We start from the raw sequence: 55,728 nt of genomic DNA on the forward strand, positions 1-55,728 counted from the left end.
CTATGCCAACCGTATCGAAAAGCTCGCCAATTTTGTTGATGAGGCCAGGCATCGCGTGAATGCTTTGATGAGGGTCTATGGACACGTCGATCTTGTCGAGGATGTCTTCAAAACCTGGGGGCGGCGCAGGGAGTTTTCCATTTCTCGCTAGCGCTTTCATAGTTTCCTTAACGGTTGCCGCCAATGCGGCCTCAAATGCATCTCTCGCCGCAGGCACACGGGCTCGCTGTAGCGCCACAAATTGGATGAAGTGATCAATTTCATCATTTATGGATTCTTTCCGAGCCAGCCTCTCAACGAGAGCTGGCCATGCGGACTCTACTTCGCAAAAAATGTCCTCTAGAGTGTTATTGTCCTGACCGCCTTCGGGTAGCGGTTGCGAATAGTAATACCGTTCAAACTGCGTTGTATCGGGCTTGGCGGGGAGCGCACGTCCGGGGTTATCCTTACGGTAAACGAGAACCTGGCCATCCTTATTCGTGAACGCTTTTAGATATGCTTTGGGGACAAAGTGGTGACGTTTTTTTTGCTGGATAGAATTCACTCCTCTACTGGATATCAATAAACAACACGACCAGAATTGAATATCTCGCCTGCTCGAGTGTATGTAGTCAGAACTCCTCATCCTCACCACGAATCCAGTGGTGATCATGAACGATCAGGGTTCCGATAATGCCATCCGTTTGCTTTCTCAGGATTTCCTCGTGCTGAGAAATTGCCAGTGCCAGCATCTGGATTGCAGATCTTGCGACCCGTAGAGCACCCAGGGCTTCTTCGACAAAGTCTGAGTGGTTGAGATGCTCGACTTCCGGCGCTTTCCTCGCTCGTGAAGGATCCCCAAAATCATGAAGCACTACGAATCGGTGCGTACCCGAATTCCGCAAATCCTTCTGTGATCGGAGAATTCCATCGCTGCCATCGTAGTCATCTGCCAGTTCGGCCAAGCCGTACATCGCGTAAACGCCTGCACGAATTAGTACCTGTACTTTTTTTGCGAGCGTAGTACCTGTTTTCTTGTCTGCGGAATCTCTCCACAGACTTCCGAAACTTACTTTTTTGGGGGCTAATCCAAGCTCGAAATAGTGGTTTGCCGTTACGGCTACCTTGTCGAGCAGATCAAGGGCTGTTCGATGTGCCAGCATAAGTGCCGAGGTATCAGGGCCGTACATTGCATAATCGAGCGTGTCCGCAAACTGTCCTGTCCTCGGCCAAACGCTTGCATCACTTGCACGCCATGCCAAATCTCGGGCTAACAGGAAATCGCTCTTCAGCAGATTGAACATGGCAAACAATGGCGGAGGGCTCCCCCCCATATCTGTCTCACGCTCGAGAATTCCTGGTAGGGTTAGCCAGTCTAGCTTGCCCAAGGATGAATCGACGAGCTCGACAGTTGGGGCTAACGTCAGGCGCTCTTCCTCCACCCATTTGATGAATGGGTCGATGTGCTCAGGCCGCGATGGCGGGTCACTTAACTCACCTGCTAGCGCTTCAACCTTGGCCGCTACGCGTGCGCCGGCGTACTGGACAATTCGCTCCTTATTTCGAAGTGCCTGCCTGGCGAGCATGACGGCTTCCATTTGCGTTAACTCTGAGCAGCCCCCACGTTGAAAAAGCCACATCAGACCCAATGCTGCGCAGTACGCGGCGACGCCGTTCGTTGGATCAACCTTGAGCGCGGAAAGGCGCGCATCATGGGCCTCAGAAAGCCGGTAGGTTTTTTCAAACAGATTAGCGATGTTCGTCCAAGCCTGAGTGCGTAACTCCACATCGGCATCTACGTCTTGCACAACCCTCCAATAGCATCGTCGGGCTTCGGCTCTGTAGGCGCGGGTATGTTCCTGATGATCTAACCATTCGGAATCATCGCGCCCACAATTTGCTGCTTCCACGAGCCCGTTTGCCAAGTTGTAGGTGGTATTAGCCGTCGGATATAGGCGATGAAGCTCACGGTACAGCTCAAGCCCCTCGTCAATGGCATCCTGGCGTCCAAGTGAGGCGCCGGCGTTAACCAGCGTGGCTGCACGCAGAGCCATCATATTAAAACGATTCGCCCCATCTAGAACGAGTTCACGAGCTTCTTGTACTGCAAGTGTGGGGTCAGCATCCACCAAGGTATTGAGGTGTGAGGAGAGCTTTGAGAATACGCTCAACATGAGTGGCGCCTCCTTTCAAAATGAACGATTCAGCGATGCTTGCATGTCTCACTCTTCCGCAAACGCTTCGAGCGCAGCGAGCAGCTTGGCTAGCTCAGTAAGGTTGGCCGCAGTGACGATGTCATATTCTCCTCGACTGCTCAGCCGATACACCTCGCGGGCCTTTTTAACTCGTTCGAGAAGAGGTACGACGATGCCCGATGCCCGCTCTAGGAAGTCATTAATGTCCGCACGTGTTTGGGGAATCTTATAACCCTTGACGGCGCTAGAGATGATTACCCCTGCATCGCGAAGTTTTGCAACGCCACTGGAGCGAATTCTCTGGTCGTTGACCTCTCCGAAGCCACTGTCTTTGAGGTGGGCAATGATCTCTGCAGTTGGCACGTAGTCTTTGGTGACGAATTCGCTCTGAAATCTCAAGAATCGCAATATGCTTAGCTGCAGGTGCTCATTCTCATCAGGATGCTCCCCAACGCTCTCGCTAAAATGGTCTGCTTGGCGTAGAGCTTCCTGGTGTATTTGGTAGTCTGCATATCCAGCCTCATTCGCCGGCGGCGGCAGAAGAGGTTGGTACTTCGACGGCCACTCCAGCATGCCTAGAGTCAGGCTGCGCAGGATCTTTTTGTAGGCAAGAACTGCTTCTTCCGATGCTTTCTCTTCGTAGATCTGAGCCACCGATCCGGCGAAAAAATCTGCAACCTGAACCAAAACATTATCCTTACTGGACATCGTCTGGAAGGCATCCTTATCGCCAAATAGGTCGTCCACGAATCGTTCTGCAACGTAGCTTTTGAGGCTCTCCTGAAATTCCTGGCCACCATGCTCGTCTACGATCATCTGGAGGTCAGGGTATGCGCGGAACAAGCGTTCATAGAGTAATCCGTTCACGTATTTTATGAACGGGGACTTGAAACGGAGGCCGCCATCTTTGTGGATTCTGGACTTATCCACCACGGTGAAAAAGAGCTTGAATGGCAGCTCGGCTAGCTCGTTGAGGATCCGGGCACGGCGATCTGAATCCTTGGGCTTCAGATTGCTGGATTTGATCTCGCCTGTTTGAAAATGACGTTTGCGGAGTTCCTCCGCTTGGGCATAAGCAGCTTCCAGGTCTTTTTCTGCAACTAGGATGGAGCACACGATGAAGAAGCCCGAGCTTCCACCCTTTGATGTATCTAGGTCTGAATTCCCGGACTCATCCACAAAGGCATACGTTCTGTCCATGAGCTTGCTCCATCAACAACGTACTGAGCGCAGTGGTCGCCCAATGGCAAGGTGGCGAACTTAGTTCGTCGCAGTGGTAGTGCCTGGAGCAGGGCCTTCGCTGAACGTGTAGTTGATGACCACGTCATTTCGGATCAAGACGTCGAGAGTTTTCTGAGTGCCCGTAGTCGTCACCTTCATGGTGACCACGTAGCTTTGGGCATGGGCTGAGCCATTGGTGTAGGTGTAGATCCACTTTTCGTCAGTCTCGCTGACAGCACTCTTGGCGTAGGGCTCACCAAACAGGGACTTCAACTCAGTAGTCGTCGTTTTGCCTTTGGTGATGCTCGCTACACTGGCCGACGGAAAGTCTCGTCCTGCGGTGTAGTGGGACGTAGCGCAACCGCCAAGTGCGACACAGATCCCCATTACTGCGATGAGCTTATTCATATCCTTCCTTGATCGTAGAAAGCTCCAAATCTAGCTGGCATCGAGGCTAAAAGCCATCAACGATCCTCATCAGACCTTCGCATCTGCTACCTGCGTTGACCGTGCGTAACTGGTCTACCTTCGCCGTGTAGCTCTGGCTCACCAGGTCTCGGCGCATCGCCCAACTGGGCGCGGTAGGTACGCTGGCTAGGCGCACGACTTTCTACCTAAATCAGCCCAACTGCGTTGTCTACATCGATTTAACCGATACCACTTCCACATACTTGTACTTTTTCCTAGCAGCCTTCACAGCCTCCTGCTCAGCAAGCAACGAGCTCAACGTATCAGCCTCGTGAATCAACTCTATCATTTTCCCCTCAAATTCGTTTCCAACGCGTAGCGTGACCCTCAGCTTGGGCGTAAACGCTGTCGCCACTTTCTTTTTGGCTGCTGGAGCAACCACCGGCTTTGTGAACACAACCGCCGGCTCCTGCACTGATGGAGCAGAAAAATGCAGTTCAGGCTGAGGAGTACCGAACAGCGCACGACGCATTTCTTCTTCAGTTAACTCTGGATTCATAGAACATCTCAACGGAGTGGTAATTAGCTTAAAAAGCCCTACTAGGACTACTGCTCACCGGTATACGATCACGGCTTGAGCACAAAAAATCGGGCCCTGTGAGGCCTTTTTCTTACCGTCACGGTGAGGCAATCATGGAGCGACATCTCTACAGATTTAGGCCAGCGGCACGCCTGCTTGGGAAGGATGCCACCGATTCCGAGGACGCCGTCCAGGGTGAGCTGGAGAAGTTGGAGATCTATTTCGCGCCACCGGATCAGTTGAACGATCCGTTGGAAGGCTACAAAGAGATTTATTGGTCTGGTGATGAGATCATCTGGAAAAACCTCTTCCGGCATTACCTTTTGGTACTCGCGATCCGAAGCTGGCAATGTGACGAGACCGTGAGGTTTGGGACGCCATTACCCAAAGAGCTACCTGTCGAAAAATTCCCTGGCAACTTGCAAGGTGTGCTGCTTCACGCCTATCAAGAAATGGACTCTCTGCTGAGCAGCAATGAAATAATTAAAGGCTATATAAAAGCATTTGCGAAGAATGAAAACAAGCATTACCGGCCTGAAGTGGCGTTCTACTTAGCAACACTTCACACCCGATTCTTGTCCGTGGTTTTACTCGTAAACAATAAGCACGGACTGTCTGGCTCCTACGCGGTTGAAATTCCGACAGATCCGCTTGGCGATAGCGAACTGCACCTACAAGCCATTGCGAACATCGAAGCTTACGATGGCACGTGCCGAGATCTTCAGGCATACGAGAAGATAGCGCTATTAAATGCGACATTTGCGATCAAAACTGCGCATATCATGCCTGGATATCATCAGGGGGCGCGTGATTTGATTACCGCGTTTGTACCTCGTTACTTAGATCAACTGGAACGCCTGATGCATCCACAGTGGTACGTTGCTTGTTTCATGAAAGAGTGCAATAACTCTGCGATATGGGGTGGCTATGGAGATAACCATAAAGGTATCTGCCTAAAATATCGTGTGCTTGGCGAAGCTCCATATATGAGTCTTGAAATGAACAGGCCAGTTGGTCTGGGATACAAGGGGGTTGCATATAGTTTCCAAAATATGCCTTTTAAGGAGGTATTCTATGATCGCGAGTTTTCAGAGATTGATTTCTTCAGGTTTCTAGGCAACGTGTCTAACCAAGCACTTGGCGGATTCTGGTATAACGATGGCGCGGGTAATTTCAGCACTAAGAGCGAGTGGTTCAGAACTGACTCGGCGGAGATCCGTGATGAGCACTACGCAAAATTGGACTTTGCCCTGACGTCTAAATTACCTCAGTGGGAGTCAGAAAAAGAGTATCGGCTGGTCTTGAATTCATACCTCGATATTTCGGAAAAGAAACATCGAATACTAAAGTATCGTTTTTCAAGCCTCGATGGAGTTATCTTTGGTATTAAGACTGCCTTAGAAGATAAGATCAAGGCTATCCGGATTATCAAGGCTCACTGTGAGCGAGAAGGTATCGAAACGTTCAATTTTTACCAGGCTTATTACGACCCGGTGAGCAAGTCCATTCAAAATGGGCTCCTACCCTTGACGATCAATGATGCCGACCCAGGCCAGGATGACCTTACTGAGTCTGAAACCGCATCGGTTGGTTGATAGACGTCGTTTAGCTTTTGCTCTTCATCTCCCGCTTCCGCTTCATTCCTCACGCTGCATTCACTGGTATTCGAACTGAGTGCAGCGTGTTCTTCCCTAACTTTTCGTTGACCCTGCCCAACATCACCATCTGCTCATAAGTCCTGGGTGGTTGGCTTTGCGACGGCAGATTTCCATTAAATTCACCTGGCGTCCGCAGATCCATTCCAGCGGGTGACATGCTGTCTCGCTCAGTTCTCCTAGCAAACATGCGGGGCGCTAAGCTCGACCAGTTCGTATAGAGAAATCGGAGGCTCGTATCGGTTTGCAGCTGGACTTGGAAAGCCATCAGACGCGCCCTCTGATAGAACATGCAGCAAGCTCCGCAGCTCTGATTCGGCCATTTGAAAAATGTTGGTAAGGTTCGTGCTGGCGCGCCTTAAAATACTGGTTTTACATACAGCTTCCGTAGGAGTGGCTGACCGTTAGCTTAGGTAGGCAGCAATGAGACGGTTACTACAATGAGACTACTTGACTACTATGATTTTATCGCTAGTATTGATCTAGTGTTTCCATAGTAACCACATAGTGATGGATTGCCTGGCTATGACTGCTCAAGATATTGGAAATGAAGGATGCGTTACCGTGTACACGTGTCGTGGCAGAGATCGGATAATCCGCGAAGGCGGCAGCCAGGCATGGCGTATTGACATGTCCAAAGCGTCCAAGCGCAAATATCTAGTCTGCGTTCAAAACAGGAATCAAACCTGGGGCCAAGCCACTGCTGAGCACCAGTCCGCCTTCCTAATAGCCAAGATTAGTTCGGTTACGAAATCGACGGAGAAGGACGCAGGGGATCGTTCGATAATTAAGATTTCTGAGTTTGCCGAAATAACTGTGCCCAACTCCTGGGATGGAAACCGAAACCCTGTCGCTTATACCAAGCTGTCTGACTACGGAATTCAGACCCCAGACGACCTTGAGGATCTCAGCTGGACGCGACTAGGAGCCTCCTTCAATCTGGGTGATGTGGCGCCAGTGGAAATGCCGGGTGATGATTACTTGGCGGCAACCATTGATGCGCCGTCCTCCCCTGCATTGGCGGAGTCAACTGCACTGTCGATTGACGAGGCAAAGCGAGGCTTAGCATTGAAATTCGGTGTAAGTGTCGAGCAAATTGACATTACAATCCGTGGCTAGGGCTTCGGCTTGCTGGCTCATAGTGCTCAGGTTTCCCTGTTTGAGTTGTGATATCCGGAATTCGCCTTGCGACCAACTGGCAAGGGGGGCGCGCCAGCCCAGTATGGGCCAGAGGCTTGAGGATGGAAGCCCGCGAGGGCCGAAACTCGGATCCTTCGGGTTTTGGTTCACGACAGCCGCCCCCGCAGCGGGGCAAACCCAAACACCAAAGCTGAAAGGACTATTGAAGGCTACTAGGCGTTGGGATGTACCGGTCACCTGCTATACGCAAAAACTCACGCAAGCTGCGGCGCCCGACATCACGCCTAAACGTCGCAATCACGTACTTGGAGTTGACCGTGTTGATCACCCAGAACCTACCTTCCTTCTTAACAGATTGGATGTCCGACGTCCGAATCAGGCGACCATCCGCAAATCGCTGATGTGGCCCAGGACAAAGGTGACCGAATACAACGCCTACAGCGCTGCATGCATGGATATGAACACTCACCAGAAACGCTGTCGCTAACCCGTCGTAGTTCTGGGACACAGCTTTCGCGATGCGAAGGAGGTCAAAGTCCGAATAGCGCTTTACGTGCAAGTCGACTGCAACGGTATTTATCTCCACCATAGCTACAGCCCCCCCAATGCAGAAGGTAAAGCGCCTTCTGAAGACCTGCGTCGATACAGCTCCTTCAACCCAGTAAGCGACTCGACCTTGAGGTCATGCTGGTGGGTATTGACGTACACATCACCACCCTCGACCTCCATGACACAGATCGGCACCTTTGCGGGGTTAAATCCCATGGACAATGAAGTCAATTTTTCCATTTTCCAGCACGAACCCTTATTCATCCAGCCGGGGGTGACGACTTGGACTTCCTGAACAACCATGGTCTCGCCTTGAGAGACCAGTAGCTCAACCAATCGAGGCTCATCGTTCAACATCTCCTCGTAGGCCACATACAGACCTTCGTGCCGACGCTTCAGGCTTACGTGATACCAATGGGTGGCCAGGGATCGCGACACTGCATGGAAGTGAGCAAGGCCATCCCCGAACATTCCCACGGAGCCGGATTGGTCTAGCATGCTAATACGGAACATCATGCATCTCGTATGAGGCAGGCCCGTCTGGCGGCACCTGCGATTAACATAAACCGAATATTGTCTTCAGAGACGCGGTTATCTCGCGCCCTTCGCCGACGAGCACGTACACCGTGTTTCGCGTCTCGAACAGGCAAGCGCCGTCGAATGATTTGCACAGGGTCGAGCGCACCCAGCCTCCTGGCGGAAATCGTCCATGCTCGTCATAGATAACGCAGTGGGCATACATGAACATTGGCTCCAGGCCGGACGCTCGTACTTTCGCAAGTGACTCGGGGGACTCGTCTACGTGGAAGATGAGCCAATCCTCGACGGTGCAATAAGCCTTTCCTGGGAAGCGCTCTGCCACTAATGCCCCTATCTCGGCGTGAGACAGCGACGTTCCTGCGGAGGATATCCGGCTTTCCTGGAGCAACTCATGCTCAGGATGATTACCCATAAATTGATGATCCTCGTGGTGCTAAAAAAATTGAGGACGCGCCGTACGCGTAAATTGCTCGATCACACAGCCAAAAATCCCATAGCCATGACTATATACATTTGAGTGGGATCGATCAAACCCTGCATACCGTCTTCTTTTTGGAGAGGACTGCCTGGATGTCTTTACGCAAGGCATACGCAGCAACATTGCAGTGGCTAAGGATGAGGCGGGGCTTATCGCAAGCAGAGCTCCAAACCCAGACCGACCAAGCTCACATCAGCAGATTGGAAGCATCGAGTAGATCTGCCAGTGTCGACCTCAGCGCCGACCTCGCTCACGCTCTGGGCGTAACACCATTGTCGTTTTTCACGCTGGTGGCTGCCGCCCATGAAGGAAAAACTGCACGCGCAGCCTTGGATGAAACGCTCGTAGAATTAGAGCAACTGGGAGTGCTAGACGATGAGCTCCCCGGTGAACCTCAAAAGCTCATTCCGCCAAGAAAGCTTGCAGCGAAAGAAAAGCTCAAGGCGATTCGCGAACTGAGAGACGCGGGGCTTACTCAAAAGGAGGTTTCTCGAAAGCTGGGACTGCCGACTAGCACCGTCGGTCGGCTTTGGCACGCGGGGGATTGAGCGTGGAACACTAGAAGCAAAAATAGGTGATGAGCTTGCTGCCATAATAAAATGGGGTAAGGTGCAAGACATACGGAGATGTATCCTAAGCTGAGTGCAAAGGGTGACTATTTCCAGTGACTACCAGACCCCAACTGACACGGATGCAGATATGGATTTTTTGCTAGTTGGTCGATCTGAAAGAACACCAGCCGAGGGCCGTAATGTCGCTTACTTGGGCATTGATAATTGGAATGACTACTCATATGTGACCATGTTTTATGTCACATTGTGTGATGAAAACGGGAGGCGCCATGATCTCGGAAACGTGAAGATCGGCTTTCCAGGTCAAACGACGACACAGACCACTTACTCAATGCTCCCCCGGCGATTTGATACTCTTCCTGAGGGGTTTTTCTCGCTAGGCACAGACGTAGATTATTATAAAAAATTGGCCGCCGATGTTAGCCTGGAAACTCGTAATAACTTCCTAAATGGGCTGAAGGATGTGGTTGCAAATCCCAGCCAGCTTGAGCAGGCCATTCAGGAAGACGTATTTAGCACCTCGCATCTTCGCGGGGTAAGTATGAGCACAATTAAAGATCAATTTACTAGGGTGCTGCACGGCGGAGTAGTTAGGACGGACTTTTCATTTTTATATCGAAGACTCCCAGCTGAAAGGGCTGCAGGTTTAGAGTTGAATTTTGAGGTGGCTTCACACTCCAAGCCCAGCACGAATATTCACGCCATTATCGGCAGGAATGGCGTGGGTAAAACCACTATCCTAAACGGTATGATTCAGGCAGTTACAGGCGGGTTGTCTGAAGGAGAAGGTTTTTTTCTGCAAGGTGGATGGGGTGGTATACAGACAGCAATCACCACGGAATATTTTAGCAGTCTGATATCAGTTTCATTCAGTGCATTCGACCCTTTCGAACCTCCACCTGAACAATCTGACCCTTCCATAGGGACATGCTATTACTATATAGGGTTGAAAATACCCTCCTCAACTAATGGTGAGCTTAAAACCTCCCGCCAGCTTCAGAACGAATGCGTCAATGCATTAAGATTGTGCATGAGCGAGCCTAGAAAAAAAGAGCGCTGGCACAAAGCAATAATCGCCTTAGAGTCTGACGAAAATTTCGCAGATATGGGATTGCCTTCTTTATTGGGAATGATTGGGCAGGATGCTCAAAATACAGCGTTCGCATTAATTTCTAGGATGAGCTCTGGGCACGCAGTGGTGCTACTTACAATAACAAAACTCGTTGCGATGGTTGAAGAAAAGACGTTAGTTGTATTGGATGAGCCCGAAAGCCACCTCCACCCGCCACTGCTTTCTGCTTTTTTAAGAGCATTAAGTGAACTTTTATATGATCGTAACGGCGTAGCCATTATCGCAACGCACTCGCCTGTAGTGCTGCAGGAAATACCGACCTCGTGTGCTTGGAAGATCAACAGATCGCGGTTGGTTTTGGATGCACAGCGTCCGGAAATTCAAACGTTTGGTGAAAATGTCGGCGTGTTAACCCGCGAAGTGTTCGGTCTTGAGGTAGGGAAGTCAGGTTTTCATCGCCTTTTAGACATTGCAGTGCAAAGAGGAGGAACGTTCGAGGAAATAATGTCTGAGTTCGATCACCAGCTGGGATTTGAAGCTCAAGCAATATTGCGTGCAATGGTTGCTTACCGAAACTCACGAGGTGGGAATTGAACCGTATTTCCCTCCCTGTTTTTACCGGGATAGAGTCTTACTCTAGTTGCGCAAACTCTATCGTTCAACCTGTTCTACGGCAAAGAATGCTTGATGCTTGTGCCGATATTGAAACGGCTGCTCTCGCGTATTTGAACAATGCCCGAGAAGGCACATTGTTTTCTATTCCCCCCATATTTGCTGTGCGAGGTGAAGACCCGGTAGTATTGCAAGCGGTGCATAAGAGCGAGCTCATTAGCCTATATGATTATAATATGGTTCAACGCCACCCTGGCCGTGATTATTATGATCAGATACTAATTGCAGCCAATGAAAAATGTCCTTACTGCGGGGGGATTGGCAGGCCTCAAAGTCTTGATCATTATTTGCCCAAAGCTCATTTTCCTCAGTATTCTGTGCACCCTCAAAACCTAGTCCCATCATGCCGAGATTGCAATACTGGAAAAAGTAATGATTTGGCGATAAACGCTGATAGCCAGTATATTCACCCATATCTAGATCCTGACCACTTCTTCTTAGATCAATGGGTACAAGCTAGAGTTGTATATACCGATCCATGTTATATTCAGTTTTTTACAAGCACACCCCAGACGTGGCCAGCAGTAGATGCAAACCGCGCAATAAATCACTTTAATGAGTTTGATTTAGGCAAGCGCTACGCTATTCAAGCCGGAGACGAGCTGAGTGTGATTGTCGACCAGAGACGCGGCTATCTCGTGGATTTGAGTCCTCAGGACTTCTCAAGCTTTTTACAGTCCGTTGCGAATGCAAGGTTGTCACCAAACCACTGGAAAAGGGTGATGTATCAAGCGCTGTCTATCGATCAGCGATTCTGCTCAACTGCATTCTAAGTTAAGGTTCGCCTCTGCTCTCTTTGGTCTGGTCTTTGGAACCGCTATCTTTTTCAGAGCTCGGATCATGTGCTAATGGTCAAATGTGCAGATGCTATGTGCCACAGCAGAGCTCAGACATAATTCACCTGCTCTGCACCAGGCGATCCTTCGCATGCGAGCATTAGGTAAGCCGAGCGCGCAAGCCGGCACGGCTGCAGGCGCGAGACGGAAGCGCGCAGGGACGAGGCATGGCATGCTATGACTCGGTTCACGACAACCCTCCGCCAACTGCCGCGTGCCATACCCAGTGCCTAGCTTCAATCAATCTGGAAGAAGCTGAAATGAACCACGATGAACTGCGCGAGCTCGAGAGAACTAAACGAAGGAGTCTCTGGGCGCTCGCCAATCTCACTCCTGGTGATCCAAAAGCATTCGGCCATCTGGAAATTCTTGATCGTATAGGTGACCAAGAGCGAAGCCGCACGCCCTTCACGGATAAATCATTCGACCTCAACAAGGTTCGTGATTGTGTCACGGTGCAGCATCACCACTCCGGCACCGAAATCATTTTGGAGCAGACTATCCCGCAGCCTTGGAGGGAGCGCTTCAATCAAGCAAGTATCGGCTCGACCAGGTTGGCAGGCGGCCCTTACGCGGGGGATTGGTATAAGTTTCTCAGTGGCTGGGAGGCAGAGATGCGACACCTAGAGGCACATAGAGCTGCCACCAGCAAGCCAAAGCTGGATTGGTGCGGATGGAGAACAGATGTGGAATGAGACAGCGATGACACCGTGTATTGCGATATCCAAATGCCCGTGGCTCAAGGCCGGGAGCTGCTGGAATTAGTGAGTGCACTGCGAGAGTCCAAAGCTCATCCAAGACTCGACAAAGTTTTTGAGCGCATACGGGACGAGCTCAGCACCTCAATCGATATCGTTGATAAACCGCCGAACTGGGGGGGCATGGTGTCAGTGAGACGCCTTGCGGAGCCATCAGAGCTCTGCATTCCAAGCATTCATGGCCTCACTCACAGTCGTGAACCAACGAAGTTCAACGAGCTGCAGGGCAATTGAGACTTGCCTGTTTATATTGGCGTCCACCCACGGTGGGAGACTCTCGGTGCCGCCTAAGAACAGGCTTGCTGTAGCGACAGCAAATTGCCCCGTACTCGTAGACTGGAGGCACACATAGCGCACGGCATCGCCACTGGACAGCCGCCGCCAAGCCACCACCTCGATACAGTCCAAGGTGCTCACTGGAGCCTCAACGGCGAGACTCGCTTCCTGTTCCACCTGGACTTCTGTTGCTGCGCCGAAAGACCTGCTAGGCGCTCCTGGTTTGTGGACAAGATGCTTCAACTGCTCACGTGAGGCGATTATCTGTTCGCGGAGCTCTTCAGGGTCTATAGACATGCCTCCCTCCGGTGTCACCCTAAGGGTCTTAAAGCTGTTCACTGCCTGAATGAATTCGCTCTCACGCTTTTGCTCCCATGCAAGGCGGCGTTCGGAGAACAGCCAGTGTGCAATTTTATTGAGGTTGATCATTCTGTACTCCGGAATCGCTGTTTGAAGCCGACGTTCCTCGATAGGCTATCACTGGACTCCATGCTTGGCGCAGACGGTAATAATTGATGCGTCTCCACGGCACCTGGGGCGTCCGGTCAGAATGCTCATTGCCTAGCTTGATCGGACTTATGGCAAAGAAAATTAACCGCTGGCTGGCCATCATCGTGTGAGCGAGCACTGTCTAGCATTTCAGAAGTGGTCACCGTTGGTTGCTACTTCGCGACAAGTAGATTGATCAAGGTGTGCAGTCATGTTCTAGTGGCGTGAAGTGGCTGTTTGATCTCGTCAAGGTAGACAAAAAATGACTGATTTTTCTCATCTGGAAGGCCAGATACGCGAGTGTTTTGGACGAGTTGTTTACACACATAAAACTCATGAAAAAATGGCTGATAACTGTGCAACTACATTACGTCGCTTTAAGATCACGCAAATTTGGGTCTCTGGGCTAACCGCTTCCGGCGCAGTAATCGCTGTGTTTTTTGATCCTGTGGGTGTGAAAGTCGCAACGGCGTTGCTCTCGCTGCTTACCTTGCTGATTTCGGGTTATATGAAAGGGTTTGATCCTGGTGGGACAGCTCAGAAGCACAGGGATGCGGCAGCCAGTATCTGGCCAATACGAGAGTCCTACCTTTCTCTGATCACTGATTTGCGAATGAATCATATCTCCTACGAAGATGCTATTAAGCGCAGAGATGAGCTGCAAGCGAAACTAGCTACAATCTATAAGGGGGCGCCACAGACGGACAGTAAGGCTTACTTGAGTGCACAGAAAGCATTAAAAGATAATGAGGAATATACTTTCTCAGATTCAGAGATTGATTGTTTTCTGCCCACTACTCTACGCAAGGATGCCTAATAGTGAGTCCCACCCTGACAAGTGACCGTTTTATTTCTGCTTTAGCTGCAACTTTAGATATCCCCGCCGAGCGGTATGAGTCTGCAGATAAAAGTTATCGATCAATCTGTACATGGTTGGAGCGTCCCGAGTCGCGCTTTTCTAGAGTTGATATTGATGCATACATTCAAGGCTCGTTTCGGCTGGGTACAGTCATTCCGCCAATAAGTGGTGAAGAACACTACGATCTCGACGTGGTTTTCGAGTTTGATCTTAGTAAGTCGACAAAAACTCAGCAGGGACTTTATGAAGACCTCGGTTATGAGCTCAAACTTTACGCCGCTCGGTATGGGATGCAGGCTCCATCCGATTGGGATAGGTGCTGGACGTTAAACTACGCCGATACCGCGCAATTTCATATGGATCTTCTGCCCTCTGTTCCGGATGGACAGCGCCAACGTTTAATAAGAGAGCAGCGTGCTATGACGCTGGATTTTGTTGATCGCTCTATATCAATAACAGATAAAAATCATGGTAATTACGCACGTCTCTCTGAGGATTGGCCATCCAGTAACCCGCACGGTTATGCGGATTGGTTCTACGAATGCATGAAACCCGCGTTTGACCAAAGGCGTAGGGCTATGATGCTGGCAGAGGCTAAGGCTGATATTGCAGATATACCCGTATTTAGAGTGAAAACGCCTCTGCAATCAGCTATCCAGATTCTTAAACGTCATAGAGACATGCGTTTTTCAGATGACCCAGACGGTCGCCCTACATCTGTTGTGATTTCGACGTTGGCGGCTCACTCGTACGGGCAGGAGTCGTCAGTTACTGGTGCTCTAATCAGTATTCTACAATCGATGGACAGATATATTGTTGATCGGGAGGGCGTGTCTTGGATAGAGAATCCATCCAACCCGCGCGAGAACTTCGCCGACTCTTGGGAGCAAGAGCCAGCAAGGAAAGATGCTTTCTATGATTGGCTGGATACGGCCCGTACTGACTTTGTTCGGGCTGCGGAACAAGGTGATCTGAGCACTATTATTGACGCTTTGGCTCCAAGGATGGGGCGTGAGTTGGTTGAAAAGGCAGCTAGCCATCCTGGGCAGAAATCGCTGGCCGAGGCTTCCGTCATCAAGCGTGCGAAAAGCGCGTTTCAGAAGTTGGTAGATGCCCCGCATCGCAAACCGGTTGCTTGGCCAACAGTTCCGGTAGGTTATGTTCGGGTCGAGGGAGCTATGGCTAGGAATGGCTTTAGAGAAGTCGTGCTTCATAACGATGGTGCGCTTCTGCCTAGGGGATCCTCGTTGAGCTTTGTAGCGAACACAGACGTGCCAAGACCATTCAAAATTTATTGGCAGATAGTGAATACAGGTGAAGCGGCAGCGAAGGCAAAAAAACTGCGGGGGGGATTCGAGCAGGCCACTGTGACAACGGGGACGCTGATAAGGAGAGAAAACGCTTCCTACGCAGGGTCTCATACCATTGAATGCTTTGTGGTCAAGGATGGATATTGCGCCGCTAGAAGCGGGCTTTTCGTTGTTAACATCCAATGATGCTCCAATTCCGGTAACGGGGGACGGTCGCTAGGCCTTTCCAGGGTAAAAAGATTTGTAAAGTTTTGGGCTGATTTGAGCCCTTAATTGACTGAGAATTTACGAAAAACGCTACGTTTTTATTTTTATTGCGGATTTTAGAGGTATAGAAGCCTTACTAATCGGGCGATTCACTCACTCACTCGGTAAATATAAAGGGATCTATGGTACGCATTACCATTCTAAGGTCCCAGGCCCGGAACGAGCAAAACCCCCGCAGGCGAAAGCCTCGGGGGTTTTTTAATGCCTGCAATCAGGCGTCCGTCGCGGCCGCTGTGACCACCATCTCCTTGAACCTGCGCAAGACCGCCGAGCCGTCACCAATACGCGTGGCCAAATGCAACGGCGCTACCAGGCTCTGGCACTCGGTCAGCTCGCGATAAACAATGCCATCGCCGCGCAGCCGCTGCATGGAGGCGGGCACGATAGAGACCCCAAGCCCTGCGGCCACAAGACTCAAGGTCGCCGTCATGCGGGGCGCTTCCTGCACCACCTGCGGGCTGAACCCGGCTTCACGGCAGGCCACCAGAATGGCGTCATACAAACCCAACCCCACGCGCCGGCGATAGAGCACAAAAGCCTCATCAGCCAATGCTGCCAAGGGTAACGGCTGCCCCGCATCGAGTGCCAAGGGATGATCGGTCGGCAGGGCCAGCAGCATGGGCTCCACCAGGATAGGTTCGTCCTGTAACTGTTGCGTGCCACTGAGCGGGGAGCGGATAAACGCGGCATCCAGCTTTTCCTGCACCAACGCGTCCAGCAGCTCGCCGGTTCCTGCTTCCTCCAGTATCACCGAGACACCCACAAAGGCCTCGCGAAACCGCCGCAGCACGCTGGGCACAAACGGGTGCAACGCCGCCGAGCTGGTAAAGCCGATGGCGAGTCGGCCTCGTTCACCCCGGGCGGCACGGCGTACCACGTCGGTAACACCTTCGGCTCGGGCCAAAATATCTCGGGCCTCATCCAACAATGCCAGGCCCGCCGTGGTTGGGCGCACACCTCGGGGCAGGCGCTCCATCAGCACCACGCCCAATTGCGTTTCAAGACTTTGCAGCAAGCGCGTCAAGGGCGGTTGCTGCATGCCCAGGCGTTCCGCGGCGCGGGTGATGTAGCCTTCCTCGGCAATGGCCACGAAGGCTCTCAGCTGGCGAAGCTCCAACATAAGGATACTTTCAAGGTATGGGAGGTTGCCAATCCTGGCATTTGTTCTCATGGTTCACAAGATTTAGGCTGTGGCCACCTCTAACAAAGAAGGAAAGCCGCGATGACCTGGTCTGCCAAGCAATACACGATGTTTGAACAGCAACGCACCCGTCCGGTCCGTGACTTGGTTGCGGCTATTGCGAATGGCGATGTCCGTAGCGCCGTCGACCTGGGATGCGGCCCCGGCAATTCAACTGAAGTATTGGCCGAGCGTTTCCCGCAGGCGCACATTACGGGCATGGACAGCTCTGACGACATGCTGGTTGACGCCCGCAAGCGCCTGCCGCAACTGAATTTCGAGCTGGCAGACATCGGCGCCTGGAGGCCGTCGCAAAAATACGATGTGATCCTCGCCAACGCCTCCCTGCAATGGCTGCCGAACCACGCCACGCTCTACCCGCATCTGGTCGACCAGCTGACACCTGGCGGCACCCTCGCCATACAAACCCCGGACAACCTTGACGAACCGGCCCATCGGCTGGCCCGCGAAGTGGCGGCAGATGGCCCGTGGGCGGCCAAGATCGGTGCGGTCAAACACAACGAGCGGCACACCGCGAGTTACTACTACGAATTGCTGAGCAAACATTGCAGCACTGTCGACGTATGGCGCACCACCTATCAACACCCGCTGGCCGATCACGCGGCGGTGGTGGAGTGGTTCAAGGCGTCGGCATTGCGGCCGTTTCTTGCGCCGTTGACCGACAGCGAAAAAACCGCATTCCTGCAGCAATACCAGGCACGTATCACCCAGGCTTACCCAGCCCTGGCTGATGGCACTGTGTTGCTGCCTTTTCCACGCCTGTTCATCATCGCCACGCGCTGAAGGCAAGCAAGCGGAGGTCACTGCGCCGCCGCTTGCGCCTTCAAGTATTCATCCGTCGAGACCACGCTGGCATACCCAAAAGCCAGCGATGCCATATAAGCGCCATGCACCTGCGCGGCTGCAATCACCTGGCCATTGAATGCCTGGTCGCGGGTCGCGCAGGCGTCGTGAATCAGCGTGACGTTGTAGCCAAGGTCCGCCGCAGCCCGCACCACGGCGTCGATGCACATATGGCTCATGTTGCCGACCACCACCACGTCAGTGATGGCGCGTTGTTCCAGCACGCTGCGCAGGTTTGTGCCGCGAAACGCGTTCACAAAGTGTTTAAGCACCACCGGCTCGTTGCCCTGGTTCAGCACCTTGGCATGCAGGTGCGCGCCCTCGGAGCCTGGCGTGAAGAAGGGCGCGTCTTCGCTGGTGAATTCATGGCGCACATGGATGATGGCGTCGCCCGCCTGGCGGAACGCCTGCAGCACCTGCGCGGCCTTGTCCGCCGCGGCTTCCACGCCATCGAGCGGCCACTTGCCTGCGGGGAAATAATCGTTCTGGATATCGATGAGGATGAGCGCTTGCTTGGCCATGGGCGTCCTTATGATGATTGGCAGTGCCTTGCATCTTAGCTGGCCCGTCGCCATCCACGCAGCTGCTTTGATGGCGGCGTCGTGCAGAACACCGTCCGTTTAAACCCCTGTCGTGCAGAATAAAACAGGCCTAATGCCATCGCTGGGTCAGTAACTGTTTGATTTAACGGCCATCCTCCCCAGCCTTGCCTTGGCGTGATCCATGCAACCTTTCTCACACACACATGGCAGGATCGCCAAGGGGGACGCATGACCCCGATTCAACGCAAAAAAATCGTAGTCGCTCACTCCACACGACAAGGGGCGCCGCAGCATGAAGTCGAAACCAATCGCGCTCTCGCGCGCTGGCTGGCGCAGATCCTTGGGCTAAAATTCGGCGGCAGCTATGACCCGCAGTTACACGACGGCCTCGACTTATATGTCTTGCCCACCCAAACCCTGGTCGGCCCCGATCAAGCGCGGCCGCTCAATATCAAAGGGCCGGAAGATCTGTGGGGCGGTTATGTCGATCACGCTTTCATCTGTACCAAAGCGATCACCCACGGCCTGCTAAGTCCTGACGCCAAGGCGCCTGAAGGCTGGTCGCCAGCGTTCTGTGAGCGTGTGCGCACGGTGGTTCTCGACGGGCTCAGCGTGTTTGCCCTTGAAGACGCATTGCCTGCCGCCACGCGCCTGCTCTACAGCGGGCCGATTCGCATGAAACCGGCGCATGCCTGTGCCGGACGCGGCCAGCAAGTTATCCACAGCCTCGACGCATTCGAGGCTGTGCTGGCGCGGCCCGAAGCGGCGCAGCTGTTCAACGATGGCGTAGTGCTGGAGCAGGATTTGCACGACGTCACCACCCACAGTGTGGGCCAGAGCTTTATCGGCGATCACGTGATCAGCTACTGCGGCGAGCAATTCCTCACCCAGGACGGGCACGGCGAAGAGGTTTACGGCGGCTCGACCTTGCTGGTGGTGCCCGGTGGTTATGACGACCTCCTTGAGCTCGATTTGCCCGACGATGTGCGCGAAGCCATCCAACAAGCCCAGGTTTTCGACAGCGCCGCCGATGAGGCCTACCCTGGTTTCTATGCCTCGCGGCGCAATTACGACATTGCTCAAGGCCTGGACAGTGACGGCCAAAGCCGTAGCGGCGTACTCGAACAATCCTGGCGCATGGGCGGGGCCAGCAGCGCGGAAGTCGCGGCGCTGCAAAGCTTCATCAATAACCCCGGCCTGCGGGCCATTAATGTGTCCTCGGTGGAGACCTATGTGGACCAACCGCTGCCTGAGCACGCCATTGAGGTGTATCGCGGCCCGGCCGAAAACAGCGACTTTCTTCTCAAGTATGTGACGGTTAAATCTTATGACGGCTAGAAGCGAAAGCATTGCGATCGATATCGATGACGAACAGATGAGCGGCACCTTCCTGAGTCCAAAATCCAAAGTTCCCGGCGTGTTGTTTGTGCACGGCTGGGGCGGCAGCCAGGAACGCGACCTTGAGCGCGCCAAAGGCATTGCGGGCTTGGGCTGCGTGTGCCTGACCTTCGACCTGCGCGGCCACGCCGGCACCGGCATTCCCTTGTCCCGCGTCACCCGTGAAGACAACCTGCGCGACTTGTTGGCGGCCTACGATCGCCTGCTCTCACACCCTGCCATCGACACCTCGGCCGTGGCCGTGGTGGGCACCAGTTATGGTGGCTACCTGGCGGCGATTCTCACTTCATTGCGCCCGGTACGCTGGCTGGCGCTGCGCGTGCCGGCGCTGTACCGCGACCAGGAGTGGCTCAAGCCCAAGCGCGACCTGGATAAGGCCGACCTGATGGATTATCGCAGTACCCTGGTGCACGCCGAGACCAATCGCGCCCTGCATGCCTGCGCCAAGTTCAGTGGTGATGTGTTGATCGTCGAGTCGGAAACCGACGACCACGTGCCCCATGCCACCATCATGAGCTACCGCGCGGCGTGCCAGAACACCCATTCGCTGACCCATCGGATCATCGATGGTGCCGACCACTCGCTGAGCGACCCGGTGTCGCAGCAGGCCTACACCTCGATCCTGGTGGACTGGATTACCGAAATGGTGGTGGGGGAGCGGTTGAGCATTATTCAATCACGATAGTGTGGTGCCCTTTAGGGCCTCATCGCGGGCAAGCCCGCTCCCACACTTGGTATGCATTCCAATCTGTGGGAGCGGGCTTGCCCGCGATGGCGATCGAACTGCCGACACCGTTCAAGCCGGTGTCTTCTTGACCCGCAACGCCTTGGCCTTGGCCTCCACCGCCAGGTACATCACCAACGCCACCAGCAGCGGCAAAATAAAGTAGATCGCCCGGTAGGCAATCAGCCCTGCGAGCAAGCTGCCCCGCGATGCCTCATGCTGCATCAGCGCGATAAACACTGCCTCCAGCACACCGAGCCCGGCGGGGATATGGGTGATCACCCCGGCAATCGCGCTGATCAGCAGCACGCCCAATACCAGCGGGTAGTCCAGCTTGGCGGGCAGCAACGTAAAGATCACCGCCGCCATCAACGACCAGTTCAACGCACCCAGCGCCAGCTGCAAACAGGCCATGCGCAACGACGGCAAGTTGATCTCGATGCCCTTGACCGACCACGCGCGTTTCCTGGCAAACCGGCACGCCGCCAGGTAGCCCAGGCTGGCCAGCACCAATAGCACGCCAATGCCTTGCAACGCGCCGCTGCTGACCTTCCAGCCCGGCGGCATGGTCACCAACCCACTGCTGAACACCACGCCGGCCACGGCCATATAGCCAAACCAGTTGGTAGCCAGGCTCAGCCCAAGAATCTTGGCGATATTGCTGGTACTGACCCCGAGCCGCGAATACAGCCGATAGCGCATGGCAATGCCGCCCACCCATGCGCTCAGGTTGAGGTTGAAGGCATAGCTGATGATCCCCACCGGCAGGATCTGCTTCCAGCGCAAATCCTGGCGAATGTAGGTGCGGCCGATCAGGTCGAAGCTGGCGTAGACGAGGAAGCTGCAAAGCGTCAGCCCACCGGCGATCAACAGCGTGCGCAGCTTGAAGTCCGCCAGCGTCTGCAGCACTTCGCTCCAGTCGATGCGCCGCGCGAGCAGGGTGAACAGCACAATCAGCAGTACAAAGAACGCGATCGTCAGCGGTTTCTTCCAGCGCTTGAACCGCGATCCGCCGCTTTCAGTGGTCATGGGCCTGGCTCTCGAATGGCTTGAGGCGCGGTTTGTGTGCCGGCAGCCAACCCGTCAGGGCGGGGAAGTGCCGCATGACGTGGAACACCAAAAAGCCCACGGTCAATCGCCATAACCACAGACGCGGCTTGCGCTTTTCCGGCATGGTCTGGCAATGATTGCGCGCCAGTGTTTCCAGGCTTTCGTACAGCTGATGATTGAACGCGCGGTCACGAATCAGCACATTGGCTTCCAGGTTCAGCGACAGGCTCAAGGGGTCCAGGTTGCTCGAACCCACGGTGCTCCAGTCGTCATCCACCAAGGCCACTTTGCCGTGCAACGGGCGCTGGCAATACTCGTGAATCACCACGCCATCCTTGAGCAGATAGTCATACAGCATGCGCGCCGCAAGCTTGGCCAGCAGCACATCGGGCTGGCCCTGCATGATCAGTTGCACCTGCACGCCACGCCGCGCGGCATTGCGGATTTCACGCAGCAGGCGGTAGCCGGGGAAGAAGTAGGCGTTGGCAATCACCACGCGCTTTTGCGCCTTGCTCAAGGCATGGATATAGGCCTCTTCGATGTCATCGCGGTGTTGCAGGTTATCGCGGTAAATCAGGCGCACCAGGCCGTCGTCGGTGTGCGTCGGCCAAAGCGATGGCCGTTGCTGGCGCCGTCGCCAGCCGCGTCGCGTGCGCACCTGGCGGCCGCTTTGGGCGAGGGCGAAATGATGCAGGTCCGCCACGGCCGGGCCGCTCACCTGCACGGCGTAATCCTGCTTGGCTTCGGGGCCGAAATCACTCAGGTGGTCGGCGGAAAAATTGATCCCGCCGATAAACGCCACGGCGGCGTCCACCACCACGATCTTGCGGTGCAGGCGACGGAACCAGTTGGTGCGAATGCCCACTAGCTTCGCTGCCGGGTCAAACATTTGCACCGCCACCCCGGCCTCGGCCAGCTCACTGAGAAAGGCTGGGCTCAGTTCGCCGCAGCCAAAGCCGTCGAGGCTGACGATCACCTTTACTCCGCGCTGCGCCGCCTCGATCAGGATGCCTTGCAGTTCATGCCCAACCTTGTCTTCGAACAGAATAAAGGTTTCCAGCAGGATCTCCCGCTGCGCCTGGCGCATGGCCTCGAAGACGGCGGGAAAGTACGCCTCGCCGTTCTCCAGCAGCTCAATGCGGTTGCCCGGCTGCCAGCCGTAATCCAGGTCGCGGGCCTTGGCATCATCCGGCGGCTGGTCGGTGGCGATGTGTTCCACGGCGACATTCATAGCTCAATCTCCACCGACAACGGCACGTGGTCTGACAGGTGAGACCACGGCCGCGTCGTCAGCGCCCTGGGGTTATGAACCTTGAGGTTACGCACATAGATACGATCCAAGGGCAGCAAGGGCAGGCGCGCCGGAAAGGTGCGCGCCGGTTTGCCATGGGCTTCGATAAACACCTCCCTGAGCCCGCTTTGGCTCAGGTCGGCCTTCTGGCGCCAGTCATTGAAGTCCCCGGCGACGATCAGCGCCGCGTCAGCCGGAATCTCGGCGATGCGCTGCTCCAGTAACCGCAATTGCTGCTGGCGATGCACTTCGCGCAGGCCCAGGTGCATGCAGATCGCGTGCACCTCTTGGCCGCTGCCCGGCAAGCGCAGCACGCAATGCAGCAGGCCCCGGCTTTCATGGCCGCTCTGGGAAATGTCGAGGTTGTCGTAGCGGATGATCTGGAATTTGGACAGCAACGCGTTGCCGTGGTCGCCATGGGGGTAGACCGCGTTGCGGCCGTAGGCGAACTGCGGCCAGATGCTGTCGGCAAGGAATTCATACTGCGGCATCTTCGGCCAGTCGCTGTAGCGCTGTGGGTGACGCTCATGGGTGCCGTGGATTTCCTGCAGGAACACCATGTCGGCGCCCACGCTGCGCACCGCCTCACGCAACTCGGGCAGGATGAAACGTCGGTTCAACGCGGTGAAACCCTTATGGATATTGACCGTCAGCACGGTGAAGCGGGTGATGGCGGTGCTGGGCGTAACGGGCACCCAGTCGGCAATCGCAGCCATGATCGCTCCTGTGGATAAGTAAAGGGTCAGGCCTGTGTTATTGGCTGACTGCGGCGGTTGGGTGAAAGTTTCGAGTGACCTACAGGCGGTGCGGTTAACCGATCGTTCCCACGCTCCGCGTGGTAACGCAGCCCGGGACGCTCCGCGCCCCTTGGACGCAGAGCGTCCGTAGATGCATTCCCACGCAGAGCGTGGGAACGATCAGCGCTCAAACCCGTCAGTTCCTTACAGACCCTGCTGAAGGAGCCCGGTGTTTTGCTGAATCTAAAGACTGCATTACTGCTGGTCGCGCTGTTGGTGTGTGGCAATGGCGCGCTGCAAGCCGCGGCCGCGGCGCCTGCGGCCGCTGAGGCTCCCGCCAAGCCGGAGTTGCTGGTCGAAGGTGGCTTGCTCGGCGCCATCAGCTCCAGCATTGATGATGTGCAAGATAAGCTCGACCTTAACCAAAACCTCATCGACGCCTGGCGCTTGCGCGCCGACCGAGCGGCGGATGAAGTCGGGCGGCTGGTCGATCAAACCGCGCAACGTTCGCCGTGGAGCGTGGCCGGGGACTTCCTGTTGCTTTCCGGGGTGTGGGTCGGCGCCTTTGCGGCACTCACACTGCTGGGGCGCTTTAGCGTGCAGCGCCTCGGTCGGCGGCGTTTCGTTGCACCGCGAGAGCGTCTGCAAGGCGTACTGGGCTACGTGGTGCCCTACACGATCCCGGCCCTGATCTGCCTGCCGCTGACGCTGTATGTCAGCCATTTTTTACCCAGTTCCGTAGGCCGTGCGCTGGCGCTGTGTTTTGCCTATGCCACCAGCAGCGGCATCTTCTCCACGTCGATGCTGTTGTGCGTCATCGTCATGTTCAACGTCGGTCATAAACGCCCGGCCGTGCAGATTATTCGCAACTATTGCCCCAAGCCGCTGTTCCTGATCGGCTTTCTTGCCGCCCTCAGCGATGCCCTGACCAGCCCGCAAATCGCGCGCCAGTTGGGCGGCAATATCACCAGCAGCATCGCGGTGTTTACCGGCCTGTTCGCAGCGGTGATTTTCGGCGTGCTGGTGGTGCGCCTGCGTCGTCCGGTCGCGCATTTGATCCGCAACCGGCCGTTGGCCCAGCGCCTCAAACACCCGGCGCTGCAGCAATCGCTACGGGTATTCTCCGGGCTGTGGTATTGGCCGATTCTGTTGATGGTGCTGGTCTCGGCGATCAACCTGATCGGCGCTGGCGATGACAACCAGAAGGCCCTGCGTTGCGCGCTGTTCACCACGATTCTGTTGATCGGCACGGTGTTTCTCAGCACGGTGTTGCAACACCTGTTCAAGTCCCGCAGCCAGGTGGCGATCCAGCGCAGCAGCGCCTACAAGGAGCGCTTCCTCAGCCTGCTGCACGCAATATTGCGCATCGCCATGGCCATCGCGTTTATCGAAGTCCTCGGGCGTATCTGGGGTGTGTCGCTGTTCGAATTTGCCCAGCGTAACTCGGTGGGCCGGGCGATCAGCGATTCCCTCAGCAGCATCGGCCTGATCCTGCTGGTGACCTGGCTGTTCTGGGTGGTGCTCGACACGGCAATCCAGGAGGCGTTGAAACCGCCGGTGAATAAACGCTCCAGCCGCCAGCCCAGCACACGGGTCAAAACCATCCTGCCGTTGCTGCGCAATGCGGTGAAAATCGTGCTGGTGGTGATCTGCGCGATCACCACCATGGCCAACCTGGGCATCAATGTCGCGCCACTGCTGGCCGGTGCCGGTGTGGTCGGCCTGGCCATCGGTTTTGGCTCCCAGCAGTTGGTGCAGGACGTGATCACCGGCCTGTTCATCATCATTGAAGACACGCTGTCGATCGGCGATTGGGTAGTGCTCGACTCCGGCCATGCCGGCACCGTGGAAGGCTTGACCATCCGCACCCTGCGCCTGCGTGACGGCAAGGGTTTTGTGCACTCGGTGCCGTTCGGGCAGATCAAGGCGGTCACCAACCAGTCGCGGCAGTTTGCCTATGCGTTCTTCTCGGTGCAGTTCACTTACGACACCGATGTGGACAAGGCGGTGGAACTGATTCGTGAGGCCGGGCAGTCGATCCGCGACGATGTATTCCTCAAGTACAACCTGCAAGGGCCGCTGGAAGTGTTCGGGGTCGACAAGATGGACCTCAACGGCGTGGTGCTGACGGCGCAGTTCCGAACCGTGTCGGGCGGGCAATATGCGGTGAGCCGGGCATTTAACCAGCGCCTGAAAAAGCTTGTGGATAACTGTGATGAGGTGCACTTCGCGCAAACTTATCCACAGCAGGTTTGGCTGCCCAAGCGTTCGGCGCATGTGGATGAGGCGGGTGAAGAGGTGCCGGGGCCAGTGGTGTTGACCGAGCAGCACAGGCCCCAATGATGTGTTGACTCTTCCGGCCTCATCGCAGGCAAGCCAGCTCCCACCTTTGGATTGTGTTCACCTGTGGGAGCCGGGCTTGCCCGCGATGAGGCCAAGGTCCATACAGGGTTCAGCGCCTGATCAACTTCTCCTGCACCGCCTGCAAATCCTCCTCCAGCAACACCTGCTGTTTACCCGCGACCATCACCGCCGCCGGCAAGCCATCGCGATACACAATCCGATTGCCGCTCACCGCCGGCACTTTATTGCCCGGCAGCAAGGTGCCCACCAGGTTCAACGGGTCCGCCCCGCACACTGCAATCAAACTGCCGTTATGCGGCCGGCGTCTGACCTCACGCAGCAACGGAATCGCCTCCGGCAACGCAAACTGTTCCCCCGCCAAACCACTCACAAACCGCCCGCCGCGAATCTCGCCCCGCGCCTCCAGGCGATGGAAGGTGCGCAGCAATTCGCGCCAGCTTGGCAGCCAGTCGGCTTCCCGTTCCAGCAACCGCCAGAACACCACGCCATAACGGCGCAGCAGGGTCATGGCCACATGCTCCAGGATCTCGGCCGAATGCGGGCCGGCGGCGGTGGGGGCGCGGCGTACCAGGGCCCAGCGCCCGGCGTCGTCCATGCCGCCGATAAAGGCCCCGCGCCCACGCCGGCTGCTGCGTGCCTGGCGTTTGCTGGCGGGCGTGGTCAAGGCCCGCAGCCCGGCGAAACTGTCGGCATTCACCAACCCTGCGCCCACCAGTTCCTGCAAGGCGGTTTCCAGTTCGCTGCGCAGCAGGTGGGCTTCGTGCACCAGTTCGTCGAAAAACAGCGCGCCGTGTTCACGCAGCGCCAGGTGGACCTTTTGCGCTTTGGGCGACAACGTGGTGCTGTCGGTCGGTTCGGTCAGCCCGCTCCACAACGGCACCTGGCTGCGCGGCAGCAACACCACCGGCGTACTGCGCAGTGCCAGGGCGCCGGCCTTGTTGCTCAGGCGCGTCCACACCAGTTTGCCGCTGCGGCATAGCTCGTCGAGCCAGGTGGAGGAATAGTCCTTGAGCCGCGCACTGAGCAAGTCGCTGTCCCAGGCCGAGGTGGCGGCGGCGTAGCCTTCGAACTGCCCGACAATCTGCGGCAACATTGCGCTGCCCTGGCCGCGAGTGCCGTCGGACAGGTGCTGCCAATCGAACAGAAAGCGCATGAAATCCTGCAGCGCCACCGGCTCGATTTCCCGGCGCAGGCGCTTGACGGTGTAGCGATGGATACGCGCGAGCAAATGCCGCTCGCACCATTGTTCCTGGCTGGCGCCGGGGCTGAAATGGCCGCGCAGCACGTAGCCTTCCTGCTCCAGACGTGCGAGTGCCTGGCTGATATCCGCGACCGGCAGCGCCAACGGCGTGGTGATCTCGGCCAGGCTCAACGGGCCGAACCCGCCGAGGCGCGCGCGCAACACTTCAGCCAGCGCATCATCAGAGGCCCACGGTTCATCGAAGCCCGGCAACAACGGCAAGTCATTCGGATAGATCGCTTGCAGGCAACTCAGGCGTTCCACCGCCACCCACAGGCCATTGTCCAGTTGATAGGCGCGCCCACCTTTGGCCAAGGCGTGCAACCACTCGGCCCATTGCGGCGTGACTTCGTTGCTGGCGATACAGGCCAGGCTCATCAGCGCTTCATGCATTTCATCCAGGCCATTGGGCGTGGGCCAGGCTTCTTCACGCACGCCGGCAATGGCTTCGGCGTCCAGCGCGCCGAGGTCGTCGGTACTCTGCGGGTCGCTCCAGCGACGGTTGAGCACGGCCTGGGTACGGCGCTCTTCCAATGGCGCGTCGTCGAGAAAGGTGTAGGGCCGCGCGCTGAGAATTTCGGCGGCCATGGGCGAGGGCGCAGGCAGGTCGCGGCTGATCAGGCGCACTTCGCCGCGCTCCATGCGCCGCAACAGCTTCAGCCAACCTTCGCTGTCCATGGCTTCGTGCAGGCAGTCGTCGAGGGTTTGCTCCACCAGCGGGTGTTCGGGCACTTCGCGCTCGCCGGCAAGGTTTTCCAGGCAGGCAATCTGGTCGGGAAACACGCTGGCGATCAGGTCTTCGCTTTTCATGCGCTGGATCTGCGGCGCTACCTTGCGCCCGCCGGTGTAGCGCGGCAACGCCAGGGCCACACCGGCATTCCAGCGCCAGCGCACGCCAAACAGTGGCGCATCCAGTACGGCCTGGATCAGCAGGTGTTCGGCGCTGTTGCTGTTCACATAGCGCCACACCTCATCCAGCTCAAAACTGTGGCTGGTGGACAGCGACAGCACGATTGCATTCTCACTGGCGGCCGCCTGCAATTCAAAGTTGAACGTGCGGCAAAAACGCTTGCGCAGTGCCAGGCCCCACGCGCGGTTGATGCGGCTGCCGAACGGCGTGTGGATGATCAGTTGAGTGCCGCCGGACTCATCGAAAAACCGCTCCATGATCAAGGTGTCCTGGGACGGTAACGCGCTCAGCGCCAGGCGCGCTCGGGCCAGGTAATCGAGGATCTGTTCGGCGCTGGCGCAGTTCAGGCCAAGGCTGGCGGTGAGCCAGTCTTGCGCGGGTTGCAGGTCACCGGGTGTGGTGGTGAGCAGGGCGTCCAACCGCCCCTGAAAACGCGCGACTGCCGCCGACAACTCGTTGCTGCGCCCCGGCGCTTCACCCAGCCAGAAGGGGATGGTCGGCGGCTGGCCGTGGGCATCTTCGACGCGCACTTTGCCGCCTTCAACCCGCACGATTCTGTAGGACGTATTACCGAGCTGGAAGATATCCCCGGCGATGCTTTCCACCGCGAAGTCTTCGTTGACGCTGCCGATGTTCAGGCCTTGAGGCTCCAGCAATACGCTGTAGTCGGCGTTGTCGGGGATGGTGCCGCCGCTGGTCACGGCGGTCAGTTTGGCGCCACGGCGGGCGCGCAGGGTGTGGCTCACGGCGTCACGGTGCAGGTAGGCGCTGCGGATGCCCTGGCGGCCGTTGTAGCCGTCGGCGAGCATGTGCAGCAGTGCCTGATAGTGGCGCTCATCGAGTGCGGCGTAGGGTGAGGCGCGGCGGATGAGGTCCAGCAACGCCTGTTCCGGCCATTCGCGGGCGCTGACTTCGGCGATGATCTGCTGGGCCAGCACGTCCAGCGGGGCGATGGGGATGTGCAGGGTGTCCAGTTCGCCGCGCCGCACGCAGTCGAGCAGGGCGGCGCATTCGATCAAGTCATCGCGGGTGGTGGCGAACAACCGCCCCTTGGGCGTGCCGCCGACCTGGTGACCGGAACGCCCGACCCTTTGCAGAAAACCGTTGATGGAGCCGGGCGAGCCGATCTGGCACACCAGGTCGACCTCACCGATATCAATCCCCAACTCCAGCGACGCGGTGGCGATCAGCACTTGCAGCCCGCCGGCTTTGAGTCGTTGCTCGGCGTCCAGGCGCAGCTCTTTGGCCAGGCTGCCGTGGTGCGCGGCCACGGCGGTCTTGCCCAAACGCTCGCTCAAGTGCCGGGCCAGGCGTTCGGCCAGGCGCCGAGTGTTGACGAACACCAGCGTCGTGCGGTGTTCGCGAGCCAGTGTGGCAAGGCGGTCGTAGACCAATTCCCACACGTCGTTGGCCATCACCGCTGAGAGCGGCACCGGCGGTACTTCGATATCCAGGTCGCGGGGGCGCGCGTGGCCGATATCGACGATGGCGCACTCACGCCCGCTGCCGACCAAAAAGCGTGACACCGCCTCGATAGGCTTTTGCGTGGCCGACAGGCCGACGCGGGTCAACCGCTCGCTGCATAAACCTTGCAGGCGCTCCAGGCTCAGGGCCAGGTGGCTGCCGCGTTTGCCGGCGGCGAGGGCGTGGATCTCGTCGACGATCACCGTGCGCGTGCTGGAAAGCATTTGCCGACCGGAGTCCGAGCCCAGCAGTACGTAGAGTGATTCCGGCGTGGTGACGAGGATGTGCGGCGGCCGTTTGCGCATCAGTGCGCGGTCTTTTTGCGGGGTGTCACCGGTGCGCACGGCGGTACGGATAGTCAGCGGCGGCAAGCCCTGCGCCTGTAATTGCGCGGTGATGCCGGCCAGTGGGTTTTGCAGGTTGATCTGGATATCGTTGGACAGCGCCTTGAGCGGCGACACGTACACCACCAACGTCTCGTCCGGCAGTTGACCGCCGTTGGCCAGGCCTTGGTGCACCAGGTCATCGAGCACCGCCAGGAACGCGGTGAGGGTTTTGCCGGAGCCTGTGGGCGCGGCGATCAAGGTTGAGCGGCGTTGGCGGATCAGCGGCCACGCCTGGGCCTGGGCGCCGGTCACCGAGGGAAAGGTATTGCCAAACCAGGTACTGACGGCGGGGTGGAAGCCGTCCAATACCGTGTCGGTTGATTCGCGAAGGTTCATCTAGTGATTGATACTGCCCATTCCAACAAGTTGCAATCAGGTACTTTGTCCGTGACGGTTGCGCTACAAACCCGCAAAATGCAACGATTCTGGCAACAACCTACGGCAAGGCGCACACGCCTGCCGATAATAACCATCGTTCCAAACAGACCGGGCCTGCTCAATCTATGCGAATGCGCCTTATGTTACTGGGCGGCGGGAATGCCCTCGGGCAGGCGCTGATTCGCCTCGGTGCAGAGGAAGACATCGGTTTCCTCGCACCTAAACCGCCCCAAGACGGCTGGGATGCCGCGAGCCTCACCCAATTGCTCGACGACACCCGTCCCGATGCGCTGATCAACCTCGCCTACTATTTCGACTGGTTCCAGGCCGAAGCGGTCAGCGAAACACGTTTGGCCGCGCAGGAGTTCGCCATCGAACGCCTGGCCGAACTGTGCCAGCACCACAACATCACCTTGCTGCAACCGTCCAGCTACCGCGTGTTCGATGGCTCCCGCGCCACCGCCTACAGCGAAAAAGACGAGCCGGTGCCCCTGGGCCTGCGCGGCCAGGCGCTGTGGCGCATTGAGCAGAGCGTGCGCGCTACCTGCCCGCAACATGTGCTGCTGCGCTTTGGCTGGCTGCTGGATGACAGTGTGGATGGCACCCTCGGGCGCTTCCTGGCCCGTGCCGAGAAACCCGATGAATTGCTGATGGCCGATGACCGGCGCGGCAACCCGACGCCGGTGGACGACGCGGCACGGGTGATCATTTCGGTGCTCAAGCAACTCGATTGCGCGGCGCCGCTGTGGGGCACCTATCACTACGCCGGCCACGAAGCGACCACGCCGTTGGCGCTGGGCCAGGCGATCCTTACCGAAGCGCGCAATTTCCATCCGCTGGCGATCGAATCACCCACCGCCCAGGCCCACGCGGCCCGGCCGGATGCGGCGGACGAGCCGCAGCACGCGGTGCTGGCCTGCAAGAAAATCCTTCACACCTTCGGCATCAAGCCACGGGCGTGGCGGGCGGGGTTGCCGGCGTTGCTGGATCGGTTCTACCGGCATAGCTGAAGGCAACACAAAAAATGTGGGAGCAGGTTTATGTGGGAGCTGGCTTGCCTGCGATAGCATCACCCCGGTATCACTGATACACCGAGGTGCCTGCATCGCGGGCAAGCCCGACTCCCACACAAACCCAGCTCCCACATTGGGTTATGCAGTGTTGTTTAGAACTTGTAACCAATACCCACCATGTAAACCATCGGATCAACATCCACATTGACCTTGGCACGTGTGCCTTGGCCCAGCGCATTGTTATCCACAGTCGCCTTGGTGCTGATGTCGATGTAACGCGCCTGGGCGTTGATCATCCACTTGTCGTTGATCATGTAGTCGGCGCCTATCTGTGCGGCCCAGCCCCAGGAGTTCTCGGCCTTGAAGTTGCTGAAACCGGCTTGTTCGGCGCGGCTGCCGACGTGCTCGTCGTAGATCCAGGTGTAGTTGATACCGGCGCCCACATACGGCTGGAACGCGGACTTGTTGTCCAGCGGGTAGTACACGACGCTCAAGGTCGGCGGCAGGTGCTTGAGCGTACCGAGCTTGCCGTTGGCGGCGCCCAGGGCGGTGTTCTTGATCTTCACGTCATGCTCGAACGGCGTGGCGGCCAGCAGTTCGATACCGATGTGGTTGGTGATCATGTAGGCGAAGTTGAGGCCCAGTTGGGTGTCGCTGCTCATGGTCGCCTTGCCGCCCAGGTTGGTGCCGGCCAATGGCCCCTGGTCAACCTTCACATGGCCGCTGTCTGCTTTCGGGTTCACGGTGATTGCACCGGCGCGAATCAGAATGTCACCCGCTTCGTGAGCGTGTGCGACAGGGGCGGCGAGGGCAAGCGCGAAGAGGGACGCGCCGAGCAGAGACTTGTTCATGGGAGCTCCAAAAGGACGTTAAAAGTTGTACGTCCAATGGTAAAGATCGTTCCGTTCGATCTTTTGATTCAGCTCAATGAAAGCTCGATCAGCGTTACTCCTGCAGTTCGTAGACGTAAATCTTCTCGGCATCCATCTGGTAACCGGCATCGGCCAGCTCACTGGACGACGGCTTGACCTGCATCGCGCCTTCGATCCAATACGGCTGATACAGCTCATCGAGCTTCACGCCGACTTCGCTTTTCACATGCACGATCTGGTTCGACGGCGGCGGCGGTACGTGGATGCACGCGCCGAAATACGGCACCAGCAGAAACTCGGTGGTGCGGCCTTCTTCGCTGACTTCCAGGGGCACAATGTAGCCCGGCAGGCGGATGTGCTTGCCGTTAAGGCTCTGCACCACCGGCGCGTTGGGCAGTTCCTGTTTGGCCGCAGGCGCGGCCTCGACCGATAGCGCATCAGCCATGTTCGACAGGTCGTGCAGCGGTTTCATATTGGGGATTTCGGGCGGCGCGTCCGGTGGAATCATTTCCTGCCACGACAGGTCCTTGGGCTGCTCGTCGGCCCAGGCGGGCACCACCACCAGCAGCAACAGCGCAAACAGGGCACGACGCATCGACAGCTTCCTCATAAACGTATGGACAGGCCATCGGCCAAAGATTGCCGATAGGCGCGCCACGCGGGCACGCTGCCCATCAACAGCGCTGCGGCCAGGATACCGGCGAGCAAGGTCCATTCATATTCACTCGGCCACGACATCGGCAGGTCCAGGCCGTAGTTGGCCTGCAAATACCCGCGCGATGCGGCGATGCACACGTACAGCAGACCCACGCCCGCCACGACGCCCGACAAGGCCAGCGCGAAGGCTTCGAAGATCAGCAGAGTCGCAATGTGCCACGGCCGTGCGCCCACCGAACGCAAAATCGCCATCTCGCGGCGGCGTTCATTGAGGCTGGTGAGGATCGCCGTGAGCATGCCGATCAAGCCGGTCAGCACCACGAACAGCGAGATCACGAACAGCGCTTTTTCGGCGGTGCCCATCATGCTCCACAGCTCTTGCAGCGCCACGCCCGGCAGGATCGCCAGCATCGGCTCGCCACGGAATTCATTGATCTCGCGTTGCAGCGCGAAGGTGGAAATCTTGTTGTTCAAGCCGAGCATGAACGCGGTGATCGCCTGCGGCGTGAGGTCCATATTGCGCGCCTGGTCGGCACTGATACGGCCTTTGCCCTGGGCCGGCACGCCGTTGTGCCAGTCGATATGGATCGCCTCCATGCCGCCGAGGCTGATGTGCAGCGTGCGGTCCACCGGCGTGCCGGTGCGCTTGAGAATGCCGACCACGGTGAAGGGTTTGTCATCGTGCTTGACCAGGCTCACCACTGCTACGCCGTGGGCCAGCACCAGCTTGTCGCCGAGTTTGTAGTGCAGCGCTTCGGCCACTTCGGCGCCGAGCACCACTTCAAACGGGTCAGTGGCGAAGGCGCGGCCGCTGGCCAGTTCGAGGTTTTGTTTGCGGCCGTATTGGTAATGCTCGAAGTAGGACGCGTTGGTGCCCATCACGCGATAGCCACGGTGCGAGTCGCCGAGGGAAATCGGGATCGCCCATTTCACCTGCGGGCTGGCGGCGAAGTGCTCGAAGCTGTCCCAGCGGATGTTGTTGGTGGCGTTGCCGATGCGGAATACCGAGTACAGCAGCAAGTTGACCGAGCCGGAGCGGGCGCCAACGATCAGGTCGGTGCCGCTGATGGTGCTGGCGAAACTGTTGCGCGCCTCAACACGCACGCGTTCCACGGCGAGTAACAGGCACACCGAAAGGGCGATGGCGAAGGCGGTGAGGATCGCGGTAAAGCGGCGGTTAGCCAGGCTGGCCATGGCTAGACGGAACAGATACATCTCAAACCTCTGCGGGCGTGGCGGCGCGATTGAGTTCGGCCAGCGACAGGTGGCGGTCGAACAGCGGCGCGAGGCTCTGGTCATGGCTGACAAACAACAGGCTGGCGCCGGCTTCGCGGCATTCGGCAAACAACAACCGGATAAACGCTTCGCGGGCGTCGTAATCCAGGGCCGAGGTGGGTTCGTCGGCGATCACCAGTTCCGGTTGGCCGATCAACGCGCGGGCGGCGGCCACGCGTTGTTGCTGGCCGATGGACAGCGAGTCGGCGCGGCGTTCCAGCAGGTCTTTGTCCTTCAAGCCCAAATGCGCCAGCAAGGTCGCGGCGGCCTGGTCGACACTGCCGTGACGCTGAGTTGCCCGCTGCGCACGCAGCCTGGAAAAGTGACACGGCAGCTCGACGTTCTCGCGCACGGAGAGAAACGGCAGCAGGTTGAATTGCTGAAAGATGTAACCCGTGTGATCAACGCGGAAGCGGTCGCGGGCACCGGCCGAGAGTTCGGTCAGCTCCTGGCCGAGCAGGCGGATGCTGCCAAGGCTTGGTTTCTGCACGCCGCCCAACAGCCCGAGCAAAGTGGTTTTGCCGCTGCCGCTCGGGCCTTTGAGAAACAAGGTTTCCCCCGCTTCCAGGCGGAACGCGGGGATGTCCAGCAACTGCGGGTGGCCGGGCCAGTTAAAGCCCAGGTCAGACAGTTCGATCAGTGCTTGGGTCATAGGGCATCAGTGGTCTGGTTTGATTTGGATGATGGCACCGATCCCATGTGGGAGCTGGCTTGCCTGCGATGACGGCGGCACATTCAATATCGGATGTGTCTGTTATACCGCTATCGCAGGCAAGCCAGCTCCCACATTGGCCGTATTTCAAATCAGAATTGCAGGGTGGCTGCTGCGGCCGTCGCTTCAACACCTTGCTGGCCGCTTGGGCCGATCAGTTGTACCTGAATCTTCTGGGTGGCAGGGAAGGTCTTGAACACTTGGGTCAGGTCGAGGTTGCTCAAAGCCGTCGGTGTGGCGCAGGTGAACTGGTAGTGGGCGTGGATTTCGCTGTGGTCGTGATGATGTTCGTGGGCGGCGGCGCCTTTGCCGTCGGTGGCGTGGTCGTCATCGTCCTCATCATGGTCGGCTTCTGGCTTGTCGCCGAACAACGGGCTGTTGAGTTCCTGGGTGCTGATCACACAACCGGCAGATTTGGGCAGATTGAACAATGCCAGCGGGTTTTCCAATTGTTTGCGCGCGGCGGCGACCTTGGCTTTGTCGGCAGGCGTGGTGGCCTTGTGTTCAAAGCCGACAAGGTTCATGGCCGGGCTGTCGAATTCCAGCTCAAGCGCCTGGCCGTCGAGTACCGCGTTGAGGCGGCCGACACCATGCTCGTGGGCGCCGAGGCTGCCGTGTTCATGCTCATGATCGTGTTCATCGGCGGCATGGGCGATGGCCAGGGGCAGCAGGGCAAACGGCAAGGCAAGCAGCAGACGGCGCATGAGAAGGCTCCATAAGATGAAAGTTTTGTTATGTGATCTTATAACAATATTCGCGCCAGTTTGAACGCCCGCTTGGCGTTGTGCAAGTCGCGTGGGAGCATGCGGGTCGGAAAACTGCGGGAGTAAGCGCGATGTTGCGAATTCGTGGAACCGTCGGCGACTTGCCGGTGGATTTGACCCTGGAACTCGATGACGGCGATTGGGCGCGCCTGGGCGCCCACTTGCAGGCAACACCGGCGCCGAGTGCGCCCGCTGCTGCGCCGGTCAAACAGAATGATGATTTGTGGCAGAACGCCCAAGACTTGCTGCGCAAGGCCGGGCAACTCAATGGGCTTGAGTTGCTTGATCAGCTTGAGGGCTTGGCCGGTGATGCGGCCTCAGGCAAACGCCTGCTTGTGCGGTTGCGCCACAGCGCCCGTGTGAAAGTGGCCAGCGGCGGGGATACGCCGCTGTACAGCTGGATCGGCGATTAATACAGCGCGGCGAACAACTTGCGACGGTACACCGTGACCAGCGGGTGGTCATTGCCGAGCAGTTCGAACACCTGCAGCAAGGTCTTGTGCGGCAAGCCTTCGCTGTAGCTGCGGTTGCGGACAAACAGCTTGAGCAAGCCTTCCAGTGCGGCGTCGTATTGCTGGCGCGCCAGTTGCTGAATCGCCAGTTGATAGGCTGCTTCATCATCCTGCGGGTCTTGCGCCAGGCGGCTTTTCAAGTCGGCGGCATCCGGCAGGTCGGCGGCCTGGCGCAGGAAGGTGATTTGCGCCTTGGCGCCGGCGAGGGCGGCTTTGTGATCGTCGCTTTTCACCGCGTCGAGTACAGCCTGAGCTTCGCCCAATTCACCGCGCTCAGCCAGGCAGCGTGCATACAGAATCAGCGCGCCAGCGTTGGTGTTGTCCTCGCCCAGCAGCGCCACCAGCACGGCCTCTGCATCGCTGATACGGCCTTCGGCAAACAACGCCTGGGCCTGTTCCAACGGGTCAGCCGCCTTCGGTGGCGGCATCTTCACGTGGGGTTCGAGCATTGCTCGCACGGCCGACTCCGGCTGTGCCCCGGCAAACCCGTCCACCGGCTGGCCGTCCTTGAACAGCACCACCGTGGGCAGGCTTTGAATGCCAAAACGCGCGACGATGTCCTGCTCGGCTTCGCAATCGACCTTGGCCAGCAGCAACTCGCCCTGATAACTCTCGGCGATTTTCGCCAGCATCGGCATCAGTGCCTTGCACGGCGCGCACCACTCGGCCCAGAAATCCACCAGCACGGGTTTTTCGAATGAGTTCTGAATCACTGCCTGGTCGAACGTGGCAGTAGTGGCGTCGAAGATGTACGGCGTGGGCTCACTCATGGGGCGTCTCGAATAAAGCGGGAATGGGGCAACTATAAGGGCTGGCGAGGTTGACCGGAAGCCGCACGGGGAGTCAGACGTGAGGCGTGTGCCAAAAAGGGTCTTGATGCCAGTCGTGAGGAAAACCCATCGCCTTTAAGCTGACGTCCGGAAACTCGCTGATCAGTTGATACAAATGTTGGCCCCAACGAGTGTGCGGGCTTACCTGACGCATCAGATGATTCAGAATGCAGAGTACCGAAAACATGCGGCTATGTTGCCCGGGTTGAAACAGATGTTCCGGCCACAAAAAATTGGCTTTCTTCGGTAATTCGGGGCGAATTCCCAATTCCCGGTTCCACATTCGTGAATGATGGGCGCAAATGTTTCGGATGGTCGTCAGGGTGTGCAGCCACGACTGCATAAGGGGTGCCGGCAGCATCAGGCGTCTGGCAATGGCCTTCTTATCAGCATCCTTGGCCAAACCTTTGTAAAGGTGGGAGAGGTCACCCAGTGTCAGTTCCTCCAGCATCGCCCAGCCCGGCATCAGGGATGGATGGGCGTAGGTCACTGGATAATGACGGGCATAGCTCTCTTTCGCCCTTTGGCGTTTAAGAAGATCCTTTCTGTTGTTGCTGGCGTGGGATCTATCGATGCGCTCGCATTCGCGTTGGTAGTCACGTGCCGCCGTGGTTTGCTTGTTGGACAGCATTGTCAGCAGTCGTTGATGATCAAATGCCGGGTGAAATATCTGTGGATTGATATACCAATGGCTGCCATGGGTCGGCCCCATGTGGTTGCTGATGACTGAGCGTGATGCAATTTCGACTCGCTCAAGGGCATCCATGGTGAGTAAGCGCAGCCTCCGGTCGAAGTCGTAGAGCCGCGTCAGTTGGCCCAACTGGCTACCTTCACGAAAGTGATGATCACTGTCTTCCGGTCGTTGGAAAGGTCGCATGTAGGGGCTGAGTCGAAAAAAGCTCACTGATTGCAAGAAGCGTTCTGCACGGGCCTCATTGTGAATAATCAGTCCGCGTAGCTTGAGCAGTTCCAACTGTGCAGGAACGTCGATCGCAGGTTTGCTGAACGCCCTCATGCTCAAAAAGTACCGGGCATAAAAAACCCGCACAATTTGTGCTTGGGTGCTGACGCATCCAGAGGCATGGCGGGTGTATTGCGACGAAGGTTAGGCAGATACCTGGCTATTTGCAAGGTCTCTGCCCGCGAGCCGATAAGCAAAACTGTGTGCAAAGGCATACGGGTTGATTGTCCACGGCGTGTGTGAAGGGACAATATTCTCCATGGCCTGTCGCGCTCTGTCTTAGTCGATCTATTGCTGAAAATTTGTAACGCTGAGCCTTAACGCCGCGAATGGTACAGGCTCACCTTGCGAAACTCCCAAGGCTCGGCCAGGTCCGGCAGGGTCAGCGCATCGAGGATGCCCAGGCGCTGATAAGCCGGGTGCTGGAAGTCACGCACCCGTGAGTCGGCCACCAGCGCTTCGCGGCCGCGTGCCAGGAAGTGGTCGAGCAGCGGCAGGTTGGCGCGGTCGTAGAGTACGTCGGCCACCAGGATGAGGTCGAAGCGGTCGGCCTCGGCGAAAAAGTCGGCTGAGTAACCCAGCTCCACACCATTGAGTTCCGCATTTGCCCGGCAAGCGGCCAGGGCCAGCGGGTCGAGGTCGCAGGCCACCACTTCCAGCGCGCCGGCTTTAACCGCCGCGATGCCGGCCACGCCGGAACCGGCGCCAAAATCCAGCACGCGTTTGCCCGCCACCCACTCGGGATTCGCCGCCAGGTAGCGTGCCAGTGCCAAACCGCTGGCCCAGCAAAAACTCCAGTACGGCGGTTCATGCAGGATGCGCCGGGTCTCTTCCTGGCTGAAGGCACGGTCCATGTTGTCCGCATCCAGCAGCCACAACGACAGCGCGGTGCCCGGCAGCGGGCAGGGCACCAGGTGCGCGTCGCCGATCAGTTCGCTCAGGGCGCGTTGCAGGCCCAGCGGTGGCGTCATGGTGCCCGGACGAGTTGCAGCGGGCCGGTGGTCTGGGTGATCGCTTGGGTGATGCGCACCGCGGGCAGGTGCAGGATCAACTGGCCGGACTGGCTGGCGCGACCGCGCAGTTCAACCCGTGCACCCACCGGGAAGGCTTCCGGGTTGAAACGCAAGCGGAAGGCCATGGGCTTGCCGTTGCCGGTGAGTACGCTGCTGGCGAGCAATTGTTGCGGGCGGTTACGTTCATCGATCACCAACAGGGCCAGTTCGACTTCGGCGTTGGCCGGCACGCCATTCAGGGTGCCGTTGATTTCACGCTGGTAAGCCGGCAAAGGGCCCAGGTCTTCAATGCCCGGCACTTTTTTCTCTTGAACGGGCGTCGGTTGCGGTGTCGATGGTTTCGGGGCTTCGCTGCTGCAGGCGACCAGAACACTGAACAGGGCGAGTAAAACAAGTGGTCGTAACTGCATGTACGGCTCCAGAAAGGGCAAAATCCGTGGCTTAAAAAATATGAAACATAATAGTCAGCCTATATACCGTAAAGGCTATGGCTTGTCTTGCCACGGGGATGCGCTACCATGGCCCTCCCATTTTTTGTTGCCTGCCAACCATGCACTGTCCCTTCTGCGGTGCCAACGACACCAAGGTCATTGACTCGCGTCTGGTCGCCGAGGGCGATCAAGTACGCCGCCGGCGCGAATGCCTGGCCTCTGGCTGCGGTGAACGTTTCACCACCTTCGAAACCGCCGAACTGGTATTGCCACGTCTGATCAAGTCCGACGGCAGCCGCCAGCCTTTCGACGAAGAAAAACTGCGCGCCGGTATGCAGCGTGCCCTGGAAAAGCGCCCGGTGAGTGTCGAGCGGCTGGAGGCGGCGCTGGTGCATATCAAGCACAAGCTGCGCGCCACCGGCGAGCGCGAGGTCAAGAGCCTGGTGGTTGGAGAACTGGTGATGGGCGAGCTGCAAAAGCTCGACGAAGTCGCCTATATCCGTTTCGCCTCGGTGTATCGACGCTTCCAGGACCTCAATGAGTTCCGCGAAGAAATCGACCGCCTGGCCCGTGAGCCCGCCAAAGAATGAACCCTCCGTCTGCCGATCAAGCCGTCCTCGACGCCCATTACATGGCCCGCGCCCTCGAACTGGCGCGCAAAGGGCTGTACACCACGCACCCCAACCCACGGGTGGGCTGCGTGATTGTGCGGGATGGGCAGATTGTCGGCGAAGGCTGGCACGAGCGCACCGGCGAGCCCCATGCCGAGCCGAACGCCCTGCGCGCCGCCGGCGACAAGGCCCGTGGCGCCACGGTGTACGTGACCCTCGAACCGTGCAGCCACCATGGGCGTACGCCGCCCTGCGCCGATGCGCTGGTGACCGCCGGTGTGGCGCGCGTGGTGGCCGGGATGCAGGACCCGAACCCGGAGGTCGCCGGGCGCGGCCTGCAGCGTTTGGCTCAGGCCGGTATCGAAACCCACAGCGGCGTGCTGGAACAACAAGCGCGCGCGCTGAACCCCGGCTTCCTCAAACGTATGGAACACGGCCTGCCGTTTGTGCGGGTCAAGCTGGCGATGAGCCTGGACGGCCGTACCGCGATGGCCAGCGGCGAAAGCCAATGGATCACCGGGCCGGCTGCCCGCGCCGCCGTGCAGCGCCTGCGTGCCGAGGCCAGTGTGGTGCTGACCGGCGCCGACACCGTGCTGGCTGACGGTGCGCGCCTTACTGTGCGCGCCGCTGAGCTTGGGCTGGACGCAGAAACCACCGCTCTGGCCATGTCGCGCCCGCCATTGCGCGTGCTGATCGACGGCCGCCTGCGGGTGCCGCTCAACGCACCGTTCTTCAAGGCGGGCCCAGCGCTGGTCATCACCTGCGTCACTCCGGAAAACCAGTTCCCCCGTGGCCCGGAATGCCTGGTGGTACCGGGCGTTGAAGGGCAGGTCGACCTGCGTTCGGCGCTGGTGGCGCTGGCTGCCCGCGGCGTGAATGACGTGCTGGTAGAGGCCGGCCCAAGCCTGGCGGGCGCGTTTGCCCAGCAAGGCCTGGTCGACGAATACGTGATTTTCGTCGCCGGCAAGTTCCTGGGCTCCGCCGCCCGGCCTTTGCTGGACTGGCCGCTTGAGAAACTGGCCGACGCCCCCCAACTCAAGATCACTGAAATGCGCGCTGTAGGCGACGACTGGCGAGTCACTGCCATCCCGCTACCACCAGCGAGCGTATAATTCCGACCGGGCGCTCAAGCGTCCGCACCGTTTTCCAGGAGAAGGCCATGTTCACCGGCATTATCGAATCCATCGGCAGCATCCGCGCCATGACCCCAAAGGGCGGCGACGTGCGCCTGCTGGTTGAAACCGGCAAGCTCGACCTCGGCGACGTCAAACTGGGCGACAGCATCGCCGTCAGCGGCGTGTGCCTGACCGTCATCGAGTTGCCGGGTAACGGCTTTGCCGCCGACGTCAGCCGGGAAACCCTGGACTGCACCGCGATGAATGACCTCAAGGCCGGCAGCCCGGTCAACCTGGAAAAAGCCCTGACCCCGACCACCCGCTTGGGCGGCCATCTGGTCAGCGGCCACGTCGACGGCGTCGGCGAGGTGGTTGCACGCAGCGAAAACGCGCGCGCCGTGGAATTCCGTATCCGCGCACCGAAAGAGCTGGCCAAGTACATCGCCCACAAAGGCTCAATCACCGTCGACGGCACCAGCCTGACCGTGAACGCCGTGAATGGCGCCGAATTCGAACTGACCATCATCCCGCACACCCTGAGCGAAACCATCATGGCGTCGTACCAGCCAGGTCGCCGGGTGAACCTGGAAGTCGACTTGCTTGCCCGTTACCTGGAGCGCCTGCTGATGGGCGATAAGGCCGCAGAGCCAGCATCCGGGAACATCACTGAAAGTTTTCTGGCCGCTAACGGCTACCTGAAATCCTGACCAAGGGGGTGCCGCGTGGCGCTCAATAGCATCGAAGAACTGGTTGAAGACATCCGCCAAGGCAAGATGGTCATCCTGATGGATGACGAAGATCGCGAGAACGAAGGCGATATCATCATGGCCGCCGAGGCGTGCAAGCCCGAGCACATCAACTTTATGGCCAAGCACGCCCGTGGGCTGATCTGCATGCCCATGAGCCGCGAGCGCTGCGAGCTGCTCAAGCTGCCGTTGATGGCGCCGCGCAATGGCTCGGGTTTCGGCACCAAGTTCACCGTATCGATTGAAGCGACCACCGGCGTCACCACCGGCATTTCCGCCGCCGACCGTGCCCGCACCGTGCAAGCCGCTGCGGCCAAAGACGCCAAGGCCGAAGACATTGTGAGCCCCGGCCACATTTTCCCGCTGATGGCCCAACCGGGCGGCACCCTCGCTCGTGCCGGCCACACCGAAGCCGCCTGCGACCTGGCGCGCATGGCCGGTTTTGAACCGAGCGGCGTGATCTGCGAAGTCATGAACGACGACGGCACCATGGCCCGTCGCACCGAACTCGAGGCGTTTGCGGCCGAACACGGCCTCAAGATCGGCACCATTGCCGACCTGATTCACTACCGCATGATCCACGAACGTACCGTTCAGCGGATTGCCGAGCAGCCGCTGGACAGCGAACTGGGCCAATTCAATTTGGTGACCTACCGTGATTCCGTGGAAGGCGACGTGCACATGGCCCTGACTCTGGGCTCCATTTGCGCCGAAGAACCGACCCTGGTGCGTGTGCACAACATGGACCCGCTGCGCGACCTGCTGATGGTCAAGCAGCCGGGCCGCTGGAGCCTGCGCGCCGCCATGGCCGCGGTTTCCGAGGCTGGCAGTGGTGTGGTGCTGTTGCTCGGCAACCCGGTGGATGGCGACGTATTGCTCGCGCATATTCGTGAAACCGCCGAGCACACCCAGGTCAAAACACCGACCACCTACAGTATCGTCGGTGCCGGTTCACAGATCCTGCGTGACCTCGGCGTGCGCAAAATGCGCCTGATGAGCGCACCGATGAAATTTAATGCGATATCCGGATTCGACCTGGAAGTTGTAGAATACGTGCCCTCCGAATAAAGGCCGGCGTTTTCTGCCCCTTGTTCGCGGTTAAATCATCACTGAGGGACGCACTTTTCGCGTCCCGGCTCTTTAAGAGATTTGTCGAATGACCCTGAAGACCATCGAAGGTACCTTCATCGCCCCCAAAGGCCGCTATGCCCTGGTGGTTGGCCGCTTCAACAGCTTCGTGGTTGAAAGCCTGGTAAGCGGTGCCGTGGATGCCCTGGTTCGCCACGGTGTGAGCGAGAGCGACATCACTATCATCCGCGCCCCTGGCGCCTTCGAAATTCCACTGGTTGCGCAAAAAGTTGCGCAGCAGGGTGAATACGCGGCGATCATCGCCCTGGGCGCGGTCATTCGTGGCGGTACTCCGCACTTCGAATACGTGGCCGGCGAATGCACCAAGGGCCTGGCCCAGGTGTCCATGGAGTTCGGCGTGCCAGTCGCTTTCGGCGTACTGACCGTAGACTCCATCGAGCAAGCCATTGAGCGTTCCGGCACCAAGGCCGGTAACAAGGGCGCAGAAGCTGCCCTGTCCGCACTGGAAATGGTCAGCCTGCTGTCGCAGTTGGAGGCCAAGTGATTTCCGACGAGAGCGATCGTTTCAACCCTCGCGACGAACGTCCAGCCGACGCCGGCAAGCCTTCGAAAAGCGAAAAACGCCGTGCTGCCCGTCAGCTCGCCACCCAGGCGCTGTACCAGCGCCACATGGCGGGTACTTCGCTGAACGAAATCGAAGCGCAATTTCGCGTTGATAACGACTTTACCTTCGCCGATCAGAGCTATTTCCACGACATCCTGCACGGTGTTCCGGCCAACCTGACCGAGATCGACACCGCGCTGGCCCCGTGCCTTGACCTGACCATCGAAGAGCTCGACCCGGTTGAACTGGCTGTGTTGCGCCTGTCCACCTGGGAACTGCTCAAGCGCGTCGACGTACCGTACCGCGTGGTGATCAACGAAGGTATCGAACTGGCGAAAGTCTACGGTTCGACCGACGGCCACAAGTTCGTCAACGGCGTGCTCGACAAGCTGGCCCCGCGCCTGCGTGAAGCCGAAGTGAAGGAACACAAGCGCTAAGTCGCTTGAGTCCCGAATGGGTGAGTTCGAGCTGATCCGCAACTACTTCGCCGCCGCGCCCTGTGCGCAGGGCGGTGAAGGTATTGCCCTGGGGATCGGCGACGACTGCGCCCTGCTGGCGCTCCCCGCCGGGGAGCAGCTGGCAATCTCCACCGATACGCTGGTGGCCGGCGTGCACTTTGCCGACCCCTGCGACCCGTTCCTGCTCGGCCAGCGCTCGTTGGCCGTGGCAGTCAGCGACTTGGCCGCCATGGGCGCCCGCCCTCTGGCCTTCACCCTTGCACTCACCACGCCAACCGTCGATGCCGATTGGCTGCAACGCTATGCCCAGGGTTTGAACACCATGGCGCAAAGCTGCGGCGTGGGCCTGGTGGGCGGCGATACCACGCGCGGGCCGCTGAGCCTGACCCTGACCGTGTTTGGCCGTGTACCGGCCGGGCAGGCGTTGGTTCGCAGCGGTGCGCAGCCGGGTGACTTACTCTGTGTGGGCGGGGAGTTGGGTAACGCTGCCGGTGCTTTGCCGCTGGTATTGGGGCAACGCACGGCGGACGCGGCCATCGCTGATCCGCTGCTCGCCCATTACTGGTCACCGCAACCGCAGTTGGCGCTGGGCCTCGCGCTTCGGGGTAAGGCCACGTCTGCGATGGACATCTCCGACGGTCTGCTGGCCGATTGTGGGCATATCGCCAAGGCATCGGCTGTCAGCCTGGTCATTGAGCGTGAGACGCTGCCGTTATCCCAGGCGTTGCTGGCGTTTGTCGGCGATGACGAGGCTCGCGTGGCGGCATTGAGCGGGGGCGACGACTATGTGTTGGCATTCACCCTGCCACCGGCCGAGCTGGCGCCGTTGTTGGCGGGCGGCTGGCCCGTCCACGTAATCGGCCGGGTCGAGGCCGGGCAGGGCGTGACGCTGCTCGACGCCGCCGGGCAAGACATCACGCCAGCGGTGCGCGGCTATCAGCATTTTCGCGACACGCCGTAAGCGGCAGACCTGCGCTACCCTCTATACGGTTCCCCCCGCGCAGGAGGTTGTCACCATGGGTGTGCGCCGTTGGCTGCTGATCGTGTTGTGCGCTCTTGCACCGCAGGTTCTGGCGGATGAAGCCCTTGTACCTGGCAAGATCATGCTGGCCAGTGAGCAATGGAACGACTTCACCAACAAAGATGGCAGCGGCCTGGCTTGGGATGTGTTGCGGCAGGTCTTCGAGCCGGTGGGCATTACCGTGCAAACCCGCAGCGTGCCCTATACCCGTTCGGTCGGCCTGGCCCAGCGTGGCGAGGTGGATGGCTGGGTCGGTTCCTATCGCGATGAGGCCGGCGGCGTGCTGTACCCGCACTGGAATTTCGATTCCGACCACATCTACGCCCTCGGGCTGGCCGCCACACCGGCACCGAGCATCGCGACGCTGGGCAATTATCGCTTGGCCTGGGTGCGCGGCTACAAGTACGAGGAATACCTGCCGAATGTGCGCCGCTTCAACCCGATAGAACGTCGCAGTGGCATCCTGCCGATGCTGCAACACCGCCGCGCCGACTTCTATATTGATGCCCTCACTGAAGCCAAATACGTGCTCAGCCAGTCGGATGACCCGGCGCAATTCAAGCTCACTCATATAGCCGAACTGCCGCTCTACATCGGCTTTGCCGACACCGACCGGGGCCGGGCGCTGATGGGCGTGTATGACCATCGCATGGCTGTACTGGTAAAGAGCGGCGAGCTGAAACCGATTTTCGCGCACTGGAAGCAGCCGTACCCGTTCTGACCTGCATAGAACCAGGACGAAGGCCAATCGAACCTATTGATCTTTATCAGCGATAATTCAGCTTAAGCGTCTGTAGGAACCTGCTGTTACAATGACGCCCTCTGTGAAATCTGAATCAGGAGCACACGGTGCCCGTCGTTTTCGTCGCCGCTTCCAAGCTGCCTACCCCCTTTGCCACGTTCACCATGAACGGCTTTCTCGAAGAAGCCACCGGCCGCGAGCACGTTGTGCTCAGCCTGGGGGCTATCGACGACGGCGCGCCGGTGCTGGGCCGCGTCCATTCCGAGTGCCTGACCGGCGATGCCCTGTTCAGCCAGCGTTGCGACTGTGGTTCACAACTGGAAGCGGCCATGCGCGCCATCGCCCGTGAAGGCCGCGGTGTGCTGCTGTACTTGCGTCAGGAAGGCCGCGGCATTGGCCTGATGAACAAGATCCGCGCCTACGAGCTGCAAGACGGAGGCGCCGACACCGTCGAAGCCAACGAACGCCTGGGCTTTGCCGCCGACCAGCGTGACTACGCAATCTGCCTGCCGATGCTCGAGCATTTGGGCGTCAAATCCCTGCGTTTGATGACCAATAACCCGCGCAAGGTCAAAGCCTTGACCGAGATGGGCATCACCGTGGCCGAGCGCGTGCCGCTGCACACCGGGCAAAACCCGCACAACAAACTCTACCTGGCCACCAAAGCCAGCAAGCTCGACCACATGATGGGCAACGAGCATCAGGGCGAGGTCGACCGCGCGTGACCCGCGGCCAGGTAAAACGGCGACTGTCCTTCAACTGGTGGCAGTACCTGGCCCTGGCATTGCTCCCGCTGTTCGTGCTCAACCTGGTGTTTGGCCAGGCCCAGTCCCTGCTTCCCGTGTTGGCCATGCCGTTCTTTATTGCCGGCGTGGCCTCGATGTTTCTGAGCCTGCGTTATTTTCATGGCTATAAACACGCATTGATCGCCACTTCCAAAGCGCTCGATACACCCGAAGAACCGGCTGCCTGGATTACCCTCGCGGCTCGTCGGCGTGCGGCTTTGTTGGTAGCCGCGCTGCCGGCCTGGATCGGCGCATTGGCCGTATTTGTCGGCCTGGAAGCAGTGCCACTGTGCCTCCTGGCGTTATCGACGCTGGTGCTGTTCTATCTCTACCGCATTCCGCGTCAGTTGGGATGATGCGTTTTTGGCTGTCGCTTCTGGTGCTGGCATTCAGTGCCCAGGCGATTGCGGTCGAGCGGGTCGTCAGCCTGGCGCCATCCCTGTCTGAAATCGTGGTCGAACTGGGCGCCGCCGACTTGCTGGTGGGCGTGCTCGACGGTGGCGAACGCCCGGAGGCATTGGCGCAAGTGCCATCGGTTGGGCAATACGGCCAACTCAATATGGAGCGCCTGCTCAGCCTCAAGCCCGACCTTATTCTGCTCTGGCCCGGCAGTGTCGGCCCGGCCCAGCGCGAACAGTTGCAACGCCTGGGCATCCCGGTCTATGTGGCCGAACCCCATAGCCTGGAACAGCTGACGGCCCAGGTACAAGCCATCGCGCAACAATTGGGCCGCGAAGCGGCGGGGCGCACGCTGGCCGCGCAGTTACGCCAACGCCTGGCCGAACTGCGCCAGCGCTATCAGCGTGCCGAGCCGTTGCGCGTGTTTTACCAGGTGTGGAACCAACCGCTGTACACCGTGGGCGGTGGGCAGATCATCAGTGATGCCTTGCAGGTTTGCGGCGCACGCAACGTGTTTGCCGACCTCAAGCTGCCCGCGCCGCAGGTCAGCGTTGAGTCAGTGCTGCAACGCAACCCCCAACTGATCCTGGCGGGTGATCAGGCTCAGGCGGACGCCTGGAAAGCGTGGCCGCAAATAGCCGCCGTGGCGCAGGGGCGTTTGTTGGTGGTTCCCGACAAAGGCTTGGAGCGCCCAAGCGGGCAGATGGTCGAGGCGGTGGCGAAACTGTGCGAGTTGATTGCGCCGCAACGTTAACGGTACGGGTTCTCCTACTGGTTATTCGGATTTGTCGGTCGGGTGATTTCGGCGCCATGGCGGTACGCTACGGCTCGCGATGCTTGCTGCATGGCGATTGCTCACATACAGGAGGTGACCGTGCGACGTTTGATCATTGGTATCTCAACCGCCATTCTGTTGGCGGGTTGCAACACATTCGAAGGTATCTCGACGTTGATGAATTTCAGCGATCACCCCATTGCTGCCAAGGCACACGAAGGTGGGGCCACGAAGCAGGATATGCTTGCGATCCAGGCGCCCAAACGTGTCATTCCCGCACGTGATGGCCGCACAGAGTGCCTTGACTATGAGCTGGAAAACAAAGGTAAGAAAAAGGAATTTTACGTGGGTGTTACCGATACAAGCCGTGTTGGCGCGTTTGGGTTCATAACCTGTGACAAGGCGATCAAGGCCGGTTACTTGGACGCCAAAACGGCTCTGCGTTAGCGTTTATGGAGTGACTTAGCTACAGCTGCGGCGTCCAGGTCACGCCGAACAACAGCGCCCGGCCTTCTTCCCGATAGCCATATTGCTGGCCTTGATACTGATACAACGCCCGGCTGTAGTCTTTGTTCAGCAGGTTATCGACCTTCATATTCAGCGTCACTTCACGGTTCACGGCCCAGCTGGCGCGAAGCCCGAATAATCCATAGCCGCCCAATCGTTGCTGGTTCTGCGGGTCATCGTAGCTGCTGCTCACCGCTTGCCAACTGGCGCCGACGCCAAACTGATCGAACTGGCGATCCAGGTCCAGGCTCACCGTGCGTCTGGCGCGGCGCGCCAATGTGCGGCCGGAGTCGCGGTCGCGTGGGTCAATCATCGCCAGCCCAAGGCTGCCCTGCCAACCGAACAGCTCTTGCTTGAGCGCGGCTTCAAAACCATTGATACGTGCGGAGCTGACGTTCTGCGGGCCGTCGCTGCCGAACACGATGGCGTCCTGAATATCGGTGCGGTACAGCGAGGCTTCCAGGCGGCTGGTGTCGCTGAGCTGGCTGCGCCACTGCAGTTCATAGCTTTTGGAAGTTTCGGGTTTCAGATTCGGGTTGGCGTTTTTAAAGCCGTATTCGTCCGGGTAGTAAAGATCGTTGAAGGTCGGTGCGCGGAAGCCTTCGCTGTAGCTGAACAACAGGTCGTTATCCGGGTTCACCGGCAGGGTCAGAGTGCCGCTCCAGCTGGTGTGACCGCCGAACTGTTGGTTCTGGTCGCGGCGCAGGCCCAGCTCGGTGGAAAAATACTGCGCTTCAAAGCGGTGCTGGATAAACGCGGCGCGGTTCCAGCGGCTGTCTTCGGCGAGCACCGTGCTGCTGTTGACCCGGTCTTCGTACCAGTCGCCGCCCAGGATCAGGCTGTTCTGGTCATTGAGGGTCAAGTCGTTCTGCCAGGTCAGCGAGTCGCGGTAGGTGTTGAACACGCTGCGGTCGTCGCTGAGTTTATCCAGGGTCTTTTCGCGGTTTTCGCTGTGACCCAGCTCCAGGCGAGACTTCCACGCATCGTTGAGGCGCGCGTCGACATAGCTGCTGACGCTGCTGACGGTGAAGTCCGTATAGGGTTTTTGCTGGAAGCTCTGGTAGGTGAGCGAGTCATAGCGACCAAAAGGGTTATCGAATTCGCTTTTGCCACGGTTATCCAGCACGTTCACGCCTGCGTCGATGTCATCGGTAAAGGCATGGCTCAGGCTGAAGCTGATGGCCTGGTTGCGATAGGTATCGTGGTCGCCATCGCTCGGGTAGGACGTGCGTGTGCGGTTGATCCCGGCGGTGTCATCCAGGCTGGCGCCGAGGCTGAAGCGGGTTTGCTGGTCGCCACCGGACAGTCCCAGGCTGCGCTCCCACGTCTGGTTACTGCCAAAGCCCACATGCAGTCGCGGTTGCAGGCCAGAGTCGGTGTTGCGCCGGGTGAAGATCTGAATCACCCCGCCAATCGCATCGCTGCCGTAGATCGCCGAGCGCGAACCGCGCAGCACTTCTACGCGCTCGATCTGGTCGATGTTGAGGTATTGCAGGTTGCTGGTGCCGGTGGTGGAGCTGCTGATGCGCTGGCCATCCACCAGAACCAGGCTCTGGGCGGTAGAGGTGCCACGCACATATACGTTGGTCACGCTGCCACGGCCGCCACTTTGCGCCACCTGTACGCCAGGTACACGACTGAGCAAGTCGCTCACGCTGGTGGGCTGCAAGCGGTCGATGTCGTCGCGGGTAAACACGCTGTTGGCGGCGCTGCTGTCGTTACGCGCCTGCACCTGGCGGTTGGCGCTGATCACCACCTCGGACAGTTTGAGGGCGTCGTCGCGCTCGAAGCTGTCGGCCAGCACGTCAGTGGCGGGGAGCAGCAGCAGGGGCAGGGCAAAGCGAAGGCGATTCATGGGCTGTCCATAGCATTGAGCAGCAATACAAGACCAATGTGGGAGCTGGCTTGCCTGCGATGCGGCCACCTTGGTTTTTCAGTTAGACCGAGGTGATGCTATCGCAGGCAAGCCAGCTCCCACATGTTATTGGTGTTTACAGGTCGAGCAGCGCCATGCGCGTGCGCACCGAAGCCTCGATCCCGGCCTCGTCCAAGCCACACTCGGCCAGCATCTGCGCCGGTTTGGCGTGTTCCACATACACATCCGGCAGGCCCAGGTGCAGCACCGACTTGAGGATGTTCTCCCGCGCCAGGAACTCACTGACTGCCGCGCCAGCACCGCCCATGATGGCGTTTTCTTCGATGGTCACCAGCAGTTCATGGCTGGCGGCGATTTCACGCACCAGGGCCTCATCCAGCGGTTTGACGAAGCGCATGTCGACCACGGTGGCGTCGATTTTCTCGGCGACCTTCAGGGCTTCGGCCAATTGCACGCCAAACACCAGAAACGCGGTCTTGCTGCCTTGGCGGCGCACGATACCTTTGCCAATCTCGATCGGCTCCAGGTCTTTTTCGATCACCGCATTCGGGCCATTGCCGCGCGGGTAGCGCACGGCAGCCGGGCCGTTATACAGGTGGCCGGTGCTGAGCATCTTGCGCAGTTCGTTTTCATCGCTCGGGGTCATCACCAGCATGCCGGGGATGCAACGCAGGTAAGACAAGTCGAAGCTGCCTGCGTGAGTCGGGCCGTCTTCACCTACCAAGCCTGCACGGTCGATGGCGAACAGCACGTCGAGGTTCTGCACCGCCACATCGTGAACAAGCTGGTCATAGCCGCGTTGCAGGAAGGTGGAGTAGATCGCCACCACCGGCTTGGCGCCTTCACAAGCCATGCCGGCGGCGAAGGTCACCGCGTGTTGTTCGGCAATGGCCACGTCGAAGTAGCGCAGCGGGAAACGCTCGCTGAATGCCACCAGGTCCGAACCTTCCTTCATCGCCGGGGTAATACCCACCAGGCGCGGGTCGGCGGCGGCCATGTCGCACAGCCATTCGCCAAACACACCGGAATACTTCGGCCCGCTGGCTTTTTTCGGCGCAGCGGCGGGCGCATCCACAGGTTCGAGCTTGGTGATGGCGTGGTAACCAATCGGGTCGACTTCTGCCGGAGCGAAACCTTTGCCTTTTTTGGTGACGATATGCAGGAACTGCGGGCCCTTGAGGTCACGCATGTTGCGCAGCGTGGCGATCAGGGTCGGCAGGTCATGGCCGTCGATCGGGCCGATGTAGTTCCAGCCCAGCTCTTCAAACAGGGTGCCGGGTACCAGCATGCCCTTGGCATATTCTTCGGTACGCCGGGCAATTTCCCACGCGCCGGGCAGACGCGAGAGCACCTTCTTGCTGCCTTCGCGCATGCTGGCGTAGGTGCGACTCGAAAGAATTTTTGCCAGGTAATTGGACAGGCCACCCACATTGCGCGAAATCGACATGTCGTTGTCGTTGAGGATCACCAACATGTTGGCGTCCACTTCCGGCGCGTGGTTGAGTGCTTCAAAGGCCATGCCGGCGGTCAGCGCACCATCACCGATCACCGCGATCGCCTTGCGGTCGCTGCCTTGCAGGCGGGCGGCAATTGCCATGCCCAGCGCAGCGCTGATGGAGGTGCTGGAGTGGCCGACGCCAAAAGTGTCGTACTCGCTTTCGGAGCGGCGCGGGAAGGCGGCCAGGCCGTCCTTCTGGCGCAGGCTGCCCATGCGCTCGCGGCGGCCCGTGAGGATTTTATGCGGATACGCCTGATGGCCCACGTCCCACACCAGCCGGTCGTCCGGGGTGTCGAACACGTAGTGCAAGGCGATGGTCAGCTCGATGACGCCCAGCCCGGCACCGAAATGCCCACCGGTCTGGCCGACCGTGTAGAGCAATTCCAGGCGCAGCTCATCGGCCAGGGTTTCCAGCTCGGCTTCACCCAGTCGACGCAGGCCGACCGGCGTGACGGCACGGTCGAGCAGGGGCGTGGACGGGCGCTTGCGGGGAATCTCTTGAAACGTCGTGGGCATCAGGCGAATCGTTATAGGTATAAGAAGAGGCGGCAGTTTACCTCAAGCGGTGCAAACTGCCCACGCAGGGCGCCGAACTTGGCCGATATGCGGCGCGAAAAGGCCGCGGTTATCAGTGGCGGCGTTCGACGATATACCGCGCCAGGTCGCGCAGTGGCTCGGCCGCCGCGTCGAAAGGTCGCAGGGCGGCCAGGGCCTGATCGCGCAGTTCCAGGGCGTAAGCCTTGGCGGCTTCAAGACCCAGCAACGCCGGATACGTCGGTTTGTCCCGGGCGATATCCGCGCCTTGGCGTTTGCCCAGGGTCGCGGTGTCACTTTCCACGTCGAGGATGTCGTCCTGCACCTGGAACGCCAGGCCGATGGCCCGGGAATAGGTCTGCAGGGCTGCCAACTGCGCAGCTTCGGCGCGGCCACTGGCCAGGGCGCCCAAGTGCACGGCGGCTTCGATCAGCGCGCCGGTCTTGTGGCGGTGCATATGTTCGAGGGCTTTTTGGTCGAGCTTGAGGCTGACCGAACCCATGTCGATGGCCTGCCCGCCGACCATGCCGGCCGGGCCTGCGGCCAGGGCCAGGGCCGTGACCATACGCAGGCTGATCTCGGCATTCACGCTGTTCAGGCGCGGGTCCAGCAAGGCGCTGAACGCCAGGCTCTGCAGGCCGTCACCGGCGAGGATCGCGTAGGCTTCGTCAAAGGCTTTATGGGTGGTGGGCTGGCCGCGACGCAGATCGTCGTCGTCCATGGCCGGCAAATCGTCATGCACCAGGGAATAGGCGTGAATCAGCTCAACCGCACACGCCGCACCATTGGCCTGCTCGGCCGGCGCGCCCAGGGCTTCACAGGCCGCATACGCCAGCAACGGGCGCACACGCTTGCCGCCATTCATCACGCTGTAGCGCATGGCTTCATACAAACGCTGCATTTCGGGGCCTGGTGCCACGAACAAGGGTTCGAGCGCCGCGTTGACCCGGGCCTGGCTGCTGGCCTGATACGCGTCGATCATTCGGGCTGTTCCGCATCGAAAGGTTCTTCGGCCAACTCCCCGTCACGCTCCAGCAACACTTGCACCTTCTGCTCTGCCTGCGCCAACGCGCTCTGGCAGTCACGCGTCAGGCCGATGCCTTGCTCAAACGCCGTCAACGAGTCTTCCAGCGACAACTCGCCGTTCTCCAGACGCTCAACCAGGGTTTGCAGGTCGGCGAGGGATTGTTCGAAATCGAGTGCAACTTTTTTGCGGGCCATGGCGGCTAATCCGGTAGACGGTAAACCGGCGCGACACTAGCAGACATGGGGATTCTGGGCAAATGAGCGGGGTGGTTCAGTTGCCCGTTTCAGGGATTTGATAGCGCGTACTGCGGCCTGCGCCGGGCAAACGTGCCAGGCAGCCTTTTTCCAGCAGATAAGCCAGATGCCGTGTCGCCGTTGCCTTGGACACCTTCGCTACGGCCTGGTATTGCGCGGCACTGATGCCCTGCTCAAAACCTTTCTCACCACCATCGAGCAAGCGGTTGAGTACTTTGATCTGTTCAACGGAAAAAGAAAGGTCATGGTGCTGTTGCCAGAACCGGGTCTTGTCCAGCACCCGATCAATCCGCGCCATGGCTTGCTGCAGGCTGCGCAGCAGGGTCTTGAGGAACCATTGCAACCAGTCGGTGATGTCCAGCGTGGCCTTTTGGCTGGTCTCTAACGCGTGGTAGTACCCAGCGCGGTCCTCAAGAATGCTGGCTGACAGGGCATAAAAGCGAATGGCCTGATGCTCACCCTGGGCCAGCGCCAAGTCAGTAATTGCGCGGGTCAGGCGGCCATTACCGTCATCAAACGGGTGCAGCGTCACAAACCAGAAGTGCGCAACGCCTGCGCGTACCAGCGGGTCCAGTTCAGGCTGATCGCGGCTGGATTCAAACCATTCGAGGAAGTCATCCACTGCCTGATCCAGGCCCAGGCGTGGTGGGGCTTCGAAGTGCACGGTCGGCCGATCAAGTCGCCCTGACACCACCTGCATAGGCTCATCGCCCCGCAAACCCCCGATATTGGGCATGCGTGCAGTGATGCCGGCATCCGGCTCAGGGAAAAGCCATTGATGCCAATTCAATAAACGAGCGAGGGTGAACGGCTGCGCGAATTGCGCGGTGGCATCCATCATCAATTCGGCAAGCCCTTCGCTGCGGCGGCTGACTTGGCCACCTTCCTGCGCCTCCAGGCCCAGGCGGCGCGCCAATGAAGAGCGCACAGAGCCAACATTCAGGTGCTCGCCCTCGATGGCCGAGGACGTCAGGATGTTTTGCAGCAGTGCATCCAGTTCATTCTGCGCGCTCGTCGCCTGGCTGACGGAGCCGAGCATGCCCAGCAACTTGCCTTGGGCCTGCCCGCACTCACGCAGCAGGGCCGCAAGGTGCCCAGGCTGCCAGTGGAAGTGCGGCCAGTCGGTGTGTTGCCAGATCCAGTTCGGTTGGTCCATGGAAGTGTGCCTGGGTATGTGAGCCGAATAAGAAGATTATTCGGCTCATGGGATGAGCCGATTGTGCATTCTATTCGGCTCGTCGTCCACTTGCGCTGACTACCTATGTCCGGTTGGCGACGAGCTTGGTTGGCTGTTCATCGCAATGCTTTGCCTAGCAGGGATTCGGTGCATTGAGTCATTGCCTCCAGTTCAAACAACCCTGCTTGCATCTTTTGCAGCTCCGCGATTTGCGCAGCGAGTTCCTGCTGTTTGATGGCGATGGCCTGGGCTGCCCGCTCCCAAAGCCGAGCATCGCCTTGGCTGCCGCGCAAAATCCCCTGCAACTCCTTGAGCTTGAACCCCAACTGCTGGGCGCATTTGATCAGCGTCAGCAGCTCGACACTCTGCGCCGAGTACACCCGATAACGCCCTACGCGCTGCGGCGCTGGTAACAGGCCAATCGCTTCATAGTGGCGAATCGCCTTGATGGTCGTGCCCGACAACTGCGCGGCTTTGCCGATGTACATGAAAACTCCCTTTTTCAAAGAGTGCGCCGGCCTGTTTCAGCCACGTGTCGCGCTGCGTCGCTGTGGATCCCAGTACCGGTCCGAACATCAAGGTCTTGGTCGGCTTGATGCCGCAAAAGGCCAGAGTCGTGTTGCGCATCTGATGAATGCCCGGCATGTGATAGAACCAGCGGTAATACCACGCTGGCGTGTCCAGGGTCACCAACAAATGGGCGGTGCGGCCCTGCAGCAGCTTATCCGGGAATGCCTTGCCCTTGCGGTACTTAAAGGCAAAGCCGGGTAGGAAAATGCGGTCGATGAAGCCTTTCATCAATGCCGGGATACCGCCCCACCAGATCGGGAAAACCCACGCCAGGTGAGTCGCCCAGAGGATATCGGCTTGGGCGCTGAGCAAATCCGGTTCCAAGGCTTGGGGCAGGGCGAAGCCGTTACGCAGGACCGGGTCGAAATCCAGTTCGCCCAGGCGCAGGGCGCGGACTTCGTGGCCGGCGAGTGTAGCCGCGTGAATGTAGGTGTCAGCGACGGCTGAGCAGAAACTGGTATTGGAAGGGTGGCCGAGAATGAGCAGGATGCGCTGAGTCATGGTGCCGAAGCCTGA

General features: G+C 58.7%; 58 protein-coding genes (1 of these 58 cut by a window edge). 26 read left to right on the plus strand and 32 right to left on the minus strand.

Annotated elements, in window-relative coordinates; translation table 11 throughout:
* The 6 genes from AOA59_RS20915 to AOA59_RS20940 all read right to left on the minus strand — a co-directional run.
* Positions 1-544, minus strand: partial view of a DUF4238 domain-containing protein gene (locus tag AOA59_RS20915; protein ID WP_218212205.1) — the 5' portion only. Its footprint begins 455 nt before the window's first position; the window shows 544 of its 999 coding nt (coding positions 1-544); its start codon is at positions 542-544; its stop codon lies off the left edge, out of view.
* Between the two features lie 67 nt (positions 545-611).
* A complete protein-coding gene (locus AOA59_RS20920; RefSeq protein ID WP_099488913.1) occupies positions 612-2,153 on the minus strand; it encodes an LA2681 family HEPN domain-containing protein in 1,542 nt (513 codons plus the stop codon).
* A gap of 48 nt (positions 2,154-2,201) precedes the next feature.
* Positions 2,202-3,374, minus strand: a complete 1,173-nt coding sequence (locus tag AOA59_RS20925) for a DUF3800 domain-containing protein (RefSeq protein WP_099488914.1) — start codon at positions 3,372-3,374, stop codon at positions 2,202-2,204.
* 60 nt (positions 3,375-3,434) lie between these two features.
* Positions 3,435-3,803: a hypothetical protein gene (locus AOA59_RS20930; RefSeq protein WP_099488915.1), complete on the minus strand. Its 369-nt coding sequence runs from the start codon at positions 3,801-3,803 to the stop codon at positions 3,435-3,437.
* Positions 3,804-3,849: 46 nt separating this feature from the next.
* A complete protein-coding gene (locus AOA59_RS20935) occupies positions 3,850-3,999 on the minus strand; it encodes a DUF4113 domain-containing protein (RefSeq protein WP_371919079.1) in 150 nt (49 codons plus the stop codon).
* A gap of 33 nt (positions 4,000-4,032) precedes the next feature.
* Positions 4,033-4,362, minus strand: a complete 330-nt coding sequence (locus AOA59_RS20940; RefSeq protein WP_099488916.1) for a hypothetical protein — start codon at positions 4,360-4,362, stop codon at positions 4,033-4,035.
* 134 nt (positions 4,363-4,496) lie between these two features.
* Here AOA59_RS20940 and AOA59_RS20945 point away from each other — a divergent pair, with 134 nt between their 5' ends.
* Together AOA59_RS20945 and AOA59_RS20955 are read left to right on the plus strand one after the other, a co-directional pair.
* A complete protein-coding gene (locus tag AOA59_RS20945) occupies positions 4,497-5,978 on the plus strand; it encodes a DUF2971 domain-containing protein (protein ID WP_178076277.1) in 1,482 nt (493 codons plus the stop codon).
* Between the two features lie 690 nt (positions 5,979-6,668).
* Entirely contained in the window at positions 6,669-7,157 is a 489-nt protein-coding gene (locus AOA59_RS20955) for a hypothetical protein (RefSeq protein ID WP_256593078.1), read from the plus strand.
* A 220-nt stretch (positions 7,158-7,377) separates the two neighbouring features.
* Here the strand turns inward: AOA59_RS20955 and AOA59_RS33160 are convergent, their stop codons facing one another.
* From AOA59_RS33160 to AOA59_RS33555, 3 genes are read right to left on the minus strand one after another with little or no spacing between them, the layout of a single operon-like run.
* The gene (locus tag AOA59_RS33160; protein ID WP_099488919.1) at positions 7,378-7,767 is read right to left on the minus strand and encodes a hypothetical protein; all 390 of its coding nucleotides are present in this window, start codon (positions 7,765-7,767) and stop codon (positions 7,378-7,380) included.
* A gap of 2 nt (positions 7,768-7,769) precedes the next feature.
* Positions 7,770-8,240: a hypothetical protein gene (locus AOA59_RS20965; protein WP_099488957.1), complete on the minus strand. Its 471-nt coding sequence runs from the start codon at positions 8,238-8,240 to the stop codon at positions 7,770-7,772.
* 43 nt (positions 8,241-8,283) lie between these two features.
* A complete protein-coding gene (locus AOA59_RS33555; RefSeq protein WP_099488920.1) occupies positions 8,284-8,679 on the minus strand; it encodes a hypothetical protein in 396 nt (131 codons plus the stop codon).
* A gap of 158 nt (positions 8,680-8,837) precedes the next feature.
* On the opposite strand from AOA59_RS33555, the gene AOA59_RS20975 reads away from it, so the two are divergent.
* The 4 genes from AOA59_RS20975 (at position 8,838) to AOA59_RS20985 (ending at position 12,592) form a co-directional block, all read left to right on the plus strand.
* Entirely contained in the window at positions 8,838-9,293 is a 456-nt protein-coding gene (locus AOA59_RS20975; RefSeq protein ID WP_099488958.1) for a helix-turn-helix transcriptional regulator, read from the plus strand.
* A gap of 151 nt (positions 9,294-9,444) precedes the next feature.
* Complete coding sequence (locus tag AOA59_RS20980) at positions 9,445-10,983, plus strand: AAA family ATPase (protein WP_099488921.1); 1,539 nt, start codon at positions 9,445-9,447, stop codon at positions 10,981-10,983.
* A complete protein-coding gene (locus AOA59_RS32090; protein WP_143522798.1) occupies positions 10,980-11,834 on the plus strand; it encodes an HNH endonuclease in 855 nt (284 codons plus the stop codon). The genes AOA59_RS20980 and AOA59_RS32090 overlap by 4 nt, the downstream gene beginning before the upstream one ends.
* Positions 11,835-12,157: 323 nt before the next feature.
* Entirely contained in the window at positions 12,158-12,592 is a 435-nt protein-coding gene (locus AOA59_RS20985; RefSeq protein WP_099488922.1) for a hypothetical protein, read from the plus strand.
* A gap of 216 nt (positions 12,593-12,808) precedes the next feature.
* On the opposite strand, the gene AOA59_RS20995 is transcribed toward AOA59_RS20985, so the two are convergent.
* On the minus strand, positions 12,809-13,360 hold the full coding sequence (locus AOA59_RS20995) for a hypothetical protein (RefSeq protein ID WP_099488924.1): 552 nt from the start codon (positions 13,358-13,360) through the stop codon (positions 12,809-12,811).
* A gap of 322 nt (positions 13,361-13,682) precedes the next feature.
* Here AOA59_RS20995 and AOA59_RS21000 point away from each other — a divergent pair, with 322 nt between their 5' ends.
* Complete coding sequence (locus AOA59_RS21000) at positions 13,683-14,237, plus strand: SLATT domain-containing protein (RefSeq protein WP_099488925.1); 555 nt, start codon at positions 13,683-13,685, stop codon at positions 14,235-14,237.
* Between the two features lie 2 nt (positions 14,238-14,239).
* A complete protein-coding gene (locus AOA59_RS21005; RefSeq protein WP_099488926.1) occupies positions 14,240-15,775 on the plus strand; it encodes a nucleotidyltransferase in 1,536 nt (511 codons plus the stop codon).
* 292 nt (positions 15,776-16,067) lie between these two features.
* Here AOA59_RS21005 and AOA59_RS21010 read toward each other — a convergent pair whose 3' ends face one another.
* Positions 16,068-16,976: a LysR family transcriptional regulator gene (locus tag AOA59_RS21010; RefSeq protein WP_099488927.1), complete on the minus strand. Its 909-nt coding sequence runs from the start codon at positions 16,974-16,976 to the stop codon at positions 16,068-16,070.
* A gap of 102 nt (positions 16,977-17,078) precedes the next feature.
* Here AOA59_RS21010 and tam point away from each other — a divergent pair, with 102 nt between their 5' ends.
* Positions 17,079-17,840, plus strand: a complete 762-nt coding sequence (tam, locus tag AOA59_RS21015) for a trans-aconitate 2-methyltransferase (protein WP_099488928.1) — start codon at positions 17,079-17,081, stop codon at positions 17,838-17,840.
* 17 nt (positions 17,841-17,857) lie between these two features.
* Here tam and AOA59_RS21020 read toward each other — a convergent pair whose 3' ends face one another.
* The gene (locus AOA59_RS21020) at positions 17,858-18,421 is read right to left on the minus strand and encodes a cysteine hydrolase family protein (RefSeq protein WP_065930334.1); all 564 of its coding nucleotides are present in this window, start codon (positions 18,419-18,421) and stop codon (positions 17,858-17,860) included.
* Between the two features lie 249 nt (positions 18,422-18,670).
* On the opposite strand from AOA59_RS21020, the gene AOA59_RS21025 reads away from it, so the two are divergent.
* Together AOA59_RS21025 and AOA59_RS21030 are read left to right on the plus strand one after the other, a co-directional pair.
* Positions 18,671-19,780 carry a DUF3182 family protein gene (locus AOA59_RS21025; RefSeq protein ID WP_099488929.1) on the plus strand — a complete coding sequence of 370 codons (1,110 nt, stop codon included), beginning with the start codon at positions 18,671-18,673 and terminating at the stop codon, positions 19,778-19,780.
* On the plus strand, positions 19,770-20,525 hold the full coding sequence (locus tag AOA59_RS21030; protein WP_017135976.1) for a S9 family peptidase: 756 nt from the start codon (positions 19,770-19,772) through the stop codon (positions 20,523-20,525). The genes AOA59_RS21025 and AOA59_RS21030 overlap by 11 nt, the downstream gene beginning before the upstream one ends.
* Before the next feature lie 111 nt (positions 20,526-20,636).
* Here AOA59_RS21030 and AOA59_RS21035 read toward each other — a convergent pair whose 3' ends face one another.
* The 3 genes from AOA59_RS21035 to AOA59_RS21045 are packed head-to-tail and all read right to left on the minus strand — an operon-like array spanning position 20,637 to position 23,621.
* On the minus strand, positions 20,637-21,593 hold the full coding sequence (locus tag AOA59_RS21035) for a lysylphosphatidylglycerol synthase domain-containing protein (protein ID WP_099488930.1): 957 nt from the start codon (positions 21,591-21,593) through the stop codon (positions 20,637-20,639).
* Positions 21,583-22,845: a cardiolipin synthase ClsB gene (clsB, locus tag AOA59_RS21040; protein WP_099488931.1), complete on the minus strand. Its 1,263-nt coding sequence runs from the start codon at positions 22,843-22,845 to the stop codon at positions 21,583-21,585. The genes AOA59_RS21035 and clsB overlap by 11 nt, the downstream gene beginning before the upstream one ends.
* On the minus strand, positions 22,842-23,621 hold the full coding sequence (locus tag AOA59_RS21045; RefSeq protein ID WP_058421326.1) for an endonuclease/exonuclease/phosphatase family protein: 780 nt from the start codon (positions 23,619-23,621) through the stop codon (positions 22,842-22,844). The genes clsB and AOA59_RS21045 overlap by 4 nt, the downstream gene beginning before the upstream one ends.
* A gap of 255 nt (positions 23,622-23,876) precedes the next feature.
* Between AOA59_RS21045 and AOA59_RS21050 the strand changes: the two genes are divergently transcribed.
* Entirely contained in the window at positions 23,877-25,985 is a 2,109-nt protein-coding gene (locus AOA59_RS21050; RefSeq protein ID WP_099488932.1) for a mechanosensitive ion channel family protein, read from the plus strand.
* A gap of 109 nt (positions 25,986-26,094) precedes the next feature.
* Here the strand turns inward: AOA59_RS21050 and AOA59_RS21055 are convergent, their stop codons facing one another.
* Positions 26,095-30,342, minus strand: a complete 4,248-nt coding sequence (locus AOA59_RS21055) for a DEAD/DEAH box helicase (RefSeq protein WP_099488933.1) — start codon at positions 30,340-30,342, stop codon at positions 26,095-26,097.
* Between the two features lie 167 nt (positions 30,343-30,509).
* Here AOA59_RS21055 and AOA59_RS21060 point away from each other — a divergent pair, with 167 nt between their 5' ends.
* Complete coding sequence (locus AOA59_RS21060) at positions 30,510-31,394, plus strand: sugar nucleotide-binding protein (protein ID WP_017135982.1); 885 nt, start codon at positions 30,510-30,512, stop codon at positions 31,392-31,394.
* Between the two features lie 155 nt (positions 31,395-31,549).
* On the opposite strand, the gene AOA59_RS21065 is transcribed toward AOA59_RS21060, so the two are convergent.
* The 5 genes from AOA59_RS21065 to AOA59_RS21085 form a co-directional block, all read right to left on the minus strand.
* Positions 31,550-32,248, minus strand: a complete 699-nt coding sequence (locus AOA59_RS21065; RefSeq protein ID WP_017135983.1) for an OmpW family protein — start codon at positions 32,246-32,248, stop codon at positions 31,550-31,552.
* 94 nt (positions 32,249-32,342) lie between these two features.
* Positions 32,343-32,864 (minus strand): DUF3299 domain-containing protein, encoded by a 522-nt coding sequence (locus AOA59_RS21070; protein ID WP_056861907.1) that lies wholly within the window; start codon positions 32,862-32,864, stop codon positions 32,343-32,345.
* Positions 32,865-32,875: 11 nt separating this feature from the next.
* Positions 32,876-34,141, minus strand: coding sequence for an ABC transporter permease (locus AOA59_RS21075; protein ID WP_099488934.1), 1,266 nt, complete (start codon positions 34,139-34,141; stop codon positions 32,876-32,878).
* A 1-nt stretch (position 34,142) separates the two neighbouring features.
* Positions 34,143-34,853, minus strand: coding sequence for an ABC transporter ATP-binding protein (locus AOA59_RS21080; protein ID WP_099488935.1), 711 nt, complete (start codon positions 34,851-34,853; stop codon positions 34,143-34,145).
* 152 nt (positions 34,854-35,005) lie between these two features.
* Positions 35,006-35,617 carry a DUF2796 domain-containing protein gene (locus tag AOA59_RS21085; RefSeq protein ID WP_099488936.1) on the minus strand — a complete coding sequence of 204 codons (612 nt, stop codon included), beginning with the start codon at positions 35,615-35,617 and terminating at the stop codon, positions 35,006-35,008.
* A gap of 131 nt (positions 35,618-35,748) precedes the next feature.
* Between AOA59_RS21085 and AOA59_RS21090 the strand changes: the two genes are divergently transcribed.
* Positions 35,749-36,090, plus strand: coding sequence for a hypothetical protein (locus AOA59_RS21090; RefSeq protein ID WP_069786668.1), 342 nt, complete (start codon positions 35,749-35,751; stop codon positions 36,088-36,090).
* Here AOA59_RS21090 and trxA read toward each other — a convergent pair.
* The 4 genes from trxA to AOA59_RS21110 all read right to left on the minus strand — a co-directional run bounded on the left by trxA (position 36,087) and on the right by AOA59_RS21110 (position 39,403).
* Positions 36,087-36,959 (minus strand): thioredoxin, encoded by an 873-nt coding sequence (gene trxA, locus AOA59_RS21095; protein WP_099488937.1) that lies wholly within the window; start codon positions 36,957-36,959, stop codon positions 36,087-36,089. The genes AOA59_RS21090 and trxA overlap by 4 nt on opposite strands.
* A 73-nt stretch (positions 36,960-37,032) precedes the next feature.
* Positions 37,033-38,034, minus strand: a complete 1,002-nt coding sequence (locus tag AOA59_RS21100; RefSeq protein WP_099488938.1) for an Abi family protein — start codon at positions 38,032-38,034, stop codon at positions 37,033-37,035.
* Positions 38,035-38,297: 263 nt separating this feature from the next.
* Entirely contained in the window at positions 38,298-38,951 is a 654-nt protein-coding gene (locus AOA59_RS21105) for a methyltransferase (protein ID WP_069786665.1), read from the minus strand.
* The gene (locus tag AOA59_RS21110; RefSeq protein WP_065911302.1) at positions 38,948-39,403 is read right to left on the minus strand and encodes a YbaY family lipoprotein; all 456 of its coding nucleotides are present in this window, start codon (positions 39,401-39,403) and stop codon (positions 38,948-38,950) included. The genes AOA59_RS21105 and AOA59_RS21110 overlap by 4 nt, the downstream gene beginning before the upstream one ends.
* A 140-nt stretch (positions 39,404-39,543) precedes the next feature.
* On the opposite strand from AOA59_RS21110, the gene nrdR reads away from it, so the two are divergent.
* The 12 genes from nrdR to AOA59_RS21170 all read left to right on the plus strand — a co-directional run bounded on the left by nrdR (position 39,544) and on the right by AOA59_RS21170 (position 48,216).
* Positions 39,544-40,014 carry a transcriptional regulator NrdR gene (nrdR, locus tag AOA59_RS21115; protein ID WP_015886108.1) on the plus strand — a complete coding sequence of 157 codons (471 nt, stop codon included), beginning with the start codon at positions 39,544-39,546 and terminating at the stop codon, positions 40,012-40,014.
* Positions 40,011-41,147 carry a bifunctional diaminohydroxyphosphoribosylaminopyrimidine deaminase/5-amino-6-(5-phosphoribosylamino)uracil reductase RibD gene (ribD, locus tag AOA59_RS21120; RefSeq protein WP_099488939.1) on the plus strand — a complete coding sequence of 379 codons (1,137 nt, stop codon included), beginning with the start codon at positions 40,011-40,013 and terminating at the stop codon, positions 41,145-41,147. The genes nrdR and ribD overlap by 4 nt, the downstream gene beginning before the upstream one ends.
* A gap of 47 nt (positions 41,148-41,194) precedes the next feature.
* Positions 41,195-41,857: a riboflavin synthase gene (locus tag AOA59_RS21125; protein ID WP_017135994.1), complete on the plus strand. Its 663-nt coding sequence runs from the start codon at positions 41,195-41,197 to the stop codon at positions 41,855-41,857.
* Positions 41,858-41,872: 15 nt separating this feature from the next.
* Positions 41,873-42,964, plus strand: a complete 1,092-nt coding sequence (gene ribBA / locus AOA59_RS21130) for a bifunctional 3,4-dihydroxy-2-butanone-4-phosphate synthase/GTP cyclohydrolase II (protein ID WP_099488940.1) — start codon at positions 41,873-41,875, stop codon at positions 42,962-42,964.
* Between the two features lie 88 nt (positions 42,965-43,052).
* A complete protein-coding gene (gene ribE, locus AOA59_RS21135; RefSeq protein WP_003176356.1) occupies positions 43,053-43,529 on the plus strand; it encodes a 6,7-dimethyl-8-ribityllumazine synthase in 477 nt (158 codons plus the stop codon).
* Positions 43,526-44,026 (plus strand): transcription antitermination factor NusB, encoded by a 501-nt coding sequence (nusB, locus tag AOA59_RS21140; RefSeq protein ID WP_056861918.1) that lies wholly within the window; start codon positions 43,526-43,528, stop codon positions 44,024-44,026. Before ribE ends, nusB begins: the two co-directional genes overlap by 4 nt.
* A gap of 16 nt (positions 44,027-44,042) precedes the next feature.
* On the plus strand, positions 44,043-45,008 hold the full coding sequence (gene thiL / locus AOA59_RS21145) for a thiamine-phosphate kinase (RefSeq protein ID WP_069786662.1): 966 nt from the start codon (positions 44,043-44,045) through the stop codon (positions 45,006-45,008).
* 55 nt (positions 45,009-45,063) lie between these two features.
* On the plus strand, positions 45,064-45,789 hold the full coding sequence (locus tag AOA59_RS21150; RefSeq protein ID WP_099488941.1) for an ABC transporter substrate-binding protein: 726 nt from the start codon (positions 45,064-45,066) through the stop codon (positions 45,787-45,789).
* A gap of 128 nt (positions 45,790-45,917) precedes the next feature.
* A complete protein-coding gene (ribA, locus tag AOA59_RS21155) occupies positions 45,918-46,535 on the plus strand; it encodes a GTP cyclohydrolase II (RefSeq protein WP_056861921.1) in 618 nt (205 codons plus the stop codon).
* Positions 46,532-46,951: a nuclear FMR1 interacting 1 family protein gene (locus AOA59_RS21160; protein WP_056861922.1), complete on the plus strand. Its 420-nt coding sequence runs from the start codon at positions 46,532-46,534 to the stop codon at positions 46,949-46,951. The genes ribA and AOA59_RS21160 overlap by 4 nt, the downstream gene beginning before the upstream one ends.
* Positions 46,948-47,748: a cobalamin-binding protein gene (locus AOA59_RS21165; protein WP_099488942.1), complete on the plus strand. Its 801-nt coding sequence runs from the start codon at positions 46,948-46,950 to the stop codon at positions 47,746-47,748. Before AOA59_RS21160 ends, AOA59_RS21165 begins: the two co-directional genes overlap by 4 nt.
* Before the next feature lie 120 nt (positions 47,749-47,868).
* Positions 47,869-48,216, plus strand: coding sequence for a transcriptional regulator (locus AOA59_RS21170; protein WP_099488943.1), 348 nt, complete (start codon positions 47,869-47,871; stop codon positions 48,214-48,216).
* Between the two features lie 19 nt (positions 48,217-48,235).
* Here the strand turns inward: AOA59_RS21170 and AOA59_RS21175 are convergent, their stop codons facing one another.
* From AOA59_RS21175 to AOA59_RS21205, 7 genes are all read right to left on the minus strand, one after another.
* Positions 48,236-50,131: a TonB-dependent receptor domain-containing protein gene (locus AOA59_RS21175; protein WP_099488944.1), complete on the minus strand. Its 1,896-nt coding sequence runs from the start codon at positions 50,129-50,131 to the stop codon at positions 48,236-48,238.
* 136 nt (positions 50,132-50,267) lie between these two features.
* Entirely contained in the window at positions 50,268-52,166 is a 1,899-nt protein-coding gene (dxs, locus tag AOA59_RS21180; protein ID WP_099488945.1) for a 1-deoxy-D-xylulose-5-phosphate synthase, read from the minus strand.
* 112 nt (positions 52,167-52,278) lie between these two features.
* Complete coding sequence (locus AOA59_RS21185) at positions 52,279-53,166, minus strand: polyprenyl synthetase family protein (RefSeq protein ID WP_099488946.1); 888 nt, start codon at positions 53,164-53,166, stop codon at positions 52,279-52,281.
* Positions 53,163-53,405: an exodeoxyribonuclease VII small subunit gene (locus AOA59_RS21190; RefSeq protein WP_003176346.1), complete on the minus strand. Its 243-nt coding sequence runs from the start codon at positions 53,403-53,405 to the stop codon at positions 53,163-53,165. The genes AOA59_RS21185 and AOA59_RS21190 overlap by 4 nt, the downstream gene beginning before the upstream one ends.
* Positions 53,406-53,481: 76 nt before the next feature.
* Complete coding sequence (locus tag AOA59_RS21195) at positions 53,482-54,621, minus strand: Fic family protein (protein WP_099488947.1); 1,140 nt, start codon at positions 54,619-54,621, stop codon at positions 53,482-53,484.
* Between the two features lie 137 nt (positions 54,622-54,758).
* Positions 54,759-55,130, minus strand: coding sequence for a MerR family transcriptional regulator (locus AOA59_RS21200; protein ID WP_099488948.1), 372 nt, complete (start codon positions 55,128-55,130; stop codon positions 54,759-54,761).
* Positions 55,069-55,713, minus strand: a complete 645-nt coding sequence (locus AOA59_RS21205; RefSeq protein ID WP_099488949.1) for an NAD(P)H-dependent oxidoreductase — start codon at positions 55,711-55,713, stop codon at positions 55,069-55,071. Before AOA59_RS21205 ends, AOA59_RS21200 begins: the two co-directional genes overlap by 62 nt.
* Between the last annotated feature and the right edge of the window lie 15 nt (positions 55,714-55,728).

This window comes from Pseudomonas sp. 2822-15 (genome assembly GCF_002742515.1).
Classification (GTDB): Bacteria; Pseudomonadota; Gammaproteobacteria; order Pseudomonadales; family Pseudomonadaceae; genus Aquipseudomonas; species Aquipseudomonas salomonii.

Bases quoted from the DNA above. Each gene is read 5' to 3' on its own strand.
- AOA59_RS21030 (WP_017135976.1), top strand. From the start codon at position 19,770: ATGACGGCTAGAAGCGAAAGCATTGCGATCGATATCGATGACGAACAG.
- thiL (WP_069786662.1), top strand. From the start codon at position 44,043: ATGGGTGAGTTCGAGCTGATCCGCAACTACTTCGCCGCCGCGCCCTGT.
- AOA59_RS21200 (WP_099488948.1), bottom strand. From the start codon at position 55,130: ATGTACATCGGCAAAGCCGCGCAGTTGTCGGGCACGACCATCAAGGCG.
- AOA59_RS20945 (WP_178076277.1), top strand. From the start codon at position 4,497: ATGGAGCGACATCTCTACAGATTTAGGCCAGCGGCACGCCTGCTTGGG.
- AOA59_RS21075 (WP_099488934.1), bottom strand. From the start codon at position 34,141: ATGTATCTGTTCCGTCTAGCCATGGCCAGCCTGGCTAACCGCCGCTTT.
- AOA59_RS21110 (WP_065911302.1), bottom strand. From the start codon at position 39,403: ATGCAGTTACGACCACTTGTTTTACTCGCCCTGTTCAGTGTTCTGGTC.
- trxA (WP_099488937.1), bottom strand. From the start codon at position 36,959: ATGAGTGAGCCCACGCCGTACATCTTCGACGCCACTACTGCCACGTTC.
- tam (WP_099488928.1), top strand. From the start codon at position 17,079: ATGACCTGGTCTGCCAAGCAATACACGATGTTTGAACAGCAACGCACC.
- AOA59_RS21080 (WP_099488935.1), bottom strand. From the start codon at position 34,853: ATGACCCAAGCACTGATCGAACTGTCTGACCTGGGCTTTAACTGGCCC.
- AOA59_RS20975 (WP_099488958.1), top strand. From the start codon at position 8,838: ATGTCTTTACGCAAGGCATACGCAGCAACATTGCAGTGGCTAAGGATG.
- AOA59_RS21000 (WP_099488925.1), top strand. From the start codon at position 13,683: ATGACTGATTTTTCTCATCTGGAAGGCCAGATACGCGAGTGTTTTGGA.
- clsB (WP_099488931.1), bottom strand. From the start codon at position 22,845: ATGAATGTCGCCGTGGAACACATCGCCACCGACCAGCCGCCGGATGAT.
- AOA59_RS20995 (WP_099488924.1), bottom strand. From the start codon at position 13,360: ATGATCAACCTCAATAAAATTGCACACTGGCTGTTCTCCGAACGCCGC.
- AOA59_RS21100 (WP_099488938.1), bottom strand. From the start codon at position 38,034: ATGAGGGCGTTCAGCAAACCTGCGATCGACGTTCCTGCACAGTTGGAA.
- AOA59_RS20955 (WP_256593078.1), top strand. From the start codon at position 6,669: ATGTCCAAAGCGTCCAAGCGCAAATATCTAGTCTGCGTTCAAAACAGG.
- AOA59_RS20930 (WP_099488915.1), bottom strand. From the start codon at position 3,803: ATGAATAAGCTCATCGCAGTAATGGGGATCTGTGTCGCACTTGGCGGT.
- AOA59_RS20965 (WP_099488957.1), bottom strand. From the start codon at position 8,240: ATGTTCCGTATTAGCATGCTAGACCAATCCGGCTCCGTGGGAATGTTC.
- AOA59_RS33555 (WP_099488920.1), bottom strand. From the start codon at position 8,679: ATGGGTAATCATCCTGAGCATGAGTTGCTCCAGGAAAGCCGGATATCC.
- AOA59_RS21010 (WP_099488927.1), bottom strand. From the start codon at position 16,976: ATGTTGGAGCTTCGCCAGCTGAGAGCCTTCGTGGCCATTGCCGAGGAA.
- AOA59_RS21055 (WP_099488933.1), bottom strand. From the start codon at position 30,342: ATGAACCTTCGCGAATCAACCGACACGGTATTGGACGGCTTCCACCCC.
- AOA59_RS21150 (WP_099488941.1), top strand. From the start codon at position 45,064: ATGGGTGTGCGCCGTTGGCTGCTGATCGTGTTGTGCGCTCTTGCACCG.
- AOA59_RS33160 (WP_099488919.1), bottom strand. From the start codon at position 7,767: ATGGTGGAGATAAATACCGTTGCAGTCGACTTGCACGTAAAGCGCTAT.
- dxs (WP_099488945.1), bottom strand. From the start codon at position 52,166: ATGCCCACGACGTTTCAAGAGATTCCCCGCAAGCGCCCGTCCACGCCC.
- AOA59_RS21045 (WP_058421326.1), bottom strand. From the start codon at position 23,621: ATGGCTGCGATTGCCGACTGGGTGCCCGTTACGCCCAGCACCGCCATC.
- AOA59_RS20925 (WP_099488914.1), bottom strand. From the start codon at position 3,374: ATGGACAGAACGTATGCCTTTGTGGATGAGTCCGGGAATTCAGACCTA.
- AOA59_RS21065 (WP_017135983.1), bottom strand. From the start codon at position 32,248: ATGAACAAGTCTCTGCTCGGCGCGTCCCTCTTCGCGCTTGCCCTCGCC.
- AOA59_RS21165 (WP_099488942.1), top strand. From the start codon at position 46,948: ATGATGCGTTTTTGGCTGTCGCTTCTGGTGCTGGCATTCAGTGCCCAG.
- ribE (WP_003176356.1), top strand. From the start codon at position 43,053: ATGACCCTGAAGACCATCGAAGGTACCTTCATCGCCCCCAAAGGCCGC.
- AOA59_RS21090 (WP_069786668.1), top strand. From the start codon at position 35,749: ATGTTGCGAATTCGTGGAACCGTCGGCGACTTGCCGGTGGATTTGACC.
- nrdR (WP_015886108.1), top strand. From the start codon at position 39,544: ATGCACTGTCCCTTCTGCGGTGCCAACGACACCAAGGTCATTGACTCG.
- AOA59_RS21020 (WP_065930334.1), bottom strand. From the start codon at position 18,421: ATGGCCAAGCAAGCGCTCATCCTCATCGATATCCAGAACGATTATTTC.
- AOA59_RS21070 (WP_056861907.1), bottom strand. From the start codon at position 32,864: ATGCGTCGTGCCCTGTTTGCGCTGTTGCTGCTGGTGGTGGTGCCCGCC.
- AOA59_RS21060 (WP_017135982.1), top strand. From the start codon at position 30,510: ATGCGAATGCGCCTTATGTTACTGGGCGGCGGGAATGCCCTCGGGCAG.
- AOA59_RS21025 (WP_099488929.1), top strand. From the start codon at position 18,671: ATGACCCCGATTCAACGCAAAAAAATCGTAGTCGCTCACTCCACACGA.
- ribD (WP_099488939.1), top strand. From the start codon at position 40,011: ATGAACCCTCCGTCTGCCGATCAAGCCGTCCTCGACGCCCATTACATG.
- AOA59_RS21085 (WP_099488936.1), bottom strand. From the start codon at position 35,617: ATGCGCCGTCTGCTGCTTGCCTTGCCGTTTGCCCTGCTGCCCCTGGCC.
- AOA59_RS20940 (WP_099488916.1), bottom strand. From the start codon at position 4,362: ATGAATCCAGAGTTAACTGAAGAAGAAATGCGTCGTGCGCTGTTCGGT.
- AOA59_RS21185 (WP_099488946.1), bottom strand. From the start codon at position 53,166: ATGATCGACGCGTATCAGGCCAGCAGCCAGGCCCGGGTCAACGCGGCG.
- AOA59_RS21125 (WP_017135994.1), top strand. From the start codon at position 41,195: ATGTTCACCGGCATTATCGAATCCATCGGCAGCATCCGCGCCATGACC.
- AOA59_RS20920 (WP_099488913.1), bottom strand. From the start codon at position 2,153: ATGTTGAGCGTATTCTCAAAGCTCTCCTCACACCTCAATACCTTGGTG.
- AOA59_RS20985 (WP_099488922.1), top strand. From the start codon at position 12,158: ATGAACCACGATGAACTGCGCGAGCTCGAGAGAACTAAACGAAGGAGT.
- AOA59_RS21205 (WP_099488949.1), bottom strand. From the start codon at position 55,713: ATGACTCAGCGCATCCTGCTCATTCTCGGCCACCCTTCCAATACCAGT.
- AOA59_RS21035 (WP_099488930.1), bottom strand. From the start codon at position 21,593: ATGACCACTGAAAGCGGCGGATCGCGGTTCAAGCGCTGGAAGAAACCG.
- AOA59_RS20980 (WP_099488921.1), top strand. From the start codon at position 9,445: ATGGATTTTTTGCTAGTTGGTCGATCTGAAAGAACACCAGCCGAGGGC.
- AOA59_RS21105 (WP_069786665.1), bottom strand. From the start codon at position 38,951: ATGACGCCACCGCTGGGCCTGCAACGCGCCCTGAGCGAACTGATCGGC.
- AOA59_RS21190 (WP_003176346.1), bottom strand. From the start codon at position 53,405: ATGGCCCGCAAAAAAGTTGCACTCGATTTCGAACAATCCCTCGCCGAC.
- AOA59_RS21195 (WP_099488947.1), bottom strand. From the start codon at position 54,621: ATGGACCAACCGAACTGGATCTGGCAACACACCGACTGGCCGCACTTC.
- AOA59_RS21175 (WP_099488944.1), bottom strand. From the start codon at position 50,131: ATGAATCGCCTTCGCTTTGCCCTGCCCCTGCTGCTGCTCCCCGCCACT.